We start from the raw sequence: 56,424 nt of genomic DNA, 5'->3' as shown, positions 1-56,424 counted from the left end.
TTACCTTTGTGCAAGATGTAAGAGGAAAAGGACTGATGTTGGGAATAGAGCTGAATTCCCTTGGAGCACCATTTACTTCTTATATTGTTCAAGCAGGGGTTGAATGTGGGGTTTTATTATATCCCGCAGCGGCGGGGATAGATGGTAGGAAGGGATCCGCCATTATGGTTGCTCCTCCATTGAACAGTTCGAAAAGGGAGCTCGAGGAAATGGTTAAGAGACTCAGAAGGACCTTTCAACTAGTAGAAGAGAATTGGAAGGAGATCTAAATATGTCCCGTCTTCATAATAAAAGAAGCAGCTATGAACATATAAAACATTTTTTTAATGATGGAATGACGTTGATGTTTGGCGGCTTTGGAGGGGTGGGTTCTCCTCCTACTTTATGTAAGCACTTATTGGATTGGGGAACGAAGGATATCACGATTATTGGAAATGATACAGGCTTTCCTCATATCGGAATTGGACAACTGGTTGCACAATACAGAGTAAAAAAGGTGATTGCCTCCCATATCGGGTCTAACCCGGTAGCAGGTCGGTTGATGAGTGAAGGGAAGCTGGAAGTTGAATTCTCACCACAAGGGATATTGGCCGAAAGAATCCGGGCTGGTGGTGTGGGGTTGAAGGGTATCGTAACCGAAATTGGTGTGGATGATCCATATTTAAATAAAGGAAAAGAGATACTGGAGATAGATGGGGGCCGTTACCTATATGAATCTGCCCTGGATGCTCAAGTAGGGATAGTATATGCAAAAAAAGCCGACACATATGGGAACCTTATTTATGATAAAAGTGCCAGAAACACGAATCCCCTTGTGGCTATGGCAGCAGATATCACGATTGTAGAGGCAGAAGAAATTGTGAATGTCGGAGAGTTGGATCCTGAGGAAATCGTCACGTCGGGTGTTTTTGTAGATCATATTGTTTTATCTAAAGGAGTCGACTGGAAATGGGCCTGGGAAACGAATTGAAAGATAAGTTAGCAAAGCGTGCGGCTTTAGAAGTGAAAGAGCATATGATTGTAAATTTAGGGATCGGAATCCCTTCACTTGTACCAAATCATCTTCCGCCGGGGTTCCCCGTTGTTTTTCAATCGGAGAATGGAATTATTGGAATCGGACCTGCACCTGGGCAAGGGCGGGAGGACGAAAACTTGTGTAATGCAGGAGGATACCCTGTTTCATTGATGAATGGTGGCTGTTATACAGATAGCTCCATCGCATTTGCCATGATTCGACGGGGCAAAGTCGATTTAACGATTCTGGGTTCCCTGCAAGTCAGTGAAAAAGGCGATCTTGCCAATTGGATCATACCAGGCAAAAAAGTACCGGGAATGGGAGGTGCAACCGAACTTGCCTCGAAGGCAAAGAGAGTCATAGTGCTCATGACCCATTTGGATAAAAAAGGTGGAAGCAAGATCGTTCGGGAATGTACGCTTCCAATAACCACGAGGTCATGCGTTTCAATGATCATTACAGACAGGGCCGTATTTACAATTGAGGATGGTAGATTGATATTAAAAGAATTATTTAATCCATACACACTTCAAGATATTGAAGAGACAACAGAAGCTCAATATACCCTGAGCCCCGCTATCAAGTATTTAGACTAGGAGGAACCGAATTGGAAACTCACCGTCTCATCAAGAAAATAATAGAAGATAAAAAGAAAAGTACAATCAAGCTCCTGCAAAGGTTAGTGCAGGAAGATAGTGTAAGGGGCAATGAATCTAAGGCCCAGGCGATTGTCATCGAGAAATGCCGGAAGCTTGGCTTGGAGTTGGACATTTGGGAAGTGAAAGAATCGGATATGTTGGAGCATCCTTTCTATCGCTGTGATCGTGAGAACTTCGAAGGCAATCCAAATGTAGTCGGTGTGTTAAAAGGAACTGGTGGGGGCAGGAGTCTCCTGTTAAATGGACACATTGATGTCGTACCAGAAGGTGACAGGGAGAATTGGACATATGACCCATACGGTGGTGTGATTGAAGAAGGAAAGCTGTACGGAAGAGGTTCAACCGATATGAAGGGGGGATCTGTTGCTTTACTCCTTGCATTGGAAATCGTGAAGGAGTTAAACATCCCACTGAAAGGTGATATTCTCTTTCAAAGTGTGATAGAGGAGGAAAGTGGCGGGACCGGGACCCTTGCAGCCTTAGTGAGAGGGTACAAAGCAGATGCTGCCATTATTCCCGAACCCACCAACATGAAGATCTTTCCGAAGCAACAGGGATCCATGTGGTTCCGCCTGAAAGTTAAAGGGAAATCGGCACATGGGGGCACCAGGTATGAAGGGGTAAACGCCATCGAGAAAGCCTATACCGTCATTCAAACTCTTCAAGAACTGGAATTATCCAGAAACAAGAGGGTGAATGATCCTCTGTATAGAAATATTCCCATCCCATTACCAATCAATATTGGAAGAATTGAAAGCGGGAAGTGGCCATCCTCCGTTCCTGATCTTGCTATCATTGAGGGAAGGGTAGGGGTTGGACCATGGGAGTCCTTGCAACAAGTAGAAAATGAGGTAGTAGATGCCCTTTCTAAGATGGATAAGGTTGATTCATGGTTTGATCATCATCCTGTGGAAATCGAGTGGTTTGGTGGAAGATGGCAGCCGGGAGACCTTTCCTGTGATCATGAATTAGTGGAAAAGCTTTGCTATCATGCCAATGAAGTATTGCAAACCACCCCAATCATCGAAGCCTCACCCTGGGGAACGGATGGTGGAATTCTATCCAGGGGAGGGAATATTCCGGTCGTCGTTTTTGGTCCTGGAACAACTGAAGTGGCTCATGACGCAAACGAATACATCGAATTGAATAAAATCTATCAGACTGCTGAAATACTTTCCTTATTTATTTTGGATTGGTGTAACAAAGAGTCATAATTTTCCTGTTTACGGGTATAGGGTAATAAATGTTATTTACTCTTTCACATACCGTTGGTCAGCTTCAATGTTTATTAACTTCATATCATCCACAGAAGGAACAACTCTCATGATTTAAGACATAGGTTGTTCCTTTTTATTATGGTTTGTTTCATAACTTACCTTATCACTTCATATGTTGGTAAAAAAGGGGCTTATAAGAATGCAGACATACGAATATATAAATAAACCGAAGATAGAAGCTGCTATTTATAAAGATGGCTATAACCGAAGGCTACGGGTGGATGAGTTTAGAGGCAACCCGGTATTATTGTGGGAGTATGTGAAGAAGGCAACTCAGTCCAATCTTTATGAAAAGGTAATTGTGAAAGCAAGAAGGGATCAATCTCTCTATCTTTTCGAAAAAGGTTTCATCTTGGAGGGAGGAGTAAACGCATACTTTAATGGGGATAAAGCTTTTTTTATGAGTAAGTTTTTAACAGATGAAAGAAGAAATAGCTCGTACTGGAAGGATGAGGATGCCATTCTTCAATCCGTGCAGGAGCTCGGTGCACATGAAAGCGAAGGGTCTATACCGATTTCCGTCGCGACCGAAGAGCATGCAGGGCAGTTGGCCGATCTTTATCAGGAAGTATTTAAGTTATATCCTGTACCATTACACAACCCCGACTATGTGAGACAGTCAATGAAAAGTGGGACAATCTTTGTTTATATCGAGGAGGAAGGAAGAATCATCAGTGCTGCTTCCGCTGATGTGTCATCAACCTGCAAGAACGCCGAATTGACGGATTGTGCTACACGCTCTTCCTATCGAAAAGGCGGGTATATGAAACATCTTATCCGAAGATTGGAATGGGAACTGCTTAACCGCGACATTTTCTGTGCCTATACGATTGCCAGGGCACTTTCATTTGGTATGAATGCGGTATTCCATCAGCTTGGATATCGATACGGCGGAAGACTGGCGAACAATTGCATCATCTTCGACAAAATGGAAGATATGAACATTTGGGAAAAAGATTTAAGTGTAATGTAAAAGGATGAAAACCGATTGGGAATCTATTTCATAGGCTAATGTATAGTTCTGTTCCTGGTGGAAAGATACTTTGATGAAAGTTGGTGGAGTAGATGAAAATGAATCTCTATAAACCGAAAAGGGATTGGAAGGATATTGAGCTTTGGAAAGACGTTACGGATGAACAATGGAATAATTGGTTATGGCAGCTGACGAACACCATCAGAACCCTTGATGACTTAAAGAAAGTGGTAAACCTCACACCGGATGAAGAGGAAGGTGTAAAGATTTCGACCAAAACGATCCCGCTTAATATCACGCCTTATTATGCATGGTTAATGAACGAGGATGACGCGCGATGCCCTATCCGGATGCAATCCGTTCCGATTGGACAGGAAATTCATAAAACGAAGTATGATCTGGAGGATCCTTTACATGAAGATGAAGATTCCCCTGTTCCTGGATTAACGCACAGATATCCTGACAGAGTGTTATTTCTCGTAACCAATCAATGCTCCATGTACTGCCGTTATTGTACGAGAAGAAGGTTTTCGGGACAAATTGGAATGGGCGTACCAAAGAAGCAACTTGATGCGGCCATTGCATATATCCGGGATACTTCCAGCGTAAGAGATGTACTGCTATCGGGTGGGGATGGTCTACTGATAAATGACCAGATTCTTGAATACATCTTAAAGAATTTAAGAGAGATTCCACATGTCGAGATCATCCGGATTGGAACGAGGGCGCCTGTAGTATTTCCACAGCGGATTACCGAGAACCTGTGTAATATTTTGAAGAAATATCATCCCGTGTGGTTGAATACTCACTTCAATACATCGATCGAAATTACGGAAGAGTCCAAGAAAGCGTGTGAGATGCTTGTAAATGCAGGGGTTCCTGTAGGCAATCAAGCAGTTATTCTCGCCGGTATAAACGACAGTGTGCCTATTATGAAAAAACTTATGCATGACCTTGTTAAGATCAGGGTACGTCCATATTATATTTATCAATGCGACTTATCAGAAGGAATCGGCCACTTCAGGGCACCTGTTTCCAAAGGACTGGAGATTATTGAAGGCTTAAGGGGACATACATCCGGCTATGCCGTACCTACCTTTGTGTTAGATGCCCCCGGTGGTGGAGGGAAAATTTCCCTGCAACCGAATTATCTTATTTCTCAAAGTGCTTCTAAAGTGGTCGTCCGTAATTTTGAAGGAGTCATCTCCACCTATCCGGAACCTGAAGAATACGTAGCGGGCAGGGCAGATGATTATTTTAAAGAAGTGTATCATGATGAAGAGATTAAAGAACCTACCATTGGAATTGCCGGCTTGATGAATCAAACCCATTCTTCCCTCACCCCGAGTGGAATTAAGCGCTTGGAACGTAGAAAGGAATATCAGGAAAATCCGGATCACAATTCCCTTAAGGATTTCAGAGGAAAGAGAGATCAGCTTAAAGAAAAGAAGCATAAAGCGATGCTATCAAAAATGGAACAAGATAAAAATGATGATAAGGAAAAAACCATCAATGGATAAAAATAAGGCTAAAATATGCGAATGGTGTGAAGGTGAGACAGCTCATAAGGATCAATCGAACGTGTATTGGGAGCTCCCCGATGGTACTAGAGCGATTCAAATCTCTAATGTCCCCAGTATGAGCTGCAGTCATTGTGGAATGGAGTATCAGGAAGAAGCGGTCATCAATGAAATAGAGGACCAGCTTATGTTAATCGACACCAATTTAATCGATAAAGTGATCACTTACACTGATTTAATGGAACTTCCCCGTTTTCTAAAGAAAAATTACTTTCGATATTAACCGTGGATCATTCCGATAAAAGTACTCACGTAAAGCAAACCCTTTACGAATTCATTTTCTTCGGCTATCCTGTTAGAAAAGAAACGACAAGGGTAGGTGGAACAGGTGAGAAAATCCTTTTATCATTATTTAATGAAATATAGGCAGCCTACTGCCAAGGATGAATTAACTCATTTCGCAAATTCAGCTTATGATGATCACGGCTTTCCTAAACAATCAAAACAATACCATGAGATTAGTTCTTACCTTGAAATGAATGGTCATTATCTTGAAAATATGTCCATTTTCGATATGGCATGGGACGCCTATTTATTGGAAGAAAAAGTTTAACCTTTTCATCCTTAAAGCCAATGGGACTGACATTTGTTCTAGACAAATGTCGGTCCTTTTTTAAAAAGGCTTTTCGTGTATACCGTTATGCTTATTGTTGCATATCATATAAAAAAGGCGATTAAGGGTGAGGGGAGAATGAAGAAACGAAAAGAGCCTAGATTCAGAGTTGGAGAAACGGTAGTCGTAACTATCTATGGTACTGTCGGGAAAATAACCGATATTAAAAAACTTGATGGTGAGTTTTTATATGAGGTAAACGAAAGTGAAGGGCTTTTCAAGGAGAAGGCATTAGAATTGCTTGATTCTTATGATGGATACATTTTTGAACAGGAACAGATCGATATTGAATATAAATTTCTATTCGGGGATCTTGTTATCGTTAAGGGGTATGAAGAGGATCTCTTTAAAGTGGTTGGCTTCAGGACAGAGATATGGCGTTATAAGGACGATGCCTGGGAAGACGTCATTTATGAGTTAATGAGAATTACAGATGGAGAGTGGTTAGAAGCAGACGAAGATGAAATCACCTTAGTTGCAGATGAAGAGCAAGCAGAAGCCTTTATTAAGAAATACGGATTCGTATTTCCGCAGAAAAAAGAAGGCAAAATTAAATCGCTTCGTTCACCTGCTCACCCAAAGCCGAGTTGGATTGATCAGCTTCTGGATCATTATAATGATTACAAAGCATTGTATCTTCTCTTTGAAGATACTAAATATAAGAATAAGATGGACTATGTGTTAGAACAATTGAGAACTCATACAGACTCGCAATCTATTGTTAAAGAGAAGGAATAAGCCACATGATATACAGAAAAACTGGAACGCTTATGATTAAAAATGATAGCAATACAACCCGAAGAATCCACTGCATTCCTGAAACAATCAGTCCATCACCATTTTCTAAATCTTTTAATATCGTTTTCGTTTTTTGAGTAAATGTGCTTAACATCGAATCGCTCCTTATCTTTGATGATAAAGTCTATGCTTGTCTTTTATGTCTTATGAAAACTTTTTTCTAATAGCATAACTGGAAGCATTCTGTCATAAATTGAGAATCAAAGGGGGCGATCACATGCGGGAGATAGAAGTCTTTATCGACACCGAGGAAATTGCCGAGTTCTTCATGAAAGAACTCGTTCAAAGAGGATATGTACCGTCAGAAGATGAGCTGGAAGAAATAGCGGATATCACATTCGAGTATCTGATTGCCAAATGTATCATTGATGAAGAATGGGAAGAAGATGTATAGAATCTTTTCAACCATCGAATTGGAAATCACATCGTAAGGAATGTCCTTTCATATAATGGGGATTAACTCTTAAGTGCCTGTCATGTTTTTCGGGTTGCAGAAAAACATGCAGGTACTTTATTTTGAGTTAATCCCTCTTTAGATTCACAAGAAATGAGGTCAACGCTTCCCACTTTTTTGTCATAGAAAAACGATCAGGCATCACCATCGTCAATAGAGGTGCCATCACTTCGGTCGGCTGGTCAGTAAACCAGTCAGACGGAGGAATTGAGAAAGGAGGCATGTTATCCCAAACAGAACATAGGGTGGGACTATATAGATGAGTTTTTTTATCTTCTGTTGAATAAATGTGTGGCCAGTAATCTGCTCTCGAGCCGCTATGGGAACGGTGAATGGCAAATGAGTATGAGGAAGGAAAAACAGAGTGATGAAATAAAATTCCATATAACTTCTTGCCTAATAGAATTCTGCGCTTAACCTGTTCAAAGTGAGATACAGAAAGCCCGGCAAGAGAGAAGGGTGAAGGTTTTCCATACGGGAAGAGAATAGAAGCAAATTCTAAACGATCCTGCAATAGAAAAAGCCATTCTTCCACTCCCATTGATTTCTTCATACCGGATAATATTCTCTTTTGAATCATATGCTGTTCATTCATGATGAGCCCTATGGTTAAAACGTGTTCATTACCCGTTGTGAGAAAATCATTCCATATACTTTTCATGAAAATGGAAACGTTGAATTTTTTGAGAAGATGAAAGGAAGAATGCCCCGTACTTTTCCAGTGTTCATATAGCAACAATTGAGGATATGCATCTTGAAATATGGCTGCGTTACACAACTCGAGAAATGAGAAAATCGCATCTTGCCCTTTTTGGGACAACAAGTGAGAAAGCAGATTATTTCGAATGTCAGTCATATGATAGCCTGCATTCCTCGATACCATATGAGCAAGAAACGACCAGTGGATTTCAGGGTTTTTCTTGAAAAACTCAATGTAACATGCAGTTCTTGTTACGTTATTGAGATTAGCATCTCTTACTTTCATCAAGATACGTTCGTACAGTTCAAGATCATGAGGGAAATAAACAATCGGAGCAGGGTCTTGGATGGCTATATTATAAAGTTCACAAATAGATTTCTCTTTAAGAAGCGGCCTCGTATGGTCATTGTTTCCGGTCTTGATAAGGTTTAATAACTTCTGAAACGGTGAAAAGGTCAAGGGATCACGCTCCACCAAGATATTTTTTTTGTTTGAAACTAATTCCTAAATAAAACGTATATAGTAATACAAGTGGATAAGAAACATTCTTGGGAGGTTTGCTTATGTTAAGGAAAATAATAAAAAGTCTGTTAGGTTCGAAACATCATCGGTACAGCTCCAGTGATGCCTGGAAAAAGTATAAATCACCTAAACATAAACACTTTGGACATCAGCATTATAAGAAGCATAAGAGTAAAAGCTTTTTTTCCAGCTTTTTTAGCAGTTGATGGAATGAGAGGAAACGGTTTATGGTACACATGCTTTTTCGCAGACTGATCGATGGCTTTGAGCAGCCTTGGAAACCTGGAGAAAACATCAATGGCTACCATATCATTAAATTAGTCGGCAAAGGAAGCTATGGTACAACTTACTCCGTCACCGACCACTCAAGTGGAAAAGAAGCCATATTAAAAAGAATTCGCCCTTACAAAAAGTTATTTTCTAATCACGTCCAATATGTTCAAAATGAAATGAATGCACTACAAACTTTATCTCATCCCCGGTTTCCATCCGTTTATACAAAAGGTGAGTATAGGAAGACCCCTTATTTCGTAATGGAAAAAATGCACGGTCAAACATTTGAAGAGTTAATTTTCAAGGAAGGAAAAACATATTCGGAGGTAGAATCACTAAAGTTAGGTGTACAATTGGTCATCCTGGTTCAATGGATCCATGAAAATGGATACGTCCATCGAGACTTAAGGATCCCTAACATTCTACTGGATCATGGAACGCTTCAAATTATAGACTTTGGTCTTGCTTGTGAAATGAATGCAACATCAGAAACTGTCCCAGGGAAACATAAGGATTATATGAGGGATAAATCGAAGAAGAGTGATTTCTACGCAATCGGGCATTTTCTGTTATTTTTATTGTATTCTTCGTATGAACCGACGATGAAAAAGGAAAGAAGCTGGGAAGAAGAACTTGCCATTCATCATGATACCAGGATGGTGATCAGAAGACTTCTGCAGATTGATTCTGGGTTTACGGACGCTGAGGAGATTCTGGGGGAATTATCCCGAGTGATTGATACGCTACAAGAACGATAATCGAGGAGGAAAATCATATGTCATTTTTCAACAAAGTGTTTGCTTCAATAGGAATCGGAGCAGCAACAGTAGATACAAAATTAGAAAAATCAAGCTATCAAGCAGGTGAAACAGCAAAGGGTATAGTAGAAATTACCGGAGGGAGCGCAGATCAAAACATCGATTCAATTTATTTAACTCTCTTTACTACATATATTCGTGAATCAGATGACAAAAAATATACAGATTATTCACCCATACAAAAAGTGCAAATATCCGAGCCATTCACCATCGGCGAAAATGAAAAAAAAGAGTTTCCTTTTACCTTTACCTTGCCTTTTGAAACCCCCATCACGTATGGAAACACAAGGGTGTGGGTAGCCACCGGCTTGGATATTAAAAATGCGGTTGACCCTAAAGACAAAGATTATATAGAAATCATACCGAATGAATTGACGAATGCGGTGCTCACATCAGTTCAGGAACTGGGCTTCAGGATTCGTAAGGTTGAATGTGAGGAGGCACCACGCCGCTATAGAGGACGATATCCATTCATACAGGAATTCGAATTCGTACCGGTCAATGGCCCATATCAACGAAAATTAGATGAACTTGAAGTGATGTTCCTCAATCAATCGGAAGAACAAGTGGATCTGCTCCTGGAAGTGGATCGACGGGCAAGAGGGTTAGGTGGATTTTTAGCAGAAGCTCTTGAAATGGACGAATCCATGGTCAGACTGACAATTAGAACGTCAGATATCCCACATCTCTCATCTAAACTGAAAGATGTGATAAATAAATTCGCTTAAGGGATCGATTCGACAAAGATTCCTATGTTTCCACGAAGGATTCGACAACGTCTATGTGTAATAGTATGAGTACAACATAATGACGGAGGGGTGCTCATGCCTTTACTTGAAAAAATCATTCGTCCCAAGCTTTTGAGATCGAACTATGACATGACCATTTTCCAAACTCCAAAGTATGGAGAGGATAAAGGCTATGAAAAGGTGTATCGTATCTCGGTTGAAGCAAATAATCATGAAGAAGCTCTGTATAAAGCGTTCAGAACATTTAACGTACCGGATTTGGTTCCTAAAGATTATCAGGGCAGATACATTGCTACACGTGATATTATCTTTATTGACGAGGGGCGGAGGGGTCATTATTATTATCGCCTTCAACCGAATGGATGGAAAAGAGTGAACAGGATCTTGATTCATTAAAATATGGAACAACGGAAAAAAGGAAAGAATCTTTCATCGAGGTAAGATTCTTTCCTTTATTTTATTGGCAGTACTTATATGTGATTACCCGGACCGTTTTTCCGGTTCTGAGCTGAATTCTCCTTAGCATGTGCATTGTGCTCTGCATCCAGTGCTTCTTTTGGGATATGGTTATTTTTCTTAGGAGCATTGATTCGGTTTCGGTGTTTTTTACCCATAGAAATCTTCCTCCCCGTTATGATTTAAGTCTTTCAGTTCTTGAAGAGTTAGGTTGTGTCCCTGTACGGGTAGAAGGGTTTGTTTCATTTGCATGCTGAACTGCTTGCTTCAGCTTCTTACTCATTTTTTCTTTAGCCATGTGAATCCCTCCTTCTGTCGTTAGTTTGACCCCATACACTGTATTCTATCCTTCCATTTTCAAGCGTTGCATAAGAAATAAAAAAGGATTACAATGGTGTTTCAACAGACTTGTTAGGAGGAAAAGGAAATTGAGTATACATATTAATGCAAAAGAAAATGAAATAGCAGAAACGGTTTTATTACCAGGAGATCCACTTAGAGCAAAGTACATTGCAGAAACATTCCTGGAAAATCCAACATGTTATAATGAGGTTCGTAATATGTTTGGATACACTGGGACATATAAAGGGAAAAGAATTTCGGTTCAAGGGACAGGCATGGGCGTACCATCCATTTCCATTTATATAAACGAATTGATGCAAAGCTATAACGTACAAAACCTGATCCGTGTAGGTACTTGTGGAGCTATCCAAAAGGATGTTAAGGTTCGGGACGTCATTCTGGCTATGACTTCATCAACTGATTCTCAAATGAACAGATTAACGTTTAATGGGATTGACTATGCACCGACAGCTAACTTTGATCTACTTAAGCGAGCTTATGATGCCGGCGTGCAAAAAGGCCTTAACTTAAAGGTAGGAAATGTATTTACTGCAGACATGTTCTACAATGACAATGCAGAGCACGAAAAGTGGGCTCAATACGGCATTCTGGCAATTGAAATGGAAACGTCAGCTCTATATACATTAGCTTCAAAATATGGACGCAACGCACTATCTGTACTTACAGTCAGTGATCATATATTAACAGGTGAAGAAACGACAGCAGATGAGCGTCAGACAACATTTAATGAAATGATTGAAGTTGCATTGGAAGCTGCTATTCAAGAGTAGATCCATTTACGATCAATAGAAACTGCTTACATTCCCACTCCGGGTGTATAGGCAGTTTTTCATTTTGTGAAGTATATCCTGCTTACAGAAATCTTATTACATGATAAGATGTTGGATGGAAACATTTTAGAGAAACTAGGTGAAAGTATGAAAAAGATCATCTTCGTAACGGCTGCTTCCTTGATTATGTTATCGGGATGTTCACAAGTACAAGATTGGTCAGAGAATTTATTTGGCCAAAAACAGCAAGAAACGAAAGAAAAAGAACCTAATCAGCAATCTCAAGGAAATCAACCTGAGCAGGATGAACAGCCGGAACAAGAACAAACTCCCACTTCAGAGGAAGAAGCAGTTCCCCCTGAACTACAATTAGAGTCTCAATACTTTAATGATGTGAAAGTAGTGGATGGAAAACAAGTGATTCAAAATCCCTCCAACCTTTTAGCGCTTGTAAATAAGGAATACGCATTAGATGAATACAAACCTACTGATTTGGTTCGCCCAAATGTTCCATTTGTATTTGGTGATCAAGAACTTGAAAAGGCGTATCTTCGTAAAGAAGCGGCAGTGCAGCTGGAGGAAATGTTCGCTGACGCCAAATCACAAGGGGTTTTACTGACGGCTATTTCTGGTTACCGTTCATATGAATATCAAAAAATGCTGCTGGAAAGAGAAATTGCTCAATTCGGAGAAGAAAAAGCCGTAATGGCCGTGGCACCGCCGGGACAAAGTGAGCATCAATCGGGATTAGCCATGGACATATCAAGTCAAAGTAATAACTTCCAGGTAAATATTGAATTTGCCGATACGAAGGAAGGGAAATGGCTTGCTGAAAACGCCTATAAATATGGGTTCATCCTTCGGTATCCAGAAGATAAGGTCTCAATTACAAACTACCAGTATGAGCCCTGGCATTTCAGGTATGTTGGTAAGGATGCAGCTAAAGTCATTCATGAAAACGATTGGTCTTTAGAGGAATATTTCAATAATGTGAAAAAGATATAATGATTTTTAAAAGGGTTAGGGGCTGTTGGCTTCTGACCCTTTTCTTTTTGACTTGTGTATGATAATGGCATCTCTTATTCGATCATTACGTCCTCTCTTGTTCTGTTTTCTCAAGATTTCACATACAACAATAATAGGGGCTGTCCCAGTATGAGGTGAGCGGGTGAAACGTATGTTGAGGACTTTTAGCATTATTATCATAGGAAGTGTATTTGTAGGAATCGGCATCAATCTTTTTTTCGTGCCGCATCATTTCCTGGACGGGGGTATGATTGGGATTGGCCTTATTGCCCATTACTGGTTTGGTTTTAAGCCTGGTCTCACGATTATCTTACTGAGTGTGCCGTTATATACGCTGGCTTTTTTTGTGGACAGAAAACTTTTCTATAATAGTATTCACGGTCTCTGGTTATCCTCGTTAATGATAGACTTTTTTCATCATTGGAAGAATATGTTCACTCTTCCCCCGCTTATGAGTGCATTCTTAGGAGGGACATTTGTTGGAATTGGAATCGGCCTTATGCTAAAAGGAAACTCCGCCACGGGAGGATCTGATTTAATGGCTCAACTGATTGGAAAAAGTTTTCAAATGAATGTAGGGAAATTAATTTTTGCATTTGACAGCATCGTGCTGGTGGTTGGTTGGCCGATCATCGGTACGGAGTCTTTCTTATATTCTTTATTTGCTGTCAGTACAGTAGGGTTTTTTACAACGATTTTGACACATCATAATCATGACAATGGATTTTCCTTTCGTTAATATTGAAAAGCTGATAGAATAAAGAAGCTATGAGCAGGAAGATTGCTCATATAGCTGTTTCGTGATAGTGTAGTCGGTAAATTCACACAAGATACATAGCAACGAAAGTGGTGGAAAGCTTTGGAACAAGATAAGACGGATCAGTCACAACAAGAAACCGATACAAGTTTTATAAAAATGAAGAAGTTTAAATTTGTCATGCTCTTGTTTTTCCTTGTATTTGCAACTGCAGGAATTACAACATTTGCACTGGCGTTTGGAGACGAGAAGGCAGTAAATGTAGGAGTTACCGAACGTTCAGAGTTTCAAAAACTTTATGAAGCGTATGATAAGTTAAATGAAAGTTACTTTAAAGACCTTGATCAGGACACGTTAGTAAACGGTGCTATTAATGGGATGCTTGATAGTGTGGGAGATCCTTATTCTGACTATATGAATGTTGAGGAAGCTGAAAAGTTCCAGGAAAGCATCTCTTCTTCTTTCGAAGGGATCGGTGCAGAAATACAGGAGAAAGAAGGATACATATCCATCGTTTCTCCGATAAAAGGTTCTCCGGCAGAGAAAGCTGGATTACAGCCGAACGATACTATCACGAAAGTGGATGACAAAAGTATTCAAGGAATGTCTGTTACCGATGCGGTACTTCTCATTCGTGGTGAAAAAGGGACAAAGGTTACATTGACCATTCAACGACCAGGTCAGGATAAGCCAATGCAAGTAACCATTACTAGGGATGAAATACCAATTGAAACGGTTTATGCAGAAATGAAAGAAAATGGTGTAGCTGAAATTCAAATTACGAGCTTTTCGGAAAATACGTATAAAGAATTAACGGAAGCATTAAATCAAATGAACGATGAAGGAATGAAGAAGCTTGTTCTTGATTTAAGACAAAATCCCGGTGGATTGCTTGATCAAGCTGTGAAAATCTCTAACTTGTTTGTTCCTGAAGGTGAAGTTTTATTCCAAGTAGAAGACAGCAACGGTAAAGTGGAGAAGTATGTTTCCGAATCAGGGCAGAAGCTAGATGTGCCAACTGCTGTGCTTGTTGATGGCGGAAGCGCAAGCGCTGCCGAAATCTTAGCAGCAGCTGTAAGTGAGTCAAACGATATACCTCTTGTTGGAACGAAAACCTTTGGTAAGGGAACGGTTCAAACAGCCGAAACCTTCCAAGATGGATCAAACATGAAGTTTACAACGGCTAAATGGTTAACGCCAGATGGCAATTGGATTCATGAAAAGGGAATCACTCCTGATATTGAAGTGAAGATGCCTGAATATGCGCAGCTTCCATACATCAATCCTGAAAAGGAACTGAAGGAATCAGACCTATCCGATCAGGTGAAAACAGCAGAGCAAATGCTGAATGCACTGGACTTGAATCCAGGAAATGTTGATGGATATTACGATGAAGATACAACAAAAGCGGTTAAGCAGTTCCAGGAAAAGAATGAACTAGAGGTAACTGGAACGTTAAATGCTGAAACGACGGTTAAGCTTATGTCCAATCTTCGAGATAAATTAAAAGAAAATGATCCGCAAGTGAAAAAAGCGATCGAGGAATTAAACAAAAATAATTAAGTGGAAGATCTCAGGTCAAAGTACCTGAGATTTTTTTTTGGCTATTGGTTTCTTCTTACTCGTATAGAATATATGAGATGTACCAACAATGAGAGTATATATGAGGTGATCTTATGAAAAAAACGGCGTTACTGCTGACTTTAATATTTTCTGTATTCATTGTTGTAAGTTGTTCGCCTTTCTGGGGTATGCGAGAACAACCGGCACCCAAAGATGAAGTTCAATCCCAAAAGCATTTCTTAGAAGAAAAGGATGAATCGATTTTCCCTTTGGTCCTTCAGGATAAACAATCTCCTGTTAATGTTCTTCTTATCGGTTCAGATCAACGAAAGAACGAACCTGCCCGTGCAGATGTATTAATGGTTGCTCAATACACTCCACAATCCACATCCATCAAGATTGTTTCCATCATGAGGGATACATTTGTAAACATCCCTGGATATGAAAAGAGCAAAATTAATCATGCTTATACGTGGGGTGGAGAAGAGCTTCTGGTCGAAACAATCAAAAATAATTTCAACATAGATGTTCACCATACAGTGAAAGTGGATTTTAATGATTTCATAAACGTGATGGATCTCGTTTTTCCTGAAGGGGTCGGGGTTACAGTGTCAGAACCGATGATCAATTATTGGAAATGGACTAAGGAACCCGGGAAGCAAATGTTAAGAGGGGAAGAAATCTTACAATATGTAAGGTTTAGGGGAGACATCAAAAGCGACTTTGGACGAGTGGAGAGACAGCAGGAAATCATGGCGTTAGCTGAAAAAAGTCTAATGGAGCAAATGCAGTCCGGTGAAGGCATTTCAACCGTCGTTTCCATTATGAGAGAAGGTTTAAAAAACGTAGAAACCACTACACCAATGAGTGAAGTAATAAAGTATGGAATGTCATTAATGCTAAATCCCGTAGACCGGGTGGATACACTTCGAGTACCAATAGAAGGGAGCTTTACGGACCTTTCTACTGTGAATGCTGGACAGGTATTAGACATGGACGAACAGAGGAATCTAGAAGCCATCAGTGAGTTCCTGAAAACGGTTGAGTGATTTACCAAGAATGAAATTCGGATGAATCCAGGTCCAGGAAAGTTTCTATCTTTTTCATCTTTCTTACAATCAAATCATGCAGGTATTTTTTGTACTTCAGGTCTTCAGCTTGATCATGTTCCAAATGCAGAACTTTAAGGTGATCCAGATGTTCTCTTAATGTACGCTCATCACTATCCGACCCCCCGGACTGGACTTTGCGGAGAATGACGTCCACCAATTTTTCGTGGCTTGCTTCGATTGTCTTCGTCCCCTGTCTGGCATAAATGGCCCCATACCGTAATTCACCTCTTGTCACAATAGAGGTATATGGAACATATCGGGGATCATAGTCAATGATGAGAACCTGGAACCGTTTTAAGCTCAACAATGGGTGAATCCCTTTTGGGAAAATGAAATCCTCGGTGCGATAACGTAAATATTTCGGAAGCAGATGCTGTAGTTTATTATCAACATCTGCTTTATCTAAAAATTCCTCATCTGACAATCCCTTTAAATCTAACGATCCATCATCGTCTTGCATCACTCCTATAATGATGCATCCGCCTCCTGTATTGGAGATAGCCAGAATATGCTTCGCCATTTTTGTGAATTCAATCCAATCTGATTTGAAATCCACATAATCCGTTTCCCCAGTATTATGAAGCAACAGATCCTTCAATGTTTCATGAGAAGGATTCTTCAAAAAGTCTCTTAACTTAAGCGGAACAATCTTCTCATAGTACAATGACAACCCCACCTTTATCGTACTCACATGTTATGAATTCTGCCGTAATGGAACGGTCTTTTATAATGATTAATGGAAGAAATAACTAACATCCAAAACCTATCTTAGTCGACTCAATTCCTGGTAATTTCATTCTATGCGTAGAAAAACAATAAAACCCTTTTTACAATGGCTCTTTTCTAAAAGTTTGTTGTTTTTGAATTCATTGTGTTCACAAGCGCTTTCTAATAGAATATGTATAGGATCTATAGAGAGGAAGATTAAATGAAGAAAGATGTTTATATACTATCCGGATTCCTTGGCAGTGGAAAGACGACCTTATTAAAAAATTTACTTCAAGCCTTAAAGGATCAGAATAAAAAACCGGCTGTATTAATGAATGAATTAGGAAGTGTATCCATCGATAGTGATGAAGTTGAAAATGATACGGCTTTACGGGAGTTGCTTGATGGATGTATATGCTGCACCATATCAGAAAAGCTGGAGTCACAGCTTCAGGAATTACTGCTCAACGAAAATTTCGATGTACTGCTTATTGAAACAACAGGAGCAGCCCATCCCGTCGAGGTTGTCGATTCCATCTTATCCCCACTGTTTGCAAATCAGTTCGAATTTAGGGGGATTGTTACTATTGTGGATGGACTACAGTGGAAACATAGGGGTGAATTCAGTCCGGCAGTCTTACATTTGATGAGGGAACAAATTCGCCATGCGGAGTATATTGTGGCAAATAAGATGGATTTGCTTACAGAGATGGAGCAGGGAACATTCTCGTATGAACTTCAGCAAATCAACCCAAATGCTAAAGTGTACTTAACGAACTATTCAAAGGTCTCTATGACTGACCTATTCTCTTTAAAACCAGATAACCGAAATGGTTCTTATGAGAAAGCATCCATTGGAGAGCATCTAACCTTACAAGCAATCGTGTATACTTTCAATGGATCAGTCAATGGAGAAGCGTTTGAAGAATGGGTGAAAAATCAACCTGACAGCATTTATAGAATGAAGGGGTATATTCCTTTACAGGGTCGAAAAAATCCAACCTTGTTTCAATATTCATATGGTATGCCCTTATTTATGCCGGGAGACATGAAATATCCTACCAACTTCGTCATAATTGGAGAAGATTTACATAAATCAGAAGTAATACGTTCATTGCAGGAAATAGATATAACCGAATAACCTAAGGGGTGGAGAAACAATTCATGGTGTTTCTATTGTTTAGTGTAGAACTGATCTTATTTATCGGTGGACTTTACGGGTTGAGTATACATGAGACCACTCTGCAGTTCATTATCTTTACGGGTCTCATCGTACTAAGTGTCATCATGTTTATTTCAACGATCGTGTATTATCAGCGAAAAAAACAGAAAAGGGAAAGGACCAATGATTGTTGGGACTGTGCAATTTATTCACCTGACTGCCTTCCTTTTCCACGGGGAAAGAAGTTTGACTGTGATTCACCGGACTGTGACTGTACTCCGGACTGCAGTCCATAGGAGGGAATAGAGTGAAAGGCATCCTTACATTATCCTTTATGCCCTGTCATAGAATTCGAGAACGTTCACTCGTCTTCAGGGGGAAGCAATTTCCCGTATGTTTCCGCTGTATGGGTATTCTCATGGGCATTCTAATCGGGGTCCCGTTCGTTTGGTTGTATTTCCCTTTGGGTACATTCGTTCATTTGCTTTATGGGGGCTTGCTCATCTTCCCCCTACTGGCAGATGGATACACTCAGAAGTGGAACTGGAGAACAAGTACTAATTCGTTACGGTTGCTGACCGGTCTCCTATGTGGGATCGGACTATCGATCAGTATCATTTTATTCTCCAAACTGGGAGTCAGAACCATCATGATCTTGACTGGTTCATAACCATTGACAGATCATAAGAAAATGTTTAAACTATAATAGTTAACTTAGTGAACTATTTATTTAGTGCAAGAAGTGAGAAAGGTCGATTTTTATTGGGAAAAGAAATGTACGAATTAGAGGGATTATTCAGATCCGTTTTTAGAATGATGAAATCAGATATTCGAACCATTTTTGGTGAGTTCATTTCTAATGGAGAATTTCGGGTACTCCAGCTCATTAGCGAGAATGGGGCATTAAAATCCTCGGAAATATCCAAACGTATGGAAGTATCGGCAAGTCACATCACGTCCATTACAGATACATTAGTAGAAAAAGGCTATATCACAAGAATGCGGTCGAACGAAGATCGTAGAGTAGTAGAGTTAGCTCTGACACCTCAGGGCGAAGAAATGCTTTCTCAATGTGAAGAAAAAAAGACTCAATACTTTCAAGAGCTATTTGTGAAATTTAATAAAGAAGAGATAAACCACCTGATTGAACTGTTTGAAAAACTATTAGCATCGAATCGCAAGTAATAAGTGTAAGCATGAGAGAGTGAGGGTTGACCGTAATGGGTCATCCCTTCTATTATGCTTAATTACTTAAGTAAGTGAATTATTCTTATTATAAATATTAAGGGAGACTTAAAAATGGAGCACTTAGAACATCGTAAAAAAGTAATGATCATGATAGCTATCATGTCAGCCATGTTATTCGCAGCATTGAATCAAACGATAGTAGGAACCGCTTTACCAAGGATTATTTCTGAGATTGGTGGAATTGACTACTATAGCTGGGTGTTTACAATCTTTATGTTAACCAGTTCGGTAACTGCCATATTAGTAGGGAAATTATCGGATATGTATGGAAGAAAACCATTCATCCTCCTTGGTATAGGAGTCTTTATGATCGGGTCATTCTTGAATGGACTTTCTTCCTCAATCATTCAATTAATCATCTTCCGGGGGATTCAAGGCTTTGGAGCCGGGATGATCATGTCTACTGCGTTTACGGCTGTAGGAGACTTATTTTCGCCTCGGGAAAGAGGGAAATGGCAAGGGTTAATGAGTAGTGTATTTGGTCTCGCAAGTGTGTTCGGACCTACATTAGGAGGCTGGATCGTTGATAATGCAGATTGGCATTGGGTATTCTGGGTCTTCCTGCCAGTAGGTTTCGTCGCCTTCGGGATGATTTATAAAATGTTTCCTTCACAAAAACCAAATAGAGGACTGAAAGTGGATTATTTGGGCTCTGTTATGCTTACTCTGACGATTATTCCATTATTATTGGCCTTTACATGGGGTGGAAATGACTATGAATGGGTTTCCCTTCCGATTATTGGGTTACTGTCAGCAACGGTGATATTCTTTGTTTTATTTATCATTACGGAAAAGAAAGCAAGTAATCCCGTTCTTCCACTTCAATTGTTCAAGAATAAAATCTTCACGCTATCCAATATCATTGGATTTATTCTGGGTGCCGGGATGTTTGGAGCCATTATGTATATGCCGTTCTTTATTCAAGGGGTCATGGGTACATCTGCCACTAAGTCGGGGTTGGTGATGATGCCGATGACATTGAGTATGGTGATTGCAAGTACAGTTGGTGGGCAGATCATTACGAAGACAGGCAGATATAAATTTCTGGCCCTAATCGGTTTGTTCGTAATGAGTGCAGGAATGATTCTTTTATCCTTTATGGATACGAACACTACCAATACAACGGCCCTTATCAATATTATTATAGTAGGAACTGGTCTTGGGCTGAGCTTTCCTGTGTTTACTTTAACGGTTCAAAACGCTGTTCAGCATAAATTCCTTGGTGTGGCTACCGCTGCGACTCAATTATTCAGGCAAATAGGAGGTACCATTGGTGTAGCCATCATGGGTACCGTGATGAATACTTCCATGTCTTCAAAGATGACTGAGAAAATGTCAGAAGTAAAAGACTCACCTCTACTTACAAATCCTGAAACCTCAGGAGTGTTGAAGCAGCTTCAGGATCCTCAAAACATTATGAATGGTGAGAAATTAAAAGAATTACAATCAACATTACCTGAAGAATTCCAGGGGATTTACGCAACCATTCTCGAAGGAGTGAGAGAGTCGTTAAGTTTCGCTTTAACGAATGTCTTCTTTATTGGTGCTATTATACTTCTTGTTGGTTTTGTATTAACGTTCTTTATGAACGAAATCCCATTACGTATGTCGAATAAAGATGTAACGGAAGAAGAGAAAGAAACAAAACTTAAAGAAGCTTCCAATCATTGATTGGCACCAGTTCTAAATAAGAAAAGGGGTAACCGGGTGGATCTGTATTTAAACACAGTGCCAACCAGTTGCCCCTTTTTAATATGAATTACATCGTGCTTTCTCCAAATTTCTTAAACGTCATCTCATCCTCTACTAAACCGCAAGCGGCACATTGTACTTTTAAGTCCGGTCCATTGTATGCAAGATGAAACGGCTCGGTCTGCCCTTCTTCATAACTTTGTACAACTTCTCCAGAAGCAGGGTCGAGTTTCACACTCTGAGATACTTGTTGTATAATATTAAACCGGGTGCGATTCGTTTTACAGCTGGGACAGCGATAGGGTGTAGTCATGTACATCACCTTTCTTTGTTTTTTTCTAGTATGCATTATTAATAAACTTTTTATGTAAGGGCTGATTGAACATGGAATTAGAATCATTCGATGCATTATTAGAGGCATACAGGCAGATATGGAAAAACAGACTATTAATAAGTGAGGGTACTTCTTCAGAAAAGATCCTGAAGGAAACCATTAAACGTGAATTATTGGACGGCAATAGTCATCCAAGAGTGCGTAAATCAAAAGAAGAAAAATACCTCTCAGCTACCAAGAGAATCATTGAATCGGACCTGACGAGTGAAGAGCAAGTATCATTAATAAAAGTACATCTTGAAATGGTCTCACAATTGAATGGAGATACATAATGGTATTAAAATGTTTTACAGGTATAACTAAGGACAGACCTTGCGTAACCATTCACGATGGAATATATAAAATATTCAAATCTTCTCATTCTGAGCATTTTTCTTCATTTTATACCTGCATAGGTATAAAATGAAGATTAGATTATTATGAAGGATGATGCCAGTATGCTAGTGATAAGCTTACTTCTTTTTAGTGTACTTTCTTATATGTTGCACTATCGATATTTCCCTGTCAGAACAAAACAGTGGTCTTCTTTTGCGGTAACTTCCCGACATGTGGTGGTGGATGTCCGGGATTATCAGGATTCTTCAAAAGGGGATTGCGATAACATTATAGCAATCCCATGTGGATATATAAGAAGGCATTCCAGCGACATCCCTGATGGTTCTATCGTGGTATTGGGGAGTAATCCCATTGAATGCAATGTAGGTATTAGACAATTAAAACGACTTGGTTTTTCCGTAGAAGGATATATCATCATCGAATCTGACAAAAAATGTAATGAATACCTGTCTTTAGGATAAAACAGCTTGTTATGTGAAATGTTACTGTAACATCCGTTACAATGAAAGGTCCTTTAAAAAGCTGTCAATATTGATATACAGGTAATTATTAGTCTTCAAGACTAAATAATACAATCATTGGAAATGTAAGTAAATCATTTCAGGAATACAATTCTCCCTACTAGAATCAGTGATTACTATAGTACTATAGAGTAATTGTCTTTCAAAATAGAACAATTGATTCCTAGTTACCAAGTTCTCCCGTAAATGTAACAAAAACAGGGTGGTATGATGAATGTGCAGCAAAGAAAAACACATTCACTAAGGAGGAATTCATTTTTATGAACAAGAAAATGATGATTTCAACTGCAACAGCATTCACTTTATTAGCAGCACCATTCGCGGCAGGTAAAGCTGACGCTGCAGCACCATGTCCGACAGATAAAGTTGCACAACAAGTGAACGCATTTAAATATAGTGGTAATCAAGAAGATTTAAATAAATTTGTACAAGATACTCTAGCAAAATACCAAATCGATGGTAAGAATATTAATGTACAAGAGCTGTTAAATGGCCAAGCTCCTAAAGCTCAGGCAGCACCAGCGCCTGCTAAGGAAGCATCAAAAGCAGAGGCTCCAGCTCCTAAAACAGAAGCACCAAAATCAGAAGCACCAGCACCAAAAGCAGAAGCTCCAGCACCAGCACCAGCTCCTGCAGCAAACGAACAGCAACAACAACCAGAACAACAAGCTAGTGAAGAAACTGGTCAATTAAGCCAATATGAGCAAAAAGTGGTTGAATTGACAAATCAAGAACGTGCAAAGCAAGGTCTTCCAGCTCTTAAAGTCGATACTGAGCTAAGCAAAGTTGCACGTGAAAAGTCTCGTGATATGCAAGCGAATAACTACTTCTCACATGATAGCCCGACGTACGGTTCACCGTTCGACATGATGAAGCAGTTCGGCATTGAATACAGCTCTGCCGGTGAAAACATCGCTATGGGTCAACCTACTCCGGAAGAAGTAGTACAAGCTTGGATGGACAGTGATGGCCACCGTAAAAATATCTTAAGCTCAAACTACACTCATATCGGTGTAGGACATGTAGAAAACGGTAACTACTGGACTCAACAGTTCATTGGTAAATAATATAACACAATCATGAAAGCAGCCTCTCTTTAGGAGAGGTTGTTTTTTTATGTGTGAAAGGATGTAGCATGTTTAGGTTAGTCTTCTCTCAGCCAATGAAAATATGCAAGAAATAATACTCTTTTCAATTATGAAGGCATTATTTAAGAGCTTACATTTGCAATTCGACATAATCATTCTTACTATTGAAGTATAACGAGTACGTGGAGTGAGCTTGATGAAAGAAAAAGTTGTACTTATAACGGGAGGGTCGAAGGGAATCGGCCGGCGAACGGTAGAGGAATTTTCGAAACAAGGGTATACCGTTATTATTAATTACAGGAAAAACGATCCATTTGTTAAGGAACTTGTTTCCCGCTTGAAGGAAAAATTTAATAATCAAATAATAGGGATCAAAGGTGATATTTCTGTACCGGAAGAATGTGAACGAATGGTAACGGAGATATGGAATGAAGTGGAAAGTATCGATATCTTAATTCATAATGCAGGTCCTTACGTGAAAGAGCGGAAGTCATTTGCTGATTATTCCCCGGAAGAATGGAATTACATAGTAAATGGAAATTTAAATAGCGTTTTTTATTTATCCAGGCTGATCATTCCCAGAATGCGTGAAAAGAATTGGGGAAGAATCATTACGTTTGGTTATGATCGAGTTGAAACAGCACCAGGTTGGATCTATCGTTCCGCGTTTGCGGCAGCAAAAGCAGGACTCGCTTCCTTTACGAAAACGATATCAATAGAAGAAGCTCGTAATGGAATAACAGCCAATATGATCTGTCCTGGAGATATCGTAGGCGAATGGAAAGAAGAGGAGATCAATAAAGCTAAAGAATATCATGATCCTGGCACACCGGTCGGACGACCAGGGACAGGGGAAGACCTTTCGAGGGTCATTTCTTTTCTTTGTAAAGAAGAATCTGATTTTATTACCGGCTCCATCATTCCTGTTACAGGGGGCAAGGATGTGCTGGGAAAGGTATTTCGTCAGTGAATGAAAGAATAGACACGGCAGAAAAAGAATCTGCCGTGTCTATTGATTTCATTTATGGGTTTAATCATTTTTAATGCTATATTGTTTTCGATACTTTTTTTGTATGAATAATAGCCTGGCTGACAATGTTATGGCACCTGCCGTTAATCCGGATGTCAGACCGAGCCAAAATCCGTATGGACCAAAATCAGTATGGTTTGCCAGGAGATAACCCAGAGGTAATCCTATTACCCAATAGGATATGAGTGCCATCAGAAAGGTGATATTAACATCCTTGTATCCTCTGAGTGCCCCTTGGACCGGAGCCTGAATGGCATCTGATAGCTGAAAGAATACGGCATACAATAAGAAATGAGCCGTTAATTCCAATACATAAGCATCATCTGAATAAAGGTGCGAGATTTCTGAACGGAACACGAGCAAGATCACGCCATATATGATTGCCAATAGCAATGCAAAGCTTACCCCCATCCAGCTGTAGATTTTTGCATCCCGGAGCCTTTTCGCCCCTACCTCAAACCCAACAACGATAGTTAATGCCATGGATATACTCAGAGGGATCATATAGAGAAAGGATGCAAAATTGATCGCTGCCTGATGAGCTGCAATAACAACGGTGTCATAGTTGCTCATTAACAAAGTAACGGCAGAAAAAATGCTTACTTCAAAGAAAATCGATAAACCGATGGGCACACCGATTTGAAAGAGCTCTTTCCACTTAAGTAGGTTTGGCTTATAAAGGGTTTTAAAGACCAAGAATTGATTAAAAGGACTTTTCGTATGCACGACCCAAAAGGCAATGAGAGTGATGACCCAATAGGTGATGGCTGATGCATAACCCGCACCAACTCCTCCTAATGCAGGGAAACCTAGTTTTCCGAAAATCAGAATATAATTAAATACCACATTGATCGGAAGAGAAAGCAATGTAATAAACATGGTGACCCTTGTCATCCCTAAAGCATCAATAAACGATCTCAGAACATTGTAGATGAACAATGGAATCATTCCAAACGAAAGTCCGATAAGGTAATCCTTGGCTACAGTACGGACCTGTGTTTCTATGTTCATTCCATTCAGAATTGGATTAAGAACGAATGCACCGACAATCATCACGAAAAGTGATAGAGCAATGGCAGCATATACGCCTTGAAGCACAGTGTGAGGAACCTCTTTCTTATTTCCTCCTCCTATTAATTGAGCGACGATTGGGGTGACCGCGAGAAGGATGCCACTTAACCCTGTAAATACCGGTACCCAAAGGGAGGAACCGATGGCGACACCTGCCAGGTCAATGGGTGAATACTTCCCTGACATGATTGTGTCAAAGAAATTCATCGCAAACATACCAAGCTGGGTGACCAGAATGGGAATGAGAATAAGGGAAAGTTGTTTGATTTTATCTTTAATCGTGTGTGTTTCTCTCATAGAATGAGCTCCTTTACTAAACGTCCCTTGAACAAATGATAAATTCACTATCATACTGTATCATATTTTCAAGTGATAGAGAGTCAAATATGCATTTTATCGTATCACTCATATATAATGGGTGTTGAAAAGATTAACTCGTCAGGGAGGCAGAGAATGATTAAACAATGGCAGGACTGGATTTGGATTGTGTTTTTAATATGGTACGGAGTGGGGATCATTCTCGTTTCTCTTGATTGGCTTCCTCCATCCCTGCAATGGGCGAATGCCGTTTTTTTATATTTGGCCGGTTTTTTGGCTATTCTTTATGCTATGAAGAAATTCGGAGGACAAATCGGGGGCATCATCGCGTTGGGTATTATGCTGCTTACGATTTTCGCGGAGTCTTTAGGCGTTCATTATGGTCTGATATTCGGTTCTTATCATTATGAGAAAGACTTTGGCTTTCAACTGGTTGGTGTACCAATCACCATAGGCTTTGCCTGGGTCATGGTGATATTCACGAGTATGGCACACTATGAATTTCTGCTATATCAAAGAAAGACTGTAATGGGAGCGTTTATCTATAGCACAGTTACGTCCATGTTAGCGGTGACGATGGACCTGATTATTGATCCCGTAGCCTTTAAAGGCCGCGAGTATTGGGTATGGGATGAGGATGGGATGTATTATGACATTCCAACTCAAAATTTCTTAGGCTGGTTTTTTGTTTCTTTCTTCATACAATTTTTCCTTTACTATTGGATAAAACACGAGGGAGTTTCTTCACATTGGAGCTCGAGGATGAGACGGTTGTATTTCCTCGTGATCTTTATGTTTATCGTGACAGCGATCGTAGAAGGCCTGTGGCTCGCTGTATGGGTTACGTTGGCATTTTACGGTGTGTCACTCTTACTTAGAAAACGATTGGAGAAGGTAGTATGATCGAACCGAAGAAAAGTCCGGGATTTCAACGCATCTTGGCCAACTACCTTACTTTTCAGTTGAAAAAACAATTTTATCGTGTATGGATCGATGACCAGAGGGAGGGAACGAAATCACCTTCCGGACACTTGATACTCGCGAATCACTCGAGCTGGTGGGACGGGTTGATGGTCTTTTACTTAAATCATTATGTTATAAGAGAAGACAGCTATGCGATGATGAGTCAGAAAGGGATGGAGGATTATTCTTTTTTTCGTAAAATCGGAGCATTCTCTGTGAACCCTGATTCACCCAAAGACCTAGTCTCTTCTTTAAAGTTTGCTGAAAAATGCCTGCAACAGAAAAAAACCGTCTGGATCTTTCCACAAGGGAAGGAAGAGCATCTTGAGATGAGACCTCTTTCATTTATGAATGGACCGGGCTTTTTAATTGAACGTAACCCAGGGATAAAGGTTACGATGGTCACGTTTTATTACACATTTCGTCATGATCAAAGACCTGAATTATTCATCCGGATCTGTGAAGAGAATGGAGATCATAAAAATCAATCAAGAAAAGAGCTTACAGACAGTATAAGGACGATTATGGAAATAAGGCTCGATTCTCTAAAAACCGATATCATTCAAGAAGACCTGTCAAGTTTTCAATTATTACTCAAAGGATTTCCTACGAATAGTGAATGGTTGAGTTTCTGGAAAAGAAGGAAGCAGAGGTGAATAGACAATGAATTATTATATTCTCATCACGCTCATATTTGTTTTGGTCACATTCATCAATCTCCTCTTTTTACCGAAGCTTTCCAGTAAGTTATCTTCTAATGAACTTGTTTCTGTCCTGGTTCCAATGAGAAATGAAGAAAGAAATGTGAGAGGATTAATTGCAAATATAAAAAAGATTACCCATTCACATGTTGAATTTATCATTTTAGATGATGGCTCGACGGATCGTACGCGAGAGCTTCTATCTCAACTTACGACAGGGGATTCTCGTTTCAAGGTTGTCAATGGGAAGCCTCTCCCAAAAGGCTGGGTAGGAAAGGTCCATGCATGCAAGGAGCTTAGCAGACATGCAGGCGGAACGTATTATTTATTCCTTGATGCTGATGTACGGGTGTCCCCGTCGATCATTGAAAAAGTATTGTTCCAGATGAAACACTATAACGCAGGGCTTGTGACGGGATTTCCACAATTCCCCATTCCTACTTTACTCAGTAAGATGCTGGTTCCGTTTCAACACTTCCTTGTATATTTTCATTTACCCATTGCAGTTGCCAATCATACGACGAATAAAGCATTTACGGCTGCACACGGGGCTTTTATGTTTTTTAAAAAGGAAGCGTATGAAGACTGCGGGGGGCATGAAGCGGTGAAATCCTCTTTATTAGAAGATGTGCATATTGCGAGGAAAGTGAAAGAAAAGGGTTGGAAGGTAACAATCGTTAACAATACATATGACGTGACTTGTCATTTGTATGATACCAATAGGGAAGTATGGGAGGGTTTCTTGAAAAATATTTATATAGGATTAGGGAGAAATCCAATTTCCGTTTTTATGCTTTCCCTTTTTTACTTTGTATTTTACATATTGCCCCTTCCTCTGTTCCTATATGGATTAATAGCAGGGGAAGGGAGCTATTGTGTTCCGTTGGTTGCGATATGGGTACAAACCCTCATGATTGATATTGCATCCAATCAATCCAGATGGCATTTTCTTTTCATGCCGGTTGCTTCTATAAGCTTTATCATCATTATGTGGGCTTCGATGCTGAGAGGAATGAAGAAACAGGGATACGCTTGGAAGGGGAGGACCTATTCATGAAGGATATCGTCATTATCGGAGGAGGACTAGGGGGATTGTCCGCCGGAATTTCTCTCCAAAGCAAAGGTTACAATGTAACGATCATAGAAGAGAACCCTCATCCGGGAGGGAAAATGATGCCTGTTGAAATGGATGGATATTCCTTTGATTTTGGTCCGAATACCATTACCATGCCTGAAGTGTTTCAATCGGTGATCAATGATGCAGGAGGAGAATCTTCTCATTATTTTCAGTTTGAAAGGCTTGTAAAACATACGAAAAATGTCTTTCACAATGGGAGAATTCTATATCAATCAGCGGACCCGGAGGAAATGATTGCGGAACTTGAAAAGCTGGATCCGTACGGGGCATTTCATTACAAAGAGTACTTAAGGGAAGTGAAAAAGTTATATACATTAGCCGAGCGGGGGTTTTTCTACCGGGTTTTCGGTTCATGGAGGGATTATCTTTCCCCGCAGCTATCCTATAGCTTTATGAAGGTCCGTCCCTTTGAAAAGATGGATCATTTTCATCGAAGGTTCTTTCAGGATGAGGATGTGTTGAAGGTGTTCAATCGATATGCAACATATATTGGATCATCACCGTACGCGTGTCCTGCGACCTTTTCGTTGATCGGCCACCTCGAGATGACAGAAGGGGTGTATTATACGAATGGTGGAAACACTGAGATAGCTAAGGGTTTCTACCAATTCTTTAAAGAACAGGGGGGGACTTTCCACCTGGGAAAAAGAATTAAAGAGATTGTAGTCAAGGACAAGAGAGCAGTGGGTGTTATAACTGAAGAAGGAGATAAAATCTCTGCTTATGATGTGATTGTGAATGGAGATTTTATCACGGCTACGAAGAATCTTATTGAAGAGAAAGATAGACCAAGCCATCCTGATAGGAAATTGGATTCCTATGAACCTTCCATTTCCGCATTTGTCATTCTGGCAGGGTTACGGACCTATCAGGATTCCGTTCATCATCATCAAGTGTATTTCACGGAAGATTATCAACAGGAGTTCTCGGAGATTTTTATTAAGCAAGAGCTGCCAAGTGATCCTACGATTTATATAAGTCATTCAGCTGCCACAGATCCCCGTATTACAAAAGGAAGTAATTTGTTCATCCTTGTGAATGCTCCAGCCGCTCCGTTATCCCACGAGCAAGCAGATGCGTATAAGGAGAAGATCTATCAGAAATTAGAAGCAAAAGGTCTACCTATACGTGAATCATTAGAAGTAGAGAGAGTATATACTCCGAATACGATCAAACAAAAATTCTCCGCCTATAGAGGCTCTCTATATGGCCTTGCTTCCCACCGGATGACTGAAGCGTTCCTTCGCCCTTCCAACATCAGCAAGGACATCGAGCACCTCTTCTATGTCGGAGGTACGACTCATCCGGGCGGTGGTTCCCCGATGGTCACAATAAGCGGAAGAAATGTAGCGAACTACATACTGAAGCGAGATAAAAAAGCACTGTTTTAGGAAGTCTTTACGACATCCTCCTATGGGTTTTTCGCGAGAGATTCAAAAGGGTTCCTATTGATCATGACAGGAGGAACCCTTTTCTTTTGTCAAATTTTCGTAGTTCTATACCACCTGCATTTTTGGTAAAGTGTATAATGATGAATGAGAAAGATAATAGAAAATCGAGTTAGGAGTTTATACATATGAGTAAACGTATTTTATTTACAGGTGGTGGATCAGCAGGTCACGTTACGGTAAACACGGCACTGATCCCACACTTTGAAAAAGAAGGCTGGGAGATTACGTATATTGGATCTGAAGACGGAATCGAAAAGGAAATCATAACAGAACAGTTTCCTCATATTCCGTACGAAAGTATTTCAAGCGGAAAGCTCAGACGATATTTTTCATGGAAAAACTTTTCAGATCCATTCCGGGTGATGAAGGGCGTGTTCGATGCACTAGCTGTCATTCGAAAGGCGAAACCAGACATCATCTTTTCAAAAGGTGGATTTGTTTCTGTTCCCGTCGTCATGGCTGCCAAGTTTGCAAAGATTCCAGTTGCGATTCATGAATCGGATGTAACACCGGGACTCGCGAACAAATTAGCGGTTCCATTCGCGACCAAAATCTTCACCACTTTTCCTGAAACAGTTCAATCACTTCCAAGTGATAAATCATTATGTGCAGGATCGATAATACGTGAAGAGTTGTTTACTGGAGATGCAAGGGAAGGAAAACGATTAACTGGGTATTATGAAGATAAGCCTGTATTGATGATTATGGGTGGGAGTCTTGGTGCCAGAAAAATTAACGAAGCGGTAAGAGGGAATCTGGATGATCTGATATCCCATTTTCAAATCATACACATATGCGGTAAAGGGAATATCGATGAATCCTATACCCAGAAAGGCTATCGACAATATGAATTCATAAAAGGTGAGCTTCCTCACTATTTAGCGATGACAGACTATGTGATTTCGCGTGCGGGATCTAATTCGATCTTTGAATTTCTTGCGTTGAAAAAACCAATGTTACTTATCCCCCTTTCAAGGGAAGCGAGCCGGGGAGATCAGATCCTTAACGCTAACAGCTTCGTAAAGCATGGATATGCATTAAAGATCGAAGAAGAAGAGTTGACCGAAACGAGCTTCCTCGTGAAAGTCAAGGAGTTAAAAGAAAATCGAGATACCTATATCCACAACATGGAAAAAGGTCAAAAAGCTTATACCATACAAGACATGTATGAGGAACTTTCATCTATGTCCCGATAAAAAGTCATTGTACTCTCCTTTAAGCATATAGTATATAAATGGTTGAAGGGGAGAGGTACAATGGCTTATCAATTTTCAAAAGGGTGGTACCTTCAAGAGCTTAAAAAGGCGGGAATCACTTATCATCCGCTGGAAAAAAGAAAATTGGAGAATTACAAAACCTATGTCGTTAGAAATTTGTATTTCGAGAAAGTAGCGAAAAAAAAATAAAATAGGGAGCTGCCTGTAGTTAGTGCCTATCTTTGGAAAGATCAGATGTCAACTATCAGCAGTTCCTTTTTTGTGTGAGCTACAATGATTTTTTTGAGATAATATCATTCGTTTTCCCGCTGAATCTGTGTGAGGATAAGTTTTCTATATTGTTTTAAACAAAAACCCGATTTCCTCATATGGAAATCGGGTTTTTATCCTAAGCTTCCAAAGCTTGCTCTTCGTCTTGGGATTGTTGATGCTGATAAAGATAAAGAGTGTATAAATCTTTAGGGATTTCATATAAATCATATACCTCTTCTTGAGCATTTAATTGTTCGTAAAGAGATTTCCTTGTTTCATTCGCTTTTAATACATATGGAAGTTTTTCTGCTGCTTTTTGGGAGCGTGTATTCACTTTGCGGATTCTCATGAAGATGGTTTCCATACCCAGTTCAAAGAAAAGCTCAGCGAAGAAGGCGTCTTTGGCGGGTTGGTTGTATCCTTTTCCATGATAGGGCTTACCGATCCAGGTTCCCAGGAATCCAGCATTTTCTTGAATATCAAATAAGTTTATCGTTCCGATCGGGCTGCCCCATTCGTCCAAAATTGTTCGTGAAATGAGTTCTCCACGTTCCTCAGCTTCAATCGTTTGTTTCGTTAAGAATAGGAGTTCCTCATAGGATTGAGCTTTTTGACGGACAAAAGGGAAGACATCCGGGTGCACCATCAGGTCATAGAGCTCATGACACTCATGTAATTCACGTTTCTTGATCATAGTAGACCCTCCTTGAGGGCAGTCTACTTGCGTACGATCCCACCCTCGAAATTTTTAAATGGTAACTAAAAAATTTCGGGGTGGGAATCGAACCCACTAAGACCAGTCAAGAAACTGGTGGCGCACCTTTTGCCTTCCCTTCATTACAATACTCTATATAAAAATAAATCTCGTTAGAACAATGTAATCGGAAATATATTATCCTTTTGTATCATATACGAAATATCTCAAAAAGGAAATAGGTAAAATGCTAATTTTTGATGAAAATTTTTAACAAATTTCTACACGTTTTGATAAGCGATTTCTCCATTCACCATCGTAATGATGGGCTTTGCCATAAAATGAAATGGGTGGTGGCTCCAAAGGACTAAATCGGCGTCCTTGTTCACCTCAATACTACCTATCCGGTCAGATACACCAAGGTTTCTGGCGGGCAGGATGGTGATGCCTTCAAGAGCTTTTTGTTCTGCCAATCCTTCACGAACAGCGATAGCCGCACACATATTCAAGTATTGAATGGGAGTGTAAGGGTGGTCTGTCGTGATCGATACTTCGACACCAGCTTCCGTCAGTTTTTGATACGTGATCCAGCTTTTGTTTTTCAGCTCTACTTTCGATCTTCTCGTAAAGGTTGGCCCTACTGAAACCTTTACATTCTTTCCATGAAATTCTTCGGAAATAAGATGACCTTCAGTACAATGCTCAATACGAAAATCCAAATTGAATTCCTCGGCAAATCGGACGGCAGACAAGATATCATCTGCACGGTGAGCATGTATCCGAACAGGGATTTCACGTTTTAATGCAGATACTAAAGGTGCAACCCTGAGATCTTCAGGTTGATCACAATATTTAGCTGAGAAAAATGCTTCTCTAAGCATACCCATTATGCCCATTCTTGTTATGGAATCATTGTTGCCGGTGCTGTGGATCCGCTTCGGGTTTTCCCCCAGGGCGATTTTCAATCCGGAGGTTTCTTTAATAAGCATCGTACGAATCGTTGAGCCATATGTTTTGATCACAGAAGTCGTGCCACCAATGACATTTGCACTCCCCGGCATGACATTCACCGTTGTAACACCATACTTCAGAGCATCTTTAAAACCGGGATCCAATGGATAAACGCCATCAAACGCACGGATATGAGGGGTCATGGGCTCGATGGTTTCATTGGCATCATTACCTGCCCACCCTGTACCTTCGTCGTATAATCCAAGGTGGGTATGGGAATCGATGAAACCGGGAAAAAGAAATTTCCCCTGGCAATCATACACTGCAGCCTCAAGGGATGATTCAACGCTATGTGAGTATATCTGTTTGATCTTTCCGTCTTTTATGAGTACAGAGCCGTTTTGAATGGGCTTTGATGTGATGGGGTATATGGTTGCGTTCTTTAATAGTATAGAATTCATAGGTATTCCTTTCGTAGGTCTTTATTCCTTCTTATTTTAAACAATTTCATGGAAAAAAAGAAGTTAATCCTTCCTTTTATTTCTCCAATAGGAAAAAAATAGATAGATAAATGTTCCAATAACTGCAATGAAACTCAAAGGCTTAATATAGCGTACTCCGATTACTTCAATGTGCTCCCAGTGAGTACCGAGCTCCATCCCGATGACCATAAACAATAATGTCCAGGGAAGCATGGCTGCAAAGGTATAAAGACTAAAAGTAGAAAGAGGCATCCGGGTGATGCCAGCCGGAATACTGATGGCGTGACGGACAATCGGAATAAATCGAGCGGTGAAAATGACGATGGTACCATGCTTCTCAAACCACGTTTCAGCAGCCGTCAAATGCTTTTGCTGAATAAGTAGATACTTTCCATATTTCTCGAAGAAGGGGCGGCCACCATAGTAGCCAAGCCAATAGAGAAATAGTTGTGCAAGTGTGCCCCCGATAACACCGCTAAGGAACGCTCCAATGAAGGAGAGTTTACCGGCATTCACCATAAAGCCTGCATAGCTTAATACAAGCTCGCTTGGAATCACTTCTATCATGAGTGCAAGTGCGATTCCTGCGTAACCCAAATCAGTTAATTGTGTCAGGATTTGTACAATCGATTCATGGTTCATCGTGTTCCTCCTACATAATCCCAGAGTATTGAAGAAAGAGAATCAAGAGCCCCAGAGTCCACACATAGTAGGAGAAAATTTTAAGGGAGTGCTTTTTCAAAAAATTAACCATCGTAAGGATGGCGAAGTATCCGAATACTGCGGCACTTACTGTTCCGATGGCTAAACTTGAAAATGAAACCGCCTCAACAGTTCCTCCAATCATTTCCTTTCCTTGAAGCACGATCCCTCCGAGTATGGCAGGGGTAGAGAGAAGAAAAGAAAAATATGCCGCGGTTTCCCTGTCCAGTTTTCTGAATAAACCTGCCGCAATGGTTAATCCTGACCTTGATAATGCCGGGAAGATGGCTGCTGCTTGAAAGCTCCCGATCACCAATGCATCTGTGTAAGAAAGATCATCCAGTTTTTTATAGCCATTTTTCACTCCATCGGCAAAATACATAATACATCCCGTTGCAAGAAACTCCCATCCGATGGTGGAACCAGACTTTGAGATTGAGTCGAAGAAATCTTCGAACAAAAACCCAACGATTACAGCCGGGATGGTCCCAATGATGAGAATCCACGATAATTTACTAAAGGGGTGCCTCAGCATATAGAGAAGTTCCTTCTGATACACAACGAGAACAGCGATCAATGTTCCGATATGAAGCATCGTATCCAAGAAAAGTCCAGCTTCCTCCAAGCCAAAGCTAAGCCTACCGAGATATAGGTGACCTGTGCTTGAGATTGGAAGGAACTCTGTTAAACCTTGTATGATTCCCAGAATAAAGGCTTCAAATTTATTCAAATCCACCACTACCTTTCTGCAAGTCCACTAAGGACAAACTCCTCTTTTTAACATATATTCCACCCTTTCAAGTTTCATGAGGACTGTACTGAAGTTTGATGAATTTCTCTTCAAGGGTTCGTAAAAAAAATACATGATTGGATGAAACTTTCTGACTGAATGCACGTAAATATAGAGGAGGATAGAATCAAACTTTCTGTTTACTCTAATTTAAGGTGAGCAGTGAAAAGGAGGAATTTCAATATGCCGACAAAAGATGAAAGAATGATGGCTGCTCTTATTTATATATTAAGCTTCTTCACAGCATTCATTGGACCATTGATCATCTGGCTTATTAAAAAGGATGAATCAGAGTTCGTGGACTTTCATGGGAAGGAATACTTCAACTTTCTCATTTCATATGCCGTTTATGGATTGGTAAGCACCATTTTGATGGTGGTGCTGATTGGATTTGTTCTGGCTCCTGTCGTGGGGGTCCTGGCCTTGATCTTTACGATATTGGGAGCGATCAGAGCCTATGAGGGAGAATATTATAGAATTCCAACGGTCTTTCGATTACTTAAGTAGCAGCTGGGAACCCATGAGCATTCATGGGTTCTTTTTTTCTGATGCATTAAAAAGCATTTTAGAATTAAACTGTTGACAAAAATATCGGAATATTGATAGTTTTATAAAAATGTCTTTCCGTTTAGATAGAAAGGTTTGTCCCTGAAAGGAGCATGTCAATATGACGAGGGTGGATAATAAAGAGAGAGTGCTTAGGTTGATGGGTATTTTGAGTGAAGAGACGGATGAGGATCATGAGTTGAGTTTGGATGATATTATTCTGCGTTTTAAGCAGATGTTTGGCCCTGATGTGAAATTGAATAAGAATTCATTAAAAGATGACCTTGAGCATCTCATCAGAAATAATTTCGATGTTACCATAAACCAGGAAAAAGAAGGGTTGCCTAAATATTATAGTCATCAATATCGCTTGTTCGAGCTATATGAACTTCGTATGCTCATCGATGCAGTCGTTTCTGCCAAATTTATATCAAAGAAGGAAACGAGGCAGTTGACTGGAAAAATAAAACGGCTCACAAGTCTTCATCAAGGGAAAAAGCTGCATAATGAAATTCAAATCGATTCCTCCATTAAAAGTGAAAGTCCCTATATTCGCCTCGCTATCCATGATATTCACGAAGCAATAGCAGAACGTAGAATGATTACGTTCCAATACGGCCGTTACGATGTGAAGAAACAGTTTAACTTAAGCCATGAAGGAAAGCTTTATAAAGTGAAGCCCTATGCCCTCGCTTGGGCAAATGATTTCTACTATCTCATTGCCTATTATTTTGAAGCAGACGAAATCCGCCACTACCGTGTGGATCGATTAAGGAATGTAGAACCCATTTCTGAAACCTTTCCATACGAAGCCTTTGATGTATCTAAGTATGTACAATCAACCTTTCATATGTTTGCAGGTGATGAAGAATGGATTAAGGTTTCATTTAAAAACCACCTCATCAATGTGATTATCGATAAGTTCGGAAAGGATGTAGACATTCAAGGAGATGGTGAAGACCATTTTATTCTAACAACAAAAGCCCGTATCAGTAATGGACTAGTAAACTGGATTTTAAATTTTGGCAGTGGGGCGAGAGTCATATCTCCTCCTTCTCTAGTGGACACCGTTAAAACGGAAGTGAGTAAGCTCTATTCCTTATATCATCAGTAATGAAGCACTGAACCCCATTGCATGGGGCTCAGTGCTTTTTATTTTCAGAAACTTATTTACGCTCTTTTCTCAAAGATTGTTGTTTTTAACATGAATTCTGCAAGGCTCTGTCAATTAGTGTGTGCTGGATGGTGAGGGGAACTGCTCCGCTTGCAGCTAGCGTTCGGCCGAGCCTCCTCAGCTTAGCCGAACGGGGTCTCGGCACGCCCGTACTTCCGCAGGAGTCTGCGCAGTTCCCTTCACCATCTTTAATAGGATCTTTGTGACAGAGCTTCAAGGTGTACCGGAAAACAAAATAACTAGAAAAAATAATTCTGCTTCATTAAGACAATGAATCTCTACTTAACTTAAAAGAGAATGTTTGCTAGAAAGCTGGTTTTAATTGTTTTAGATTAAGGATTCATGCTTAGAAAGTTGATTGGAGCGGAAGGAGGCTCACCGCCAGCCCCGCGGAAAGCGAGCATCCTGTAGCGGAAATCAACTATTACTTTCTTCTCTACAATAGCCACAAACTTTAGGAAAAGAGCTTATATTTAAAAGAAAAATGAACGATTTTCATTTTCCTCCGTCATATATTTGAAAAACAAAAGGAGGATTCGAGATGAACGAATTACAAGAAGCATTTCAGTCAATAAATTGGGGGCTAATTGCTCCTGTCATCCTTATTCAATTTATACTCATGGTGGTTGCAGTGATTGATTTGATCCGGATTAAATCAACGAATGGACCTAAATGGCTGTGGGTTCTCATTATCCTGTTTATCAATATTATTGGGCCGGTTGTGTATTTCATTTTTGGAAGGAGACAAAATGGATGAACGTATTAGAAGTAACATCGTTAGAAAAGAAGTATAGGGAAAAGATTGCCGTAAAGGACCTTTCCTTTCAATTAAAAGAAGGTCGTTGTACAGCTCTGCTGGGTCCCAATGGAGCAGGGAAAACCACTACTCTAAATATGCTTGCAGGGTTGATTGCACCTACTAATGGATCAATTTCAACAGGGGGTGCCACTAAGGATATACGGCAATTGATAGGCTACCTGCCCCAATATCCTTCCTTTTTTGAATGGATGTCAGGAAAAGAATTTCTCGCATTTTCCGGTGAAATCGCAGGACTAACCAGGAAAACATCTCACTATCGATGTGAAGAACTTTTAGAGTTAGTCGGTTTGTTAGAAGGAAAGAATCAAAGGGTTGGTCAGTACTCGGGTGGAATGAAGCAGCGATTAGGGGTAGCTCAAGCACTCATTCATCGGCCGAAGCTTTTAATCCTTGATGAACCTGTATCTGCCTTAGATCCTTTCGGAAGAAGGGAAGTGCTTGAGCTGTTAAAAAAGTTAAAGAAAGAAACGACGATCCTTTTTTCTACACATATTTTGAATGATGCAGAACAGGTTTGTGAGGACGTGTTGTTCTTGCACGGTGGAGTGCTGATTGAAGAAGGACCGCTAGTAGAAGTGAGAAAAAGACACCAGACACCGAGATTGAACCTGTATTTTAACGAAGATAGCAAAAAGTATAAACAATATCTGCTGCAAAAAAGTTGGGTTCATGATCTGATCGCAGACGGAAATCGACTCTCTTTCGAAGTAAGTGAATTGGAGAGGGATAGAGCGAGAGTCTTTTCTTTGATCTCAGAAAACCAATGGGGAGTAACCAGGTTAGAAACAAGTGAACAGAGCCTTGAAGAACTATTCATGGAGGTGATTAAAAAATGAAAACAGTCTGGGTCTTATTCAGAAAAGAAATGCTGGAACTAACACGAAATTATAAGATGATCTGGATGCCCATCGTATTCATTTTATTTGGGTTAACGGAACCATTGACGGCATTTTATTTACCAAACATTATTCATACAGTTGGAGACCTGCCGGATGGAACGGTCATCAGCATTCCAACGCCATCATCTGAAGAAGTGCTATTATCGACTATCAGCCAGTTTAGTACCTTTGGTGTCCTCATCATCGTATTAGGATTCATGGGAGTGATTGCAGGAGAGAGAAAGAGCGGAAATGCTGTTATGGTATTGGTGAAGCCCGTCTCATATGCAGCTTATATTTATTCCAAATGGATGGCTGCCTTTGTTTTGGTGTGGGTCTCCTATGGTCTTGGGATGATATCCAGCTGGTATTATATTCATGTATTATTTAACGGAATTGGTATTACAGCAATCGTACAGGGATTCCTCGTTTATGGTTTGTGGCTTACCTTTATCTTAACAATGGTCGTCTTCTTTAGTAGTTTAGTAAAAACGTCGGGCCTGGCAGGGTTCGTTACAATCGGGATCACCTTATTGTTAACCGTTGTGTCAGGATACATGACCAAAACCTTAAAGTGGTCTCCAGGGCAGCTTTCCAACTATGTAAATGAAATCGTCCTTTACAGCACGTGGCCTGACCACCTGACAGGGACCGTTATCTTCACTATCATCCTTTGCCTGGCTATCCTGCTCATAGCACCACCACTCTACAAGAAAAAAGATTTGATCTGACCAGGTCAACTGTCTTTTTTGAGGGACGGACCTCATTAAAAAGTAAAAGGATTACCTTAGAGTATGTCGAATAATGGTAATAGAAGGGAGGGGCAGCATGATAGAACTTCAATACACCAATAAAGTGAACAAATTGATTCGAAACGCTCATATGATTGCCGAAAAGAATCATCATATATGCGTCCAGAGCATGGATCTATATTTAGGAGCCGCTCACGTAAAAGAAGGTACTTTAAGGGAGATGTATCACCATTTGGAACCCTATATGAAACAGATAGAAAACATATCTACTATCATTCCTTCGGAGCCTTCTGATACAGAACGAATTGGTCGCTTTTCCATTCCATTATCGACACAAGCAAGAAAGGTATGGAACACGTCGATTGAAGTCATGAAAAGATACAATCAAACGTTTTTAAACGAAGGTCATATTATCAAAGCGTTTTACACCCATCTACCAGAACACCCTCAGCTGCATAAAGAACTTAATCCTATACCTCATGACAGGATTATCCGATCCGTTACTTCGGCCCGAGATTTGACGGTATATTTATTGAACAAGGATTGGAGTTATGAAGTGAACCCTGAATTCCAAATTTGCCCCGTACAGGCTGAAGATGAAAAAGAACTATTGAAATGGGTCGAGGAATATTTTGGAGAATCATGGTCAAAAACATTGTTACAAGCCTTTCAATCATCAGAAGAATTCATCCCGATTATCAAAGCGGAAGAAAAAGGTAAATTAATTGGGTTTGCAGCATTTGATGTGTATAAAAATAAAAAAGGGATTTACGGACCGATGGGGGTTCTCCCACACACCCGTCATAAAGGAGTTGGAAAAGGACTCCTTTATCATGCATTACAGGGCATGCAAGAGAAAGGGTATATGTACGCCGTGTTAAAAGAAGCCGGACCCATCGAATTTTACGAAAAAGAGTGTAACGCTAAGCTTATTCCTGTGGAGAACGATGAATGAGAGATCGAGTCGGAATCATCAAGAATGAAATCAATAAGTGGCTTGATCAGTGAGCAAGTTAGTACACATTCTTACAATTTTGTGGGAAGATAATATCGTTTATTCAATGCTGGTGACGAAAATTTTTGCATCATTAGGGAGGTAGACAAAAGATGTTGATTGAAAACACAGGCCTCGTTCTCGAAGGCGGAGGTATGAGGGGGATATACACGGCGGGAGCATTGGAATACTTCCTTGAAAGAGGTATTGAGTTTCCCTATGTTGTCGGAGTCTCTGCAGGTGCATGTAATGCCGCATCCTATTTGTCTAAGCAAAATGGACGCAATAAAAAGGTGAATGTAGACTTTATCCGTGATCCGAAATATTTATCTTGGCGAAACTATTGGAAAACAGGAGAGTTATTTGGAATGGATTACGTGTTTGATGAAATTCCAAATAAGCTGGTCCCTTTCGATTATGAAGCTTTTCACTCTAATACAACGGAATTTATCGTCGGCACCACAGATTGTCATACAGGAAAACCGGCGTATTTCTCAAGAAGAGACTATGGTGAGGAGCTCCTTACGATTATCCGTGCGTCAAGTTCCCTGCCATTTGTCGCTCCGACCGTTGAATTTGGATCCCGGCATCTTCTGGATGGAGGAATAAGTGACCCTGTTCCCATCGAAAAAGCTGAGCAGGACGGGTTTAAGAAAAATGTAGTCATATTAACCAGAAACAGGGGCTATTATAAAAAGCCTTCACGATTTTCTTTCCTTGTGAAAAAAAAGTACCCTCAATATCCTGAATTACATAAAACGATGTTTAACCGGTACTTGCGTTACAATCAAACAATCAAGGAATTAGAAACGAGAGAAAAGAATGGGGATGTCCTGATCATTCAACCTCAACATCCATTAAAAGTAAGCCGTATTGAAAAAAATCCACAAAAGCTGGATGAATTGTACTGGCAAGGCTATCATGATGCAGAGGCAAAGGATAAAAAAATAATGGAATGGAATCGCTCAGCCATTCCAGTGCACTCATAACATATAAGCCAACGAATGGCAGAAAAATCTTCTCATTTCTTTATTGAGGGTTCTGCAACCGTTGGCTTTCTTCTATTTGAATGGTCTATTTAAGGGATTTTTACATACATATGATAGAGATTCCTTGAAAGGACGAGCATTTCATGAACCTCTACCAAATCTACAAAAATGAACAATATACGTTGCTTTATCGCAGTATCATGTATTTTCTCATAGGTGTAGGAATGCTGATTGTGACCAAACAGTTATTTTATTTTCCACTGTTAATCTTTATACCTGCGTGCTCAAATTTATATCTCAGTTTTAGTATGAAGAAGGAACTAAAGAAAGCGAACCGATTATTTTATGAAACAATACCTGAATCCCGGCATTCATTAGTCGGGGTTCAGACGAAAGAAGGTTCCTATTATTTAAAAACGAATGGATGGTCAGAATACTTTATTCAAAGGACGTCCTTGATCAATAACCCGAAACATTATATGCTTCACAGAAAGCATAAGCAACCGCTGACTTTCTTAAAATGGAGCAGATCGATGAAAATCGATATGGGCGGAGCAGGAAGGGTTTTTCACTTGAAGTACCAGAGCTCTACTGCTATTGAATGGCGCAGTGATGAAGGTGACACGATTATCATTTATAAAGGAAACAAACGATGGATCTTGAATTATAATAAAAAAAATTATTTATCCTTACAAAAAGGATATCTTCCTCAAACTGTTCAAAAGCTCTTCGACTATCACCATAGTTATGTTTCTTTTTATGAAACATATAGCGAAGAACTGGATTGGCTCCTTATTTTCCTATGGTATGTAGACAGTGATTATTTTCTTACCGCATAGTAATCCTTTTTCCCCAGTTGGGAATGCTAAATAGGAATGTTCGTGGAGGTGAGATGATGAATGCTGATTACAAACCATGTTTAACGGCTTTGCACCGATGTCTGGAAGCATGTAATGTATGCTATCATGCATCCCTTAAGGAAGAAAAAGCAATGATGATGTGCATTGAGCTGGACCGGGAATGTGCGGATATTTGTTCCTATGCCATTAATGCCATGCAGCGAAGCAGTAAATTTGTTCAACAAATTCTGGTCCTTTGCGCAGAAATCTGTGATGCTTGTGGTACAGAATGTAATTCTCATGACCAACAGCATTGTAAGGACTGCGCTGAAGCCTGTTTTGAATGTGCGGAAGAATGCAGAAAGCTATCAACATAATAAATGAAGAGGTGCTTCTATTTAATGGAGGCATTCTTTTTTATTCTTGTAGCATTTTCTTAGTGCTTCCAATCAGAAATAGAGAGATATTTCTAATATATATTCAAATAATTAGTACAAAAATAAAATTTTAGAGCTCCTTACATGATTTCATTGATGAAACTATGATAGAATAATGTTAATCGAATAGGTTTCCTTCGGGGCAGGGTGAAATTCCCTACCGGCGGTGATGAGCGCATGCTCTTAGTCCGTGACCCGGCTAATGAAAATTAGACGGTGGATTTGGTGAAATTCCAAAGCCGACAGTGATAGTCTGGATGGGAGAAGGAACGGCAGTATTTACTTGATGCAGACGCGAGAAGTCTATCTTTTTTGAGGATTATGTTTCCAAAAAAAGTAATCATGTAAATGCTTTATTCAGTCATGCCAACTTCCCCCAAGTAAAAACTTACTTGGGGTTTATTTATTTTAGAATAATAGTGATAAAAGAAGGGAGGTAAAACGATTGGACGATTCACAATATATGAAGCTTGCCCTCTCTATTGCCAAGACCACCCAAGGGCAAACATCACCCAATCCTGCCGTAGGAGCGGTTGTGGTGAAAAATGGAGAAGTCGTTGGGATGGGTGCGCACCTCAAAGCAGGAGAAGGTCACGCAGAGGTTCATGCCATAAAGATGGCAGGAGACAAAGCACAGGGGAGTGACGTCTATGTGACGCTGGAACCATGCTCTCATTACGGGAAAACACCACCCTGTTCACAGCTGCTGATTTCAAGCGGAGTGAGGCGGGTCCATATTGCCAGCACTGATCCAAATCCCCTTGTAGCGGGAAGAGGAATTCAACAGTTGAAGGATGCAGGCATAGAAGTAATGGTCGGAGAGCTTGAAGAAGAAGCACTCGAACTAAACAAGCATTTTTTCCATTTCATTCAATACGGAACACCTTTTGTAACCCTTAAGACAGCTGTCACATTAGACGGGAAAACAGCTTCAGCTTCAGGAGATAGCAAATGGATTACGTCAGAAGCTTCCCGCACAGATGTCCACTATGATCGTCACCGGCATGACGCGATATTAGTAGGAGTCAATACCGTTATACAGGATAACCCACACCTTACCACCCGTTTGCCCCAAGGTGGAAAAAACCCCATTCGAATCATATTAGATACCTTTTTACGAACACCTCTCAACTCTCATGTAGTGAAAGACTCGGAAAGCAGGACCCTCATCTTTACAGGCAGTTCTGTCAATGAAGAACAGAAGCGGCCCTATATGGAGTCAGGCTGTGAAATCATCACCCTTTCAGAGGAAAGGATGGACATTCACACAGTATTAAAAGAACTGGGTGACCGGAATATAGGATCCCTTTATGTAGAAGGTGGATCTACCATTCATTCTTCCTTTTTAAAGGGAAAAGCCTTTCAGGAATTGGTTATGTACATGTCCCCCAAGCTTGTAGGCGGAAGCTCTGCCTTCTCCAGTTTTGGAGGTGAAGGATTCCAGACCATTGCAGAAGGTCTTGAAATGGAGATTAAGAGCATTGAACGAGTAGGAAAGGACATTAAAATAATTGCTTTACCTAAGAGTTAGCCTTTTTGAAAGGAGGAGAAAGGGTTGTTTACTGGAATCATTGAAGAAATCGGCTCAATTGAACGCATGAAAAAATCCTCCTCATCCATGGAACTGACGATAAAAGCGGGCCGCATTCTGGAAGACGTTCATATTGGAGATAGCATCAGTGTGAATGGTGTCTGTTTAACCGTCACTTCATTCAACTCCATGCAATTCCAAGTGGACGTGATGCCTGAAACCTTTGAAGGCACAACTCTGCGGGACTTGTCCCTTGGAACTAAAGTCAACCTGGAGAGGGCGATGGCTGCAAACGGTCGTTTCGGCGGGCATTTCGTTAATGGGCATGTCGATGGAGTAGGGACGATTGTTAGAATAGAGAAAGTTGAAAATGCCTGGTATATGGACATATCCATTCCGGAAGATCAGAGCCACTTATTTATCATGAAGGGCTCTGTAGCAATAGACGGCACTTCCCTTACTGTTTTTGGTGTACAAAATAATACCATTACGATTTCGTTGATCCCGCAAACGAGAGGGGACACGGTTCTTGGTGAGAAAAAAGTAGGGGATCGTGTCAATATTGAATGTGACGTAATGGCGAAGTATTTTCATCGCTTCTATGAAGCAAAGGAACAGTCTAAGAGTAATTCAAGCCGCATCAGCTATGATTTCTTAACTCAAAATGGTTTCGCTGACTAATAGAAAGGGGTTGCCACATGTTTAATAAGATCGAAGAAGCTCTTGAAGATTTACAGGCAGGTAAAGTCGTCATCGTAGTAGATGATGAAAACCGTGAGAATGAGGGAGACTTTATTGCCCTTGCAGATAAAGCGACTCCAGAAGTCATTAATTTTATGGCTAAAGAAGGAAGAGGGTTAATTTGTGCCCCGATAACAGAGGAGATTGCGCATAAACTAAAGCTTTCACCCATGACGATGTCAAATACGGATCCTCATGGAACGGCCTTTACGATTTCTGTCGATCATAAATCAGCTACCACTGGAATTAGTGCATATGAGAGATCGACCACCATACAGGAATTATTGAACCCGGTCTCAATGCCCGAGGACTTTAAAAGACCCGGTCACGTGTTTCCCCTTGTCGCCAAAAAAGGCGGAGTACTAAAGCGGGCAGGACACACAGAAGCCGCCATCGATTTGGCTGTTCTGTCAGGGGGACAACCATCAGGCGTCATTTGTGAAATCATGAATGAAGACGGCACGATGGCAAGAGTACCTGAATTAATGAAACTGGCTGATAAATGGGATCTTAAGATCATCTCCATTGAAGATCTGATCAGATACAGACGCAAAAAAGAAAAGCTTGTGACGAGAGAAGTGGAAATTGAACTTCCAACCGAATTCGGAAACTTCAAGGCGGTTGCTTACACAGAAAACCTTACAGGAAAAGAGCATATCGCACTTGTCAAAGGCGAGTGGTCCGAGGATGAAGATGTACTGGTCCGTGTTCACTCTGAATGCCTGACGGGAGATGTATTCGGGTCCAATCGCTGTGATTGTGGACCGCAGCTTGCCACAGCACTGACTCAAATTGAAGAGCATGGAAAAGGTGTTCTGCTTTATATGAGACAAGAAGGCCGTGGAATTGGTTTAATCAACAAATTGAAGGCCTATAAGCTCCAGGAAGAAGGCTATGACACCGTTGAAGCTAATCAAAAGCTGGGCTTTGGTGATGACTTGAGGGAATATGGAATCGGAGCACAGATATTGAGAGATTTAGGCATAACAAAGATGCGTCTACTGACCAATAATCCTAGAAAAATTGCCGGAATCAACGGTTACGGATTAGAAATCGCAGATCGAGTGCCGATCCAAATGCCGGCGAAATTCGAAAATGAGAAGTATTTAAAAACAAAGCATGCTAAGCTGGGACATTTACTTAAATTTTAGGAGGAAAATACAATGAAAACAATTTATGAAGGTAATTTAGTCGGATCAGGATTAAGGGTCGCCATTGTCGTTTCACGTTTCAATGAGTTCATCACATCAAAGCTTCTGGGTGGGGCGGAAGATGCATTAAAGCGCCACGGCGTTGAAGAAGGAAATGTTTCTGTCACTTGGGTTCCAGGTGCATTCGAAATCCCTATGATTGCAAAAAAACTTGCCCGTTCAGGGAAATATGATGCCGTTGTTACCCTGGGAACGGTCATCCGCGGAGCAACCGCCCATTTTGAATACGTAAGCGGAGAGGTTGCAAAAGGAGTGGCCAATCTAAGCCTACAGGAAGAGGTACCCGTCATCTTTGGAGTCTTAACGACAGATACAATCGAGCAGGCCATCGAAAGAGCCGGCACAAAGGCAGGAAACAAAGGATGGGAAGCAGCGGTATCGGCCATTGAAATGGCCAATTTGATTCGTGAGATAGATAAGTAAAGATTTTCAACCAAACCAAGCCTCCAATTTGGGAGGCTTGGTTTTTTACGAGGGACGGACCTGAGGAGTGTGTGAGGATAAATTTGTAAAATGGCTGAATTATTCACCAAAACGGCTGGATTCCTGGATATTTCGGCTGGATAATTTCAGGAAACGGGCGGATTTTTCACAAAAGCCGCTGGATTTTTTTACTTTTCGGCAGGATTTCTCTTGGAGAAAAAAGAATCCCGCCGCCTGTACCCATCAAAATATATATTGGCAAACGTCAGACCTTTTGCTAGAATAGTATTTTGTGGCTCCCCTTATTATGGGAGGAGCGGGTAGGGAGAGGGCAGTTTTATAGGAAGATTATGATATGAAAGCACGTGGAGGTATTTTTCAGTTAAAGAATCACGGTACCACGATGAAGCAGGAGATGATGGCTGGAGCAATCGGTTATTTCACGATCGTGTACATCATCGCTGTGAATGCTTTAATTCTTTCTGAAGCTGGAATTCCATTTGAAGGAGCGGTTATGGCAACCATTCTTGCCTCCTTCGTTGGGTGTTTGGTGATGGCCTTTTGGGCAAATGCACCAATACTTCTGGTTCCAGGAATGGGAATTAATGCGATGTTTACGTTTACACTCGTAAAATCATCGGGCTTAACGTGGCAGGAAGCTTTAGCTGTCGTTGTGATTTCAGGAATACTCTTTATGATCATTGCATTTACAAAGCTTTCAAAAGTATTATCAGAAGCGATACCCAAAACATTAAAAGAAGCCATCACTGTAGGGTTAGGGATGTTTTTAATGTTTATCGGTCTTGAAAAAGGCGGTCTCATCCAAAGAGGAGAGAGTGCCATCATCATGATTGGTGATTTTGGGGAATTAAAGGTGTTAGCCACTGTGCTGACTTTCCTGGTGACGATATTTTTGTTTGTTCGAAATGTAAAAGGTCAATTTTTATGGAGTATTGCTTTTGGAACCATGCTGGGATTCATCTTTGGAATCGAACCGTCGATTCAGTCCAGTTCTTTCCAATTAAGTGAATACAGTCAGGTTTTCGGTCAAATATCCTTTAGTGCCATTTTGGAGATTCCGTTTTGGATTGCGGTTTTTTCTGTTACGATGGTGCTGGTATTTGAAAACATCGGTCTCGTTCATGGACATACGGATATGATCGATCAACCTCATAAATACTCTAAAGCGTTCCAGGCGAATGCATTTTCTGCCTTTACATCAGGATTCTTCGGAACGAGTCCGACGGTTTCTACTGTTGAAAGTGCTGCAGCCATGACAGCAGGTGGTCGTACGGGATTAACGAGTTTGACTACTGGAGTATTATTCTTGGGATCTGTGTTGTTTATTCCATATTTAAAGTGGATTCCAGATCATGCTATCGCCCCAATCCTCATTATCATTGGCGGCTTAATGATTCAAAATATACGACATATGGATCTTCGTGATTTAACAGAGGCATTTCCAGCCATTTTTATCATTGCAATGATTCCATTTACGTACAGTATCGCAGATGGAATTGCCATCGGTTTTATTCTGTATCCTATTTTAAAATTGGCTACAGGTAAAGCGAGAGAAGTATCCATTCCTCTATATATCATTGCTGCATTGTTCCTTATGAACTTTTTTGTTCATTCGATTCATTAAAGCGGTAAAGAACTCAAGTGGATTTGCTCATCATTACGATTGAAATCGTAGTTGTGACCTGTCTGCTTGAGTTTTTTTGTCCTTACAGCTACTTCCAAATTCCGTGGACTTTCCACATGTTTCTTGGTATTATGATAGGAAACAATGAAACTTTTGAACTATTTTTATACATATATCAGGAAATCAGCAGGGGTGAGTGTAATGGAAGTGTTTGTAGCGAGACAGCCAATTTTTGATCGGAATGGAGAAACCGTAGCTTATGAGCTTCTTTACCGAAACAATGAATTGAATATGTTTCCGAATATAGATGGAGACCAGGCCACGGCCGACGTCATAATTAATAGCTATTTAAATATTGGTCTTGAAAGCTTGTCCGCTGGTAAGCCGTGCTTCATCAATTTCACAGAAAATCTTTTACGGGATAGAGTCCCTACCTACTTCAATCCCAAGGAAATTGTCGTGGAGATTTTGGAAAATGTCATTCCAAGTCCTGAAATCCTGAAGGTTTGCTTAGAGTTAAAGGAGCGGGGTTATAAAATCGCATTAGACGATTTTGTCTTTAATGAATCGGATCCTAACTACTTAAAATTAATGAAAATGGCGGATTATGTGAAGGTTGATTTTCTTCATACAACAGACACTAACCGGGGAACGATTGAAGTTTTCGCTAATTTACTGGGGTACAAGCTCCTGGCAGAAAAAGTGGAGACAGTGGAACAATATGAAGAAGCAAGGAAAAACGGTTACCATTTCTTTCAAGGGTATTTCTTTAGTAAACCCAAAATCATATCTACCCGTGACGTACCTACCTATTTTCATTCCTATTATTCAATTATTCAAAGCCTGGAAATGACGGAACCGAGCATTGATGTGATTAGTCGATTGATTGAACAGGACCTTTCTTTATCCTATAAACTTTTAAAATTAATCAATTCACCGTCATACCGCCCTAAACATAAAATTCATTCTATTCGACAGGCAATTGTTCTATTGGGTCTTCTGGAAATTAAACGGTGGATTTATGTTTTAGCGGTTAGGGAGCAGGTTGGTAAAAGGAAGCAATTAGAAAACGAAGTTATTACATTATCTTTAACGAGGGCAAAAATGTGTGAGTTGCTGGCAGAGAAGCACAATCGCGGTTCAATGAAGTCGAGCTATTTCCTTACGGGTATGTTTTCATTAATGGAAACGATATTATCTATGCCAATTGAAGTAATCCTGAATGAATTACCATTGAATGACGAAATCTGTGATGCACTAACGGGTACCTCAAACGAGTTCAAAGACATTCTGGATCTGGTTATTTTGTTTGAAAAAGCTGACTGGACAGCAATCGAAACAAAAATGGCCGAACTGAAGTTGAACAAAGGAGATGTGATGGAATGCTATCAAACATCATGTAAATGGACACGGGACCTCTTACATAGTGAAATAGCAGAGATCAGTTAGTTACCAAACAGGTTTATATTCCCCTGGAGTCAGATATTTTCTTTGGGGCTTTATGTATCTCTTCAATTCAATTAGAAGTAAACGCTGGAGGTGCTTGGAAGATATTTGTCGGGCTACATCTTTAGGAAAAGGATAAATGCCGATTTGATTAAAACGCACCCGAAAGAGACCTTCTTGTAAAAGGTCTTTTTTGTCATTCAGAATATGGGCCAATACAGTCACTACCCGGGAATGGAATTCGTCACCCGCTTCTTCTACCTCTTGAACTTGAAACCGAAAAGTATACTCATCCTTCATGATCATCACCCATCCCCATTGTCTCTAAATGGTCGAAGAAATTCAACTTTTAAGTTTTCTACAAGACACACCATGAGGATTATCTTAAATAATATTGGGTGAGATGATTGCGAAAAGAGCTTGTTTGTGGCAAGCTAAGACTAATAAGAATAGTTTACTAGTAAATTACCGTGGAGGGATTCACGATGAACTTGAATCTAATTAAATGTCATGGCTCAGGAAATGACTTTTTACTGATTGATGAAATGACGAATGGATATGAATTCACTGAAGAAGCAAGGCAAAATCTTGCCCTTGCACTATGTGATCGAAAGTCGGGTATTGGAGCGGATGGAATCCTATTTGTGTTGTCAAGTGAACATTGCGATGCACAAATGAGGGTATTCAATGCAGATGGATCTGAAGCATCCATGTGCGGGAATGGACTTCGTTGTGTAGGTCGCTATGTATGTGAGCTTCTAGACAAAACGACGATTGTGATTCAGACGATGAAAGCTGATCTGCGTGTTTCAGCCCAAGAGGCTATCTATGAAAATATACCGACGTATAATGTTGAAATTTCTCCGGTATTATTTGAATTGGATAAATTGCCGATGAATATGGATCGTGAGGCGTTAGTGGACGAGATGATTCCTGAAATTTCAGATCGATTATCGTTTACTGCACTAGCGGTCCCCAATCCTCATCTAATTAGTGTTGTAAGCACAGAACATATTCTTTCGAATGAACAGAAGACGATTGCTGAAACAGTAAATGGTCCCAATAATCTCTTTCCTGATGGAGTCAATGTAAGCTTTGTTCATCCATTAGAAAAAGGCGCGATTTATGTTCGTACCTTCGAAAGAGGTGTAGGCTTTACCAATGCTTGTGGAACGGCTATGTCTGCTTCCAGTCTTGTGACTTGCTTACTCGATCAGAATGAATTCGGCAAGGAAATAGATGTATATAATAATGGTGGAAAAGTACGTGTCGTGGTGAACCAATTAGATGAAGGGCAATACAATATGGAGTTGATCGGGAACGCAACATATCTCTACCAGGCCCAGTTTGAATTGTCTATCTCGCATCCTGAGGATTATCGTGAGATTTCCAGACAGGATTTCACTGAAGAAGGAACGTACGAACTACTTCAAAATCATGCCAAATCAATTGTTGATAGTAAAGTATTTATGAGCGCATAAACGAATAAAAGAACCTGATGTTCAAGTTCAGACGAGAGTGTCCAAAAGAGCTAAGCTTTTGGGACACTCTTTTTTTTGTTGTTGGATTGCTGTTTCAAAAATTGAATCACCTTATCAAATGGCTGGAGGTCTTTTACCCATTCGAATTGAGTAAAGGGACATCCCATCTTCTGGAACCTCTGCAGAACAACTTCTATAGTAAAATGTTCTGGATGAAGGTCCTCATTTACTTCATACCACCAGAGTGGAGTCGCGACTAAAGCATCTTCATTACCCCTTAAGGAATAAGGAGCAATGATGGTTTTTCCTTCTCCATGCTGAATGTAGTCCACGTATAACCTGCCTTTTCGGTTCTTTTTTAACCGCTCGATTGTAAAATCTTCAGGATAATTGGTAACAAGGTAGTGTGCGATGAATTCAGTAAACAAGCCGGTGTCCTTCCATGTGTATCCCGGAGGTATGGGAATATACACTTGCAGACCCTTATTCCCCGACGTTTTCACAAAACTATGCAGGTTGAGTCGGTCGAATAGTTCTTTCATAATGGAAGCAGCTTTAACCGCCAGGGAGAATTGATCTCTGCCTGGGGGATCTAAATCAAAGACTACTTCGGTGACAGATGTATCCTTTGTCCTTTGGAAAGGAATGTGAAATTCCAATGCAAGCTGATTCCCAAGCCAAATCAATGTCTCCAAGTTATTGCATACCGTATAATCGATGTTGTCCTCCTTGTACGTTTCAATAAATGAAGGGGCGTAATCAGGCGTATTTTTTTGATAAAATGATTCACCAAAGAGCCCGTGTGGAAAACGAATACAAGTCAATGGCCTATCCTGCAGGAAAGGCAAAATAGCGACGGACATCTTCCGAAGATACCGAACGTAATCAAGCTTAGTCATTGAGCCTTTCTGGAACAATTCCTTATCAGGATGAGTGATTTCAACCCCAGGAGGAAGGGATGCTTCGTCCAGCTTGAATTGCTCCATTGTGCAGGATTCTGGAGAAATGGAGAATAGAAATCGATGGAAATGTGGTTCTCTCAGTTGACCCTCATACCAATTCAAATACGAAATGTCCACAGTGATAGCCGGGTCTATGTAGTGAAGGGAATGCTCATTCTTCGTACTATTCTTTTTAACCATTGCTTTTAATGTTTTTTTCTCTTCAGGAGAAAGACCAAAGTGAAATAAGCCAATAGGAATAATCTTTCCGTCATCGAAAACGCCAATGTGAAAGTAATCGTTCGCTTCATCAAGGGCAGTGATGAAACAGTGACAGTGTTTCCAATTCTTGGTTTTCACCCAGCTCGTACTTCGTTTTCCCGCTTCCCACTTACTATGCTTCCTCTTGGCAACAACACCCTCACCTTCCTCTTTTTCTACAAGTTCCCATATTTCCTGCCGATCCTTGAAATAGGGGACCATTTGAAGGGAAGATGGGTGAGAAGGGGACGGTTCTAACGGCAATTGAAGAAAGGTAAAAACCTCTTTCAATTTTTCTTTTCTTGTAAGGTAAGGTTCGGGAGCAAACGATTTCTTCCCAAACTGGAGTAAATCGAAAGCCAGAAATTTAACGGGTCTCCCGTCTGCAGCATGATCAATTTTCTGCTTATTGCGCATTCTGCCTCTTACCTGCAATTCAAAGAATTCACTGCTGCAGGGAGAACGTAACAGGGCAATCTCCCCATCCAAAATGATAGGAGCAGTCAATTTTTTTTTATTGAGTAAAGTTTTAATCTGTTCTTCAATTTCAGGAAAGTGAGGAAGCAATTCCTTCCCGTTTCGACTTTGAAGGCTTATCTGATTCTTAGAATGAACGTTGAGAACTGCGCGAAATCCATCATATTTCACTTCATATAGCCAGTCCTCATTTGCAGGGAGTTCATCATATAAGGTAGGAAGCATTGGTTTCATATTTATTCACCTGATTTTTAGTATTAGTGTGACCAATGAGGGTTTATTTATTTCCAAATGTTTAAGGGAATGAAGAGTATCGGTCAACTAAATGATAATGATAAGGGATTAGTTTATGTGAAGGAGGGTATTGTTATATGCATACGATTTGGAAGGGCTCTATCAGTTTTGGACTGGTGAACATCCCCATTAAACTTCATTCTGCTACAGAAGATCGTGATATAAAGCTTCGTTCACTTCATAAAGAGTGTCATACTCCGATTAAATATGAAAAAGTATGTCCAGCTTGTGAAAAAGAAATCGACCATGATGACATCGTTAAGGGTTATGAAGTGACCAAGGGGAAATTTGTCGTTCTTGAAGAAAAGGAATTAAAGGAATTGAAAGAAGCAAACGGGGATAAAGCAGTGGAAATAGTCGACTTTATCAAAATAGAGGAAATCGACCCCATATTCTTTGATCGGAGTTATTTCGTTTCACCTAATGATGGAGGAAAAAAAGCATATTCATTATTGCGAAAAGCTCTTCAGGAATCCGGGAAAGTTGGGATTGCCAAGATCACGATGCGTTCGAAGGAACAACTCTCCATCGTTCGGGTGTATGAGAATACGCTTGTAATGGAAACCATTCATTATCCAGATGAGGTAAGAGGCACGGGTGATGTACCGAATGTTCCAGAAGAAGATGAAATAACGGATAAAGAGCTGGAAACAGCAACGATGTTGATTGATCAGCTTACAACTGAATTTCAACCGGAGAACTATAAAGATCAGTATCGTGAACGCTTGAGTCAGTTGATTGAATCGAAGCAAAACGGGGAAAAGGTAGTCACAACGAAAGAAAAAGAGCCAAGAGAAAATGTGACAGATTTAATGGCGGCACTTCAAGCTTCCATTGATTCATCCAAACCTAAAAAGACAAAAAAACAAACGAAAAAGAAAACGACTTCAAAGAAAAAAGCTCAATAAAATATAAGTCGTGAATAAAGAGAGGGACAAGTTTTGGAGGAGAAAGAAATAAAACAAGGAATATTTGTTGTCCTATCAGTCATTTGCCTAATTGCATTTACATGGGGATTCGTCACGATTGTCGAAGAGTGGAAAGAAAATGAAATCGCACAATTTGACAATGGTGTTTCTGAGATTGTAAGAGGGTTCATTTCCCCGAGGTTAACGACATTTATGACGTCGATTACTTTTTTGGGTGGCGTGGAAGGGATCACAATATTTGCAATTTGTGTTGTGGTCATACTTTTGTTTCTCAAGAAGTATCCACTTGCTCTGTTTGTAGGAATTACCATCACAACAGGAGCAGGATTTAATTGGCTGCTAAAATGGATTTTTAAACGTGAAAGACCTGATATTGAAGCACTGATCGAGCAAGGTGGTTATAGTTTTCCCAGTGGTCATTCCATGAGTTCCTTTATATTCTACGGGACCCTTGCATTCATATTATTTCGGGCATTGGATCATAAACGGTATAAGTGGGCAAGTGTCATCGCTGTCAGCTTCCTGGTGCTATTAATTGGTCTTAGCAGAGTGTATTTAGGGGTACATTATCCAAGTGACATTCTTGGAGGTTTCACTGCGGGAGGGGCATGGTTGACGCTTTGTATCGTCATTTATGCTTACTTCCATAAACGAAAACATTGGAAAGAAAGAGAGAATTAAATTGAAATAAAGCGCACAGAAAGAAATTCTTCTGAGCGCTTTATTCTATTTATGATTAAAATAAATTAAAAATATACGGTCCAATTAAAGTGGCATAGAGTAGAATATAAATACCCATGAAATAGAATACTCCACCAAAAGTACCCCAGTCAGGATCTCTCCCAACTTTCCATAATAGTGAAGTAATGGCGCTGATAACGATTAATACTATATATTCACTTCCTGAAAACATCAGATATTCCGGAGCAGCAAAGTAGAAATAATCGCCCATCGCTTTAGTGATGAAGGTTATCGGCATTACTAAAAACATAATGATAGAGGCATATTCAACCCAGTTGATCTCTTCCTTCTCAAATATATTTGGTTTAAAAATATAAAGCAGAATTAAAAGAAAAAGGGAAGGGAGTACCCAATAAAACGAAACCATGATCGTGATTAAGCTGCTGAATAGCATTAATACGGAATTGTTAAAGGCTTCTTTGACACTTCGTTTCGACCATTCTGTACTATTGGCGATAACTTGTGCATCCTGTGAAGCAGCAAATAATTCATACGTATCCCCATCATAATCCAACCAGGCAACGCCAGACTTGTTAACCTGAAGTGGAGAATACGTAAAATGTTTTGTTGTGCTGATTGGTGCCGCTGTTAATTGACTAGAGTCACTGAAGGGTGCTACATATAGGCTGATTGCATTATCATCCCCAACCCGATGACCTTCAGATGTGAAGAGAATGGATTTTTCTCCATTAATGGAAAGAAGTTGTGCGGTTCTTGGACTTTGAAGTTTGCTCCCTGACATTTCGTTCGTAAAATCGATTTTTGTGGGCTTCAAAATAGAAGATCCTATTTCATCCATCGGTGTTTGCAATTTGAAAATCTTATATGACAGTGTTCCCTGGGCTCTCATCTCTTCATTATATAGAAGGGTTAATTGATTATTTTCCGCGGTAAAGGTTAATCCATTAATATGGTGATTCGTTGCTGTGTTTACGATTGCAAATGGATCTTTCACTACTTGGAACGTATCATCCATGTAGTACAGGTGAGAGTGACTGTCATTTATTCCAACCTGTACTACGGCACTACCACTATTTCCGATATAGACGTCCAGGATTTCATTAGAGAAGCTGAAAACCTTTTTCGTTGATAAATCAGCAGTGTTAAGAGAAAAAAGGTTCTCTTTATTCCAGAAATACATAGAGTTCATTGCCACGCTGGTCCCTGTTGCTTCCTCAGCAATCGTCGTTAGTTCATTACTTTCTGAAGAGATTAACTGGTCATCCTTGATCTGAATGACCTTCGTGCCGTCTGTCCAAAAAGGGTGGCCGCGGGTAACGCTGGTGTCCAGCGTTGTTTTCCGGGGTGAGTCAAATGATCCCTCGAAAGTAAACTCTGTAATTTTCCCGTTACTTGCCAAGAAGAGTCCTTTATCTCCATTAAAGATAACAGGGCGTTCTTCAGAAGTGTAGTTTAATGGGATGGATCTACTCCAATCTGGCTGTGGTTGTTGTTTTACTTGTAACAGCTGGTGGAGAAATAATGCT

General features: G+C 40.2%; 65 protein-coding genes and 1 riboswitch (2 of these 66 cut by a window edge). Of the genes, 51 read left to right on the top strand and 14 right to left on the bottom strand.

The genetic code is table 11. The annotated features are described in order from the left end of the window. From ACXAF2_RS02250 to ACXAF2_RS02210, 9 genes are all read left to right on the top strand, one after another. Nucleotides 1-269, top strand: the 3' portion of a protein-coding gene (locus ACXAF2_RS02250) for an aspartate aminotransferase family protein (RefSeq protein ID WP_475137194.1). Its footprint begins 1,039 nt before the window's first position; only the last 269 of its 1,308 coding nucleotides appear in the window; the start codon falls outside the window, past its left edge; it ends in the stop codon at nt 267-269. A 2-nt stretch (nt 270-271) separates the two neighbouring features. Continuing rightward, nucleotides 272-970: a 3-oxoacid CoA-transferase subunit A gene (locus ACXAF2_RS02245; RefSeq protein WP_475137193.1), complete on the top strand. Its 699-nt coding sequence runs from the start codon at nt 272-274 to the stop codon at nt 968-970. After that, nucleotides 949-1,611: a 3-oxoacid CoA-transferase subunit B gene (locus ACXAF2_RS02240; RefSeq protein ID WP_475137192.1), complete on the top strand. Its 663-nt coding sequence runs from the start codon at nt 949-951 to the stop codon at nt 1,609-1,611. The genes ACXAF2_RS02245 and ACXAF2_RS02240 overlap by 22 nt, the downstream gene beginning before the upstream one ends. A gap of 11 nt (nt 1,612-1,622) precedes the next feature. Further along, nucleotides 1,623-2,888: a peptidase gene (locus tag ACXAF2_RS02235; protein ID WP_475137191.1), complete on the top strand. Its 1,266-nt coding sequence runs from the start codon at nt 1,623-1,625 to the stop codon at nt 2,886-2,888. 202 nt (nt 2,889-3,090) lie between these two features. Continuing rightward, entirely contained in the window at nt 3,091-3,924 is an 834-nt protein-coding gene (gene ablB, locus ACXAF2_RS02230; RefSeq protein ID WP_475137190.1) for a putative beta-lysine N-acetyltransferase, read from the top strand. Nucleotides 3,925-4,016: 92 nt separating this feature from the next. Next, the gene (gene kamA, locus ACXAF2_RS02225) at nt 4,017-5,444 is read left to right on the top strand and encodes a lysine 2,3-aminomutase (protein WP_475137189.1); all 1,428 of its coding nucleotides are present in this window, start codon (nt 4,017-4,019) and stop codon (nt 5,442-5,444) included. Continuing rightward, on the top strand, nt 5,437-5,727 hold the full coding sequence (locus tag ACXAF2_RS02220) for a YokU family protein (RefSeq protein ID WP_475137188.1): 291 nt from the start codon (nt 5,437-5,439) through the stop codon (nt 5,725-5,727). Before kamA ends, ACXAF2_RS02220 begins: the two co-directional genes overlap by 8 nt. 105 nt (nt 5,728-5,832) lie before the next feature. Further along, entirely contained in the window at nt 5,833-6,057 is a 225-nt protein-coding gene (locus ACXAF2_RS02215) for a YozE family protein (RefSeq protein ID WP_475137187.1), read from the top strand. Between the two features lie 138 nt (nt 6,058-6,195). Continuing rightward, a complete protein-coding gene (locus tag ACXAF2_RS02210) occupies nt 6,196-6,855 on the top strand; it encodes a hypothetical protein (protein ID WP_475137186.1) in 660 nt (219 codons plus the stop codon). Here ACXAF2_RS02210 and ACXAF2_RS02205 read toward each other — a convergent pair. Further along, a complete protein-coding gene (locus ACXAF2_RS02205; RefSeq protein WP_475137185.1) occupies nt 6,839-7,009 on the bottom strand; it encodes a hypothetical protein in 171 nt (56 codons plus the stop codon). The genes ACXAF2_RS02210 and ACXAF2_RS02205 overlap by 17 nt on opposite strands. 123 nt (nt 7,010-7,132) lie before the next feature. Between ACXAF2_RS02205 and ACXAF2_RS02200 the strand changes: the two genes are divergently transcribed. Continuing rightward, nucleotides 7,133-7,309: a YozD family protein gene (locus ACXAF2_RS02200; RefSeq protein ID WP_148969368.1), complete on the top strand. Its 177-nt coding sequence runs from the start codon at nt 7,133-7,135 to the stop codon at nt 7,307-7,309. A gap of 127 nt (nt 7,310-7,436) precedes the next feature. On the opposite strand, the gene ACXAF2_RS02195 is transcribed toward ACXAF2_RS02200, so the two are convergent. Next, nucleotides 7,437-8,528, bottom strand: a complete 1,092-nt coding sequence (locus ACXAF2_RS02195; protein WP_475137184.1) for a DUF2515 family protein — start codon at nt 8,526-8,528, stop codon at nt 7,437-7,439. A gap of 290 nt (nt 8,529-8,818) precedes the next feature. On the opposite strand from ACXAF2_RS02195, the gene ACXAF2_RS02190 reads away from it, so the two are divergent. The 3 genes from ACXAF2_RS02190 to ACXAF2_RS02180 all read left to right on the top strand — a co-directional run bounded on the left by ACXAF2_RS02190 (nt 8,819) and on the right by ACXAF2_RS02180 (nt 10,827). Next, on the top strand, nt 8,819-9,622 hold the full coding sequence (locus tag ACXAF2_RS02190) for a serine/threonine protein kinase (RefSeq protein ID WP_475137183.1): 804 nt from the start codon (nt 8,819-8,821) through the stop codon (nt 9,620-9,622). A gap of 17 nt (nt 9,623-9,639) precedes the next feature. Beyond that, nucleotides 9,640-10,410: a sporulation protein gene (locus ACXAF2_RS02185; protein ID WP_475137182.1), complete on the top strand. Its 771-nt coding sequence runs from the start codon at nt 9,640-9,642 to the stop codon at nt 10,408-10,410. Between the two features lie 96 nt (nt 10,411-10,506). Beyond that, nucleotides 10,507-10,827: a YodL domain-containing protein gene (locus tag ACXAF2_RS02180; RefSeq protein ID WP_148994108.1), complete on the top strand. Its 321-nt coding sequence runs from the start codon at nt 10,507-10,509 to the stop codon at nt 10,825-10,827. A gap of 74 nt (nt 10,828-10,901) precedes the next feature. Here the strand turns inward: ACXAF2_RS02180 and ACXAF2_RS02175 are convergent, their stop codons facing one another. Together ACXAF2_RS02175 and ACXAF2_RS02170 are read right to left on the bottom strand one after the other, a co-directional pair. Next, complete coding sequence (locus ACXAF2_RS02175) at nt 10,902-11,045, bottom strand: hypothetical protein (RefSeq protein ID WP_187443262.1); 144 nt, start codon at nt 11,043-11,045, stop codon at nt 10,902-10,904. A 17-nt stretch (nt 11,046-11,062) separates the two neighbouring features. Next, nucleotides 11,063-11,185 carry a hypothetical protein gene (locus ACXAF2_RS02170; protein WP_262371772.1) on the bottom strand — a complete coding sequence of 41 codons (123 nt, stop codon included), beginning with the start codon at nt 11,183-11,185 and terminating at the stop codon, nt 11,063-11,065. Nucleotides 11,186-11,315: 130 nt separating this feature from the next. Here ACXAF2_RS02170 and deoD point away from each other — a divergent pair, with 130 nt between their 5' ends. From deoD to ACXAF2_RS02145, 5 genes are all read left to right on the top strand, one after another. Then, entirely contained in the window at nt 11,316-12,020 is a 705-nt protein-coding gene (gene deoD, locus ACXAF2_RS02165; RefSeq protein WP_475137181.1) for a purine-nucleoside phosphorylase, read from the top strand. A gap of 147 nt (nt 12,021-12,167) precedes the next feature. Further along, a complete protein-coding gene (locus tag ACXAF2_RS02160) occupies nt 12,168-13,025 on the top strand; it encodes a M15 family metallopeptidase (RefSeq protein WP_475137180.1) in 858 nt (285 codons plus the stop codon). 172 nt (nt 13,026-13,197) lie between these two features. Next, complete coding sequence (locus ACXAF2_RS02155) at nt 13,198-13,785, top strand: YitT family protein (RefSeq protein WP_475137179.1); 588 nt, start codon at nt 13,198-13,200, stop codon at nt 13,783-13,785. A 120-nt stretch (nt 13,786-13,905) separates the two neighbouring features. Further along, entirely contained in the window at nt 13,906-15,366 is a 1,461-nt protein-coding gene (locus tag ACXAF2_RS02150) for a lmo1851 family serine protease (protein ID WP_475137178.1), read from the top strand. Between the two features lie 113 nt (nt 15,367-15,479). Then, entirely contained in the window at nt 15,480-16,415 is a 936-nt protein-coding gene (locus tag ACXAF2_RS02145) for an LCP family protein (RefSeq protein WP_475137177.1), read from the top strand. Between the two features lies 1 nt (nt 16,416). Here ACXAF2_RS02145 and ACXAF2_RS02140 read toward each other — a convergent pair whose 3' ends face one another. Beyond that, nucleotides 16,417-17,142: an AlbA family DNA-binding domain-containing protein gene (locus tag ACXAF2_RS02140; RefSeq protein WP_475137176.1), complete on the bottom strand. Its 726-nt coding sequence runs from the start codon at nt 17,140-17,142 to the stop codon at nt 16,417-16,419. Nucleotides 17,143-17,406: 264 nt separating this feature from the next. On the opposite strand from ACXAF2_RS02140, the gene ACXAF2_RS02135 reads away from it, so the two are divergent. From ACXAF2_RS02135 to ACXAF2_RS02115, 5 genes are all read left to right on the top strand, one after another. After that, on the top strand, nt 17,407-18,327 hold the full coding sequence (locus ACXAF2_RS02135) for a CobW family GTP-binding protein (protein ID WP_475137175.1): 921 nt from the start codon (nt 17,407-17,409) through the stop codon (nt 18,325-18,327). 23 nt (nt 18,328-18,350) lie between these two features. Further along, nucleotides 18,351-18,644: a hypothetical protein gene (locus ACXAF2_RS02130; RefSeq protein ID WP_475137174.1), complete on the top strand. Its 294-nt coding sequence runs from the start codon at nt 18,351-18,353 to the stop codon at nt 18,642-18,644. Between the two features lie 11 nt (nt 18,645-18,655). Further along, nucleotides 18,656-19,018, top strand: a complete 363-nt coding sequence (locus tag ACXAF2_RS02125) for a DUF2085 domain-containing protein (RefSeq protein WP_475137173.1) — start codon at nt 18,656-18,658, stop codon at nt 19,016-19,018. Nucleotides 19,019-19,110: 92 nt separating this feature from the next. Beyond that, nucleotides 19,111-19,533 carry a MarR family winged helix-turn-helix transcriptional regulator gene (locus ACXAF2_RS02120; RefSeq protein WP_475137172.1) on the top strand — a complete coding sequence of 141 codons (423 nt, stop codon included), beginning with the start codon at nt 19,111-19,113 and terminating at the stop codon, nt 19,531-19,533. A gap of 114 nt (nt 19,534-19,647) precedes the next feature. Next, complete coding sequence (locus tag ACXAF2_RS02115; protein WP_475137171.1) at nt 19,648-21,267, top strand: MDR family MFS transporter; 1,620 nt, start codon at nt 19,648-19,650, stop codon at nt 21,265-21,267. A gap of 88 nt (nt 21,268-21,355) precedes the next feature. Here the strand turns inward: ACXAF2_RS02115 and ACXAF2_RS02110 are convergent, their stop codons facing one another. Continuing rightward, entirely contained in the window at nt 21,356-21,601 is a 246-nt protein-coding gene (locus ACXAF2_RS02110) for a DNA alkylation repair protein (RefSeq protein WP_113970969.1), read from the bottom strand. Between the two features lie 71 nt (nt 21,602-21,672). Here ACXAF2_RS02110 and ACXAF2_RS02105 point away from each other — a divergent pair, with 71 nt between their 5' ends. The 4 genes from ACXAF2_RS02105 to ACXAF2_RS02090 all read left to right on the top strand — a co-directional run bounded on the left by ACXAF2_RS02105 (nt 21,673) and on the right by ACXAF2_RS02090 (nt 24,597). Further along, nucleotides 21,673-21,954: a hypothetical protein gene (locus tag ACXAF2_RS02105; RefSeq protein WP_475137170.1), complete on the top strand. Its 282-nt coding sequence runs from the start codon at nt 21,673-21,675 to the stop codon at nt 21,952-21,954. 165 nt (nt 21,955-22,119) lie between these two features. Further along, nucleotides 22,120-22,479 carry a hypothetical protein gene (locus tag ACXAF2_RS02100; RefSeq protein ID WP_475137169.1) on the top strand — a complete coding sequence of 120 codons (360 nt, stop codon included), beginning with the start codon at nt 22,120-22,122 and terminating at the stop codon, nt 22,477-22,479. Between the two features lie 320 nt (nt 22,480-22,799). Then, nucleotides 22,800-23,606: a CAP domain-containing protein gene (locus ACXAF2_RS02095; RefSeq protein ID WP_475137168.1), complete on the top strand. Its 807-nt coding sequence runs from the start codon at nt 22,800-22,802 to the stop codon at nt 23,604-23,606. A 217-nt stretch (nt 23,607-23,823) separates the two neighbouring features. Beyond that, a complete protein-coding gene (locus tag ACXAF2_RS02090) occupies nt 23,824-24,597 on the top strand; it encodes an SDR family oxidoreductase (RefSeq protein WP_475137167.1) in 774 nt (257 codons plus the stop codon). Between the two features lie 60 nt (nt 24,598-24,657). Here ACXAF2_RS02090 and ACXAF2_RS02085 read toward each other — a convergent pair whose 3' ends face one another. Then, nucleotides 24,658-26,025: an MATE family efflux transporter gene (locus ACXAF2_RS02085; RefSeq protein ID WP_475137166.1), complete on the bottom strand. Its 1,368-nt coding sequence runs from the start codon at nt 26,023-26,025 to the stop codon at nt 24,658-24,660. Nucleotides 26,026-26,181: 156 nt separating this feature from the next. Between ACXAF2_RS02085 and ACXAF2_RS02080 the strand changes: the two genes are divergently transcribed. The 6 genes from ACXAF2_RS02080 (at nt 26,182) to ACXAF2_RS02055 (ending at nt 31,705) form a co-directional block, all read left to right on the top strand. After that, on the top strand, nt 26,182-26,949 hold the full coding sequence (locus ACXAF2_RS02080; protein ID WP_475137165.1) for a carotenoid biosynthesis protein: 768 nt from the start codon (nt 26,182-26,184) through the stop codon (nt 26,947-26,949). Next, nucleotides 26,946-27,665, top strand: a complete 720-nt coding sequence (locus tag ACXAF2_RS02075) for a lysophospholipid acyltransferase family protein (protein ID WP_475137164.1) — start codon at nt 26,946-26,948, stop codon at nt 27,663-27,665. Before ACXAF2_RS02080 ends, ACXAF2_RS02075 begins: the two co-directional genes overlap by 4 nt. A 7-nt stretch (nt 27,666-27,672) precedes the next feature. Then, nucleotides 27,673-28,767 carry a glycosyltransferase family 2 protein gene (locus ACXAF2_RS02070; RefSeq protein ID WP_475137163.1) on the top strand — a complete coding sequence of 365 codons (1,095 nt, stop codon included), beginning with the start codon at nt 27,673-27,675 and terminating at the stop codon, nt 28,765-28,767. Then, nucleotides 28,764-30,239: a phytoene desaturase family protein gene (locus ACXAF2_RS02065; RefSeq protein WP_475137162.1), complete on the top strand. Its 1,476-nt coding sequence runs from the start codon at nt 28,764-28,766 to the stop codon at nt 30,237-30,239. Before ACXAF2_RS02070 ends, ACXAF2_RS02065 begins: the two co-directional genes overlap by 4 nt. 185 nt (nt 30,240-30,424) lie before the next feature. After that, on the top strand, nt 30,425-31,495 hold the full coding sequence (locus ACXAF2_RS02060; RefSeq protein ID WP_475137161.1) for an undecaprenyldiphospho-muramoylpentapeptide beta-N-acetylglucosaminyltransferase: 1,071 nt from the start codon (nt 30,425-30,427) through the stop codon (nt 31,493-31,495). 60 nt (nt 31,496-31,555) lie between these two features. Beyond that, entirely contained in the window at nt 31,556-31,705 is a 150-nt protein-coding gene (locus tag ACXAF2_RS02055) for a DUF2639 domain-containing protein (RefSeq protein WP_475137160.1), read from the top strand. 199 nt (nt 31,706-31,904) lie between these two features. Here ACXAF2_RS02055 and ACXAF2_RS02050 read toward each other — a convergent pair whose 3' ends face one another. From ACXAF2_RS02050 to ACXAF2_RS02035, 4 genes are all read right to left on the bottom strand, one after another. After that, complete coding sequence (locus ACXAF2_RS02050) at nt 31,905-32,462, bottom strand: GNAT family N-acetyltransferase (protein ID WP_475137159.1); 558 nt, start codon at nt 32,460-32,462, stop codon at nt 31,905-31,907. A gap of 281 nt (nt 32,463-32,743) precedes the next feature. Beyond that, complete coding sequence (locus ACXAF2_RS02045; RefSeq protein WP_475137158.1) at nt 32,744-33,874, bottom strand: amidohydrolase; 1,131 nt, start codon at nt 33,872-33,874, stop codon at nt 32,744-32,746. Nucleotides 33,875-33,937: 63 nt separating this feature from the next. Further along, nucleotides 33,938-34,537 carry an undecaprenyl phosphate transporter UptA gene (uptA, locus tag ACXAF2_RS02040; RefSeq protein ID WP_475137157.1) on the bottom strand — a complete coding sequence of 200 codons (600 nt, stop codon included), beginning with the start codon at nt 34,535-34,537 and terminating at the stop codon, nt 33,938-33,940. Nucleotides 34,538-34,547: 10 nt separating this feature from the next. Further along, on the bottom strand, nt 34,548-35,327 hold the full coding sequence (locus ACXAF2_RS02035) for an undecaprenyl-diphosphate phosphatase (protein ID WP_475137156.1): 780 nt from the start codon (nt 35,325-35,327) through the stop codon (nt 34,548-34,550). A 243-nt stretch (nt 35,328-35,570) separates the two neighbouring features. Here ACXAF2_RS02035 and ACXAF2_RS02030 point away from each other — a divergent pair, with 243 nt between their 5' ends. The 15 genes from ACXAF2_RS02030 to ACXAF2_RS01960 all read left to right on the top strand — a co-directional run bounded on the left by ACXAF2_RS02030 (nt 35,571) and on the right by ACXAF2_RS01960 (nt 49,816). Next, complete coding sequence (locus ACXAF2_RS02030; protein ID WP_475137155.1) at nt 35,571-35,894, top strand: DUF4870 domain-containing protein; 324 nt, start codon at nt 35,571-35,573, stop codon at nt 35,892-35,894. A gap of 160 nt (nt 35,895-36,054) precedes the next feature. Continuing rightward, nucleotides 36,055-37,047: a helix-turn-helix transcriptional regulator gene (locus tag ACXAF2_RS02025; RefSeq protein WP_475137154.1), complete on the top strand. Its 993-nt coding sequence runs from the start codon at nt 36,055-36,057 to the stop codon at nt 37,045-37,047. Between the two features lie 601 nt (nt 37,048-37,648). Beyond that, complete coding sequence (locus ACXAF2_RS02020) at nt 37,649-37,864, top strand: PLD nuclease N-terminal domain-containing protein (protein WP_475137153.1); 216 nt, start codon at nt 37,649-37,651, stop codon at nt 37,862-37,864. Next, on the top strand, nt 37,861-38,763 hold the full coding sequence (locus ACXAF2_RS02015) for an ABC transporter ATP-binding protein (RefSeq protein WP_475137152.1): 903 nt from the start codon (nt 37,861-37,863) through the stop codon (nt 38,761-38,763). Before ACXAF2_RS02020 ends, ACXAF2_RS02015 begins: the two co-directional genes overlap by 4 nt. Further along, nucleotides 38,760-39,536: an ABC transporter permease gene (locus ACXAF2_RS02010; RefSeq protein ID WP_475137151.1), complete on the top strand. Its 777-nt coding sequence runs from the start codon at nt 38,760-38,762 to the stop codon at nt 39,534-39,536. The genes ACXAF2_RS02015 and ACXAF2_RS02010 overlap by 4 nt, the downstream gene beginning before the upstream one ends. Before the next feature lie 97 nt (nt 39,537-39,633). Then, nucleotides 39,634-40,512 carry a GNAT family N-acetyltransferase gene (locus ACXAF2_RS02005; RefSeq protein ID WP_475137150.1) on the top strand — a complete coding sequence of 293 codons (879 nt, stop codon included), beginning with the start codon at nt 39,634-39,636 and terminating at the stop codon, nt 40,510-40,512. A gap of 152 nt (nt 40,513-40,664) precedes the next feature. Then, entirely contained in the window at nt 40,665-41,540 is an 876-nt protein-coding gene (locus ACXAF2_RS02000; protein ID WP_475137149.1) for a patatin-like phospholipase family protein, read from the top strand. Nucleotides 41,541-41,683: 143 nt separating this feature from the next. After that, on the top strand, nt 41,684-42,379 hold the full coding sequence (locus tag ACXAF2_RS01995) for a hypothetical protein (protein ID WP_475137148.1): 696 nt from the start codon (nt 41,684-41,686) through the stop codon (nt 42,377-42,379). 53 nt (nt 42,380-42,432) lie between these two features. Continuing rightward, nucleotides 42,433-42,756: a four-helix bundle copper-binding protein gene (locus ACXAF2_RS01990; RefSeq protein ID WP_475137147.1), complete on the top strand. Its 324-nt coding sequence runs from the start codon at nt 42,433-42,435 to the stop codon at nt 42,754-42,756. 189 nt (nt 42,757-42,945) lie between these two features. Beyond that, nucleotides 42,946-43,089, top strand: a riboswitch (FMN riboswitch). Nucleotides 43,090-43,261: 172 nt separating this feature from the next. Continuing rightward, on the top strand, nt 43,262-44,347 hold the full coding sequence (ribD, locus tag ACXAF2_RS01985; RefSeq protein ID WP_475137146.1) for a bifunctional diaminohydroxyphosphoribosylaminopyrimidine deaminase/5-amino-6-(5-phosphoribosylamino)uracil reductase RibD: 1,086 nt from the start codon (nt 43,262-43,264) through the stop codon (nt 44,345-44,347). A gap of 24 nt (nt 44,348-44,371) precedes the next feature. After that, nucleotides 44,372-45,028, top strand: a complete 657-nt coding sequence (gene ribE / locus ACXAF2_RS01980) for a riboflavin synthase (RefSeq protein WP_475137145.1) — start codon at nt 44,372-44,374, stop codon at nt 45,026-45,028. Between the two features lie 17 nt (nt 45,029-45,045). After that, the gene (locus ACXAF2_RS01975; protein WP_475137144.1) at nt 45,046-46,239 is read left to right on the top strand and encodes a bifunctional 3,4-dihydroxy-2-butanone-4-phosphate synthase/GTP cyclohydrolase II; all 1,194 of its coding nucleotides are present in this window, start codon (nt 45,046-45,048) and stop codon (nt 46,237-46,239) included. Nucleotides 46,240-46,251: 12 nt separating this feature from the next. Then, nucleotides 46,252-46,722, top strand: coding sequence for a 6,7-dimethyl-8-ribityllumazine synthase (ribH, locus tag ACXAF2_RS01970; protein WP_148971050.1), 471 nt, complete (start codon nt 46,252-46,254; stop codon nt 46,720-46,722). Between the two features lie 355 nt (nt 46,723-47,077). Then, nucleotides 47,078-48,367, top strand: coding sequence for an NCS2 family permease (locus ACXAF2_RS01965; protein WP_149156798.1), 1,290 nt, complete (start codon nt 47,078-47,080; stop codon nt 48,365-48,367). Nucleotides 48,368-48,568: 201 nt separating this feature from the next. Continuing rightward, a complete protein-coding gene (locus ACXAF2_RS01960) occupies nt 48,569-49,816 on the top strand; it encodes an EAL and HDOD domain-containing protein (RefSeq protein ID WP_475137143.1) in 1,248 nt (415 codons plus the stop codon). Here the strand turns inward: ACXAF2_RS01960 and ACXAF2_RS01955 are convergent, their stop codons facing one another. After that, on the bottom strand, nt 49,817-50,119 hold the full coding sequence (locus ACXAF2_RS01955) for a hypothetical protein (RefSeq protein WP_475137142.1): 303 nt from the start codon (nt 50,117-50,119) through the stop codon (nt 49,817-49,819). It abuts the gene before it with no gap. A gap of 179 nt (nt 50,120-50,298) precedes the next feature. On the opposite strand from ACXAF2_RS01955, the gene dapF reads away from it, so the two are divergent. Next, the gene (dapF, locus tag ACXAF2_RS01950; protein WP_475137141.1) at nt 50,299-51,294 is read left to right on the top strand and encodes a diaminopimelate epimerase; all 996 of its coding nucleotides are present in this window, start codon (nt 50,299-50,301) and stop codon (nt 51,292-51,294) included. A 50-nt stretch (nt 51,295-51,344) separates the two neighbouring features. Here the strand turns inward: dapF and ACXAF2_RS01945 are convergent, their stop codons facing one another. Further along, complete coding sequence (locus tag ACXAF2_RS01945; protein ID WP_475137140.1) at nt 51,345-53,207, bottom strand: DNA ligase D; 1,863 nt, start codon at nt 53,205-53,207, stop codon at nt 51,345-51,347. A 137-nt stretch (nt 53,208-53,344) separates the two neighbouring features. Between ACXAF2_RS01945 and ku the strand changes: the two genes are divergently transcribed. Next, nucleotides 53,345-54,175, top strand: coding sequence for a non-homologous end joining protein Ku (gene ku, locus ACXAF2_RS01940; protein WP_475137139.1), 831 nt, complete (start codon nt 53,345-53,347; stop codon nt 54,173-54,175). 33 nt (nt 54,176-54,208) lie between these two features. Then, nucleotides 54,209-54,877, top strand: coding sequence for a phosphatase PAP2 family protein (locus tag ACXAF2_RS01935; protein WP_475137138.1), 669 nt, complete (start codon nt 54,209-54,211; stop codon nt 54,875-54,877). A 55-nt stretch (nt 54,878-54,932) separates the two neighbouring features. Here ACXAF2_RS01935 and ACXAF2_RS01930 read toward each other — a convergent pair whose 3' ends face one another. Beyond that, nucleotides 54,933-56,424, bottom strand: the 3' portion of a protein-coding gene (locus ACXAF2_RS01930; RefSeq protein ID WP_475137137.1) for a hypothetical protein. Its footprint extends 59 nt past the window's final position; only the last 1,492 of its 1,551 coding nucleotides appear in the window; its start codon lies beyond the right edge, outside the window; the stop codon is at nt 54,933-54,935.

The organism is Rossellomorea sp. ABR4_004, assembly GCF_056159585.1.
This window is presented reverse-complemented; position numbering and strand designations above follow the sequence as displayed.

What these genes read in the sequence shown, in the direction of transcription:
- ACXAF2_RS02245 (WP_475137193.1), top strand. Translation starts at nt 272, where the DNA reads ATGTCCCGTCTTCATAATAAAAGAAGCAGCTATGAACATATAAAACAT.
- ACXAF2_RS02240 (WP_475137192.1), top strand. Translation starts at nt 949, where the DNA reads ATGGGCCTGGGAAACGAATTGAAAGATAAGTTAGCAAAGCGTGCGGCT.
- ablB (WP_475137190.1), top strand. Translation starts at nt 3,091, where the DNA reads ATGCAGACATACGAATATATAAATAAACCGAAGATAGAAGCTGCTATT.
- kamA (WP_475137189.1), top strand. Translation starts at nt 4,017, where the DNA reads ATGAAAATGAATCTCTATAAACCGAAAAGGGATTGGAAGGATATTGAG.
- ACXAF2_RS02220 (WP_475137188.1), top strand. Translation starts at nt 5,437, where the DNA reads ATGGATAAAAATAAGGCTAAAATATGCGAATGGTGTGAAGGTGAGACA.
- ACXAF2_RS02210 (WP_475137186.1), top strand. Translation starts at nt 6,196, where the DNA reads ATGAAGAAACGAAAAGAGCCTAGATTCAGAGTTGGAGAAACGGTAGTC.
- ACXAF2_RS02205 (WP_475137185.1), bottom strand. Translation starts at nt 7,009, where the DNA reads ATGTTAAGCACATTTACTCAAAAAACGAAAACGATATTAAAAGATTTA.
- ACXAF2_RS02200 (WP_148969368.1), top strand. Translation starts at nt 7,133, where the DNA reads ATGCGGGAGATAGAAGTCTTTATCGACACCGAGGAAATTGCCGAGTTC.
- ACXAF2_RS02190 (WP_475137183.1), top strand. Translation starts at nt 8,819, where the DNA reads ATGGTACACATGCTTTTTCGCAGACTGATCGATGGCTTTGAGCAGCCT.
- ACXAF2_RS02185 (WP_475137182.1), top strand. Translation starts at nt 9,640, where the DNA reads ATGTCATTTTTCAACAAAGTGTTTGCTTCAATAGGAATCGGAGCAGCA.
- ACXAF2_RS02180 (WP_148994108.1), top strand. Translation starts at nt 10,507, where the DNA reads ATGCCTTTACTTGAAAAAATCATTCGTCCCAAGCTTTTGAGATCGAAC.
- ACXAF2_RS02175 (WP_187443262.1), bottom strand. Translation starts at nt 11,045, where the DNA reads ATGGGTAAAAAACACCGAAACCGAATCAATGCTCCTAAGAAAAATAAC.
- ACXAF2_RS02170 (WP_262371772.1), bottom strand. Translation starts at nt 11,185, where the DNA reads ATGGCTAAAGAAAAAATGAGTAAGAAGCTGAAGCAAGCAGTTCAGCAT.
- ACXAF2_RS02160 (WP_475137180.1), top strand. Translation starts at nt 12,168, where the DNA reads ATGAAAAAGATCATCTTCGTAACGGCTGCTTCCTTGATTATGTTATCG.
- ACXAF2_RS02155 (WP_475137179.1), top strand. Translation starts at nt 13,198, where the DNA reads ATGTTGAGGACTTTTAGCATTATTATCATAGGAAGTGTATTTGTAGGA.
- ACXAF2_RS02145 (WP_475137177.1), top strand. Translation starts at nt 15,480, where the DNA reads ATGAAAAAAACGGCGTTACTGCTGACTTTAATATTTTCTGTATTCATT.
- ACXAF2_RS02135 (WP_475137175.1), top strand. Translation starts at nt 17,407, where the DNA reads ATGAAGAAAGATGTTTATATACTATCCGGATTCCTTGGCAGTGGAAAG.
- ACXAF2_RS02130 (WP_475137174.1), top strand. Translation starts at nt 18,351, where the DNA reads ATGGTGTTTCTATTGTTTAGTGTAGAACTGATCTTATTTATCGGTGGA.
- ACXAF2_RS02115 (WP_475137171.1), top strand. Translation starts at nt 19,648, where the DNA reads ATGGAGCACTTAGAACATCGTAAAAAAGTAATGATCATGATAGCTATC.
- ACXAF2_RS02110 (WP_113970969.1), bottom strand. Translation starts at nt 21,601, where the DNA reads ATGACTACACCCTATCGCTGTCCCAGCTGTAAAACGAATCGCACCCGG.
- ACXAF2_RS02105 (WP_475137170.1), top strand. Translation starts at nt 21,673, where the DNA reads ATGGAATTAGAATCATTCGATGCATTATTAGAGGCATACAGGCAGATA.
- ACXAF2_RS02100 (WP_475137169.1), top strand. Translation starts at nt 22,120, where the DNA reads ATGCTAGTGATAAGCTTACTTCTTTTTAGTGTACTTTCTTATATGTTG.
- ACXAF2_RS02095 (WP_475137168.1), top strand. Translation starts at nt 22,800, where the DNA reads ATGAACAAGAAAATGATGATTTCAACTGCAACAGCATTCACTTTATTA.
- ACXAF2_RS02090 (WP_475137167.1), top strand. Translation starts at nt 23,824, where the DNA reads ATGAAAGAAAAAGTTGTACTTATAACGGGAGGGTCGAAGGGAATCGGC.
- ACXAF2_RS02085 (WP_475137166.1), bottom strand. Translation starts at nt 26,025, where the DNA reads ATGAGAGAAACACACACGATTAAAGATAAAATCAAACAACTTTCCCTT.
- ACXAF2_RS02080 (WP_475137165.1), top strand. Translation starts at nt 26,182, where the DNA reads ATGATTAAACAATGGCAGGACTGGATTTGGATTGTGTTTTTAATATGG.
- ACXAF2_RS02075 (WP_475137164.1), top strand. Translation starts at nt 26,946, where the DNA reads ATGATCGAACCGAAGAAAAGTCCGGGATTTCAACGCATCTTGGCCAAC.
- ACXAF2_RS02070 (WP_475137163.1), top strand. Translation starts at nt 27,673, where the DNA reads ATGAATTATTATATTCTCATCACGCTCATATTTGTTTTGGTCACATTC.
- ACXAF2_RS02065 (WP_475137162.1), top strand. Translation starts at nt 28,764, where the DNA reads ATGAAGGATATCGTCATTATCGGAGGAGGACTAGGGGGATTGTCCGCC.
- ACXAF2_RS02060 (WP_475137161.1), top strand. Translation starts at nt 30,425, where the DNA reads ATGAGTAAACGTATTTTATTTACAGGTGGTGGATCAGCAGGTCACGTT.
- ACXAF2_RS02055 (WP_475137160.1), top strand. Translation starts at nt 31,556, where the DNA reads ATGGCTTATCAATTTTCAAAAGGGTGGTACCTTCAAGAGCTTAAAAAG.
- ACXAF2_RS02050 (WP_475137159.1), bottom strand. Translation starts at nt 32,462, where the DNA reads ATGATCAAGAAACGTGAATTACATGAGTGTCATGAGCTCTATGACCTG.
- ACXAF2_RS02045 (WP_475137158.1), bottom strand. Translation starts at nt 33,874, where the DNA reads ATGAATTCTATACTATTAAAGAACGCAACCATATACCCCATCACATCA.
- uptA (WP_475137157.1), bottom strand. Translation starts at nt 34,537, where the DNA reads ATGAACCATGAATCGATTGTACAAATCCTGACACAATTAACTGATTTG.
- ACXAF2_RS02030 (WP_475137155.1), top strand. Translation starts at nt 35,571, where the DNA reads ATGCCGACAAAAGATGAAAGAATGATGGCTGCTCTTATTTATATATTA.
- ACXAF2_RS02025 (WP_475137154.1), top strand. Translation starts at nt 36,055, where the DNA reads ATGACGAGGGTGGATAATAAAGAGAGAGTGCTTAGGTTGATGGGTATT.
- ACXAF2_RS02020 (WP_475137153.1), top strand. Translation starts at nt 37,649, where the DNA reads ATGAACGAATTACAAGAAGCATTTCAGTCAATAAATTGGGGGCTAATT.
- ACXAF2_RS02015 (WP_475137152.1), top strand. Translation starts at nt 37,861, where the DNA reads ATGAACGTATTAGAAGTAACATCGTTAGAAAAGAAGTATAGGGAAAAG.
- ACXAF2_RS02010 (WP_475137151.1), top strand. Translation starts at nt 38,760, where the DNA reads ATGAAAACAGTCTGGGTCTTATTCAGAAAAGAAATGCTGGAACTAACA.
- ACXAF2_RS02005 (WP_475137150.1), top strand. Translation starts at nt 39,634, where the DNA reads ATGATAGAACTTCAATACACCAATAAAGTGAACAAATTGATTCGAAAC.
- ACXAF2_RS02000 (WP_475137149.1), top strand. Translation starts at nt 40,665, where the DNA reads ATGTTGATTGAAAACACAGGCCTCGTTCTCGAAGGCGGAGGTATGAGG.
- ACXAF2_RS01995 (WP_475137148.1), top strand. Translation starts at nt 41,684, where the DNA reads ATGAACCTCTACCAAATCTACAAAAATGAACAATATACGTTGCTTTAT.
- ACXAF2_RS01990 (WP_475137147.1), top strand. Translation starts at nt 42,433, where the DNA reads ATGATGAATGCTGATTACAAACCATGTTTAACGGCTTTGCACCGATGT.
- ACXAF2_RS01975 (WP_475137144.1), top strand. Translation starts at nt 45,046, where the DNA reads ATGTTTAATAAGATCGAAGAAGCTCTTGAAGATTTACAGGCAGGTAAA.
- ribH (WP_148971050.1), top strand. Translation starts at nt 46,252, where the DNA reads ATGAAAACAATTTATGAAGGTAATTTAGTCGGATCAGGATTAAGGGTC.
- ACXAF2_RS01965 (WP_149156798.1), top strand. Translation starts at nt 47,078, where the DNA reads ATGAAAGCACGTGGAGGTATTTTTCAGTTAAAGAATCACGGTACCACG.
- ACXAF2_RS01960 (WP_475137143.1), top strand. Translation starts at nt 48,569, where the DNA reads ATGGAAGTGTTTGTAGCGAGACAGCCAATTTTTGATCGGAATGGAGAA.
- ACXAF2_RS01955 (WP_475137142.1), bottom strand. Translation starts at nt 50,119, where the DNA reads ATGATCATGAAGGATGAGTATACTTTTCGGTTTCAAGTTCAAGAGGTA.
- dapF (WP_475137141.1), top strand. Translation starts at nt 50,299, where the DNA reads ATGAACTTGAATCTAATTAAATGTCATGGCTCAGGAAATGACTTTTTA.
- ACXAF2_RS01945 (WP_475137140.1), bottom strand. Translation starts at nt 53,207, where the DNA reads ATGAAACCAATGCTTCCTACCTTATATGATGAACTCCCTGCAAATGAG.
- ku (WP_475137139.1), top strand. Translation starts at nt 53,345, where the DNA reads ATGCATACGATTTGGAAGGGCTCTATCAGTTTTGGACTGGTGAACATC.